Source organism: Paracoccus sp. (in: a-proteobacteria) (assembly GCF_035556475.1).
Lineage (GTDB): Bacteria > Pseudomonadota > Alphaproteobacteria > Rhodobacterales > Rhodobacteraceae > Paracoccus.
In genome coordinates this window covers 1-55,958 of the sequence record NZ_DATMFA010000110.1, presented here as the reverse complement: position 1 = coordinate 55,958, position 55,958 = coordinate 1, and the positions used below count along the sequence as shown (strand labels likewise).

The 55,958-nt window shown below is 65.8% G+C and carries 57 protein-coding genes and 2 tRNA genes (1 of these 59 running past the window's edge); 51 read left to right on the top strand and 8 right to left on the bottom strand.

The window, feature by feature from the left end; genetic code table 11:
• Positions 1–1,109, top strand: the 3' portion of a protein-coding gene (locus tag VNQ78_RS15630) for an alkaline phosphatase D family protein (RefSeq protein WP_325691416.1). It extends 310 nt beyond the left edge of the window; 1,109 of the gene's 1,419 nt are visible here — the last part of the coding sequence; its start codon lies beyond the left edge, outside the window; it ends in the stop codon at positions 1,107–1,109.
• A gap of 106 nt (positions 1,110–1,215) precedes the next feature.
• Here VNQ78_RS15630 and VNQ78_RS15625 read toward each other — a convergent pair.
• Together VNQ78_RS15625 and VNQ78_RS15620 are read right to left on the bottom strand one after the other, a co-directional pair.
• A tRNA-Arg gene (locus tag VNQ78_RS15625) sits at positions 1,216–1,292 on the bottom strand.
• Positions 1,293–1,384: 92 nt separating this feature from the next.
• The gene (locus VNQ78_RS15620; RefSeq protein WP_325691414.1) at positions 1,385–2,815 is read right to left on the bottom strand and encodes a HAMP domain-containing sensor histidine kinase; all 1,431 of its coding nucleotides are present in this window, start codon (positions 2,813–2,815) and stop codon (positions 1,385–1,387) included.
• 241 nt (positions 2,816–3,056) lie between these two features.
• On the opposite strand from VNQ78_RS15620, the gene rpmH reads away from it, so the two are divergent.
• The 10 genes from rpmH (at position 3,057) to VNQ78_RS15570 (ending at position 10,941) form a co-directional block, all read left to right on the top strand.
• Positions 3,057–3,194 carry a 50S ribosomal protein L34 gene (rpmH, locus tag VNQ78_RS15615; RefSeq protein WP_017998233.1) on the top strand — a complete coding sequence of 46 codons (138 nt, stop codon included), beginning with the start codon at positions 3,057–3,059 and terminating at the stop codon, positions 3,192–3,194.
• A gap of 30 nt (positions 3,195–3,224) precedes the next feature.
• Positions 3,225–3,692 (top strand): ribonuclease P protein component, encoded by a 468-nt coding sequence (gene rnpA / locus VNQ78_RS15610; RefSeq protein ID WP_325691408.1) that lies wholly within the window; start codon positions 3,225–3,227, stop codon positions 3,690–3,692.
• The gene (gene yidD / locus VNQ78_RS15605) at positions 3,689–3,937 is read left to right on the top strand and encodes a membrane protein insertion efficiency factor YidD (protein ID WP_325691406.1); all 249 of its coding nucleotides are present in this window, start codon (positions 3,689–3,691) and stop codon (positions 3,935–3,937) included. Before rnpA ends, yidD begins: the two co-directional genes overlap by 4 nt.
• Positions 3,938–3,994: 57 nt before the next feature.
• The gene (gene ttcA / locus VNQ78_RS15600) at positions 3,995–4,897 is read left to right on the top strand and encodes a tRNA 2-thiocytidine(32) synthetase TtcA (RefSeq protein ID WP_325691404.1); all 903 of its coding nucleotides are present in this window, start codon (positions 3,995–3,997) and stop codon (positions 4,895–4,897) included.
• A gap of 62 nt (positions 4,898–4,959) precedes the next feature.
• Positions 4,960–5,814 carry an EAL domain-containing protein gene (locus tag VNQ78_RS15595; RefSeq protein ID WP_325691403.1) on the top strand — a complete coding sequence of 285 codons (855 nt, stop codon included), beginning with the start codon at positions 4,960–4,962 and terminating at the stop codon, positions 5,812–5,814.
• Positions 5,815–6,031: 217 nt separating this feature from the next.
• Positions 6,032–7,933: a membrane protein insertase YidC gene (gene yidC, locus VNQ78_RS15590; RefSeq protein WP_325691401.1), complete on the top strand. Its 1,902-nt coding sequence runs from the start codon at positions 6,032–6,034 to the stop codon at positions 7,931–7,933.
• A complete protein-coding gene (locus VNQ78_RS15585) occupies positions 7,930–8,694 on the top strand; it encodes an MOSC domain-containing protein (RefSeq protein ID WP_325691399.1) in 765 nt (254 codons plus the stop codon). Before yidC ends, VNQ78_RS15585 begins: the two co-directional genes overlap by 4 nt.
• A complete protein-coding gene (gene yihA, locus VNQ78_RS15580; protein ID WP_325691397.1) occupies positions 8,691–9,341 on the top strand; it encodes a ribosome biogenesis GTP-binding protein YihA/YsxC in 651 nt (216 codons plus the stop codon). Before VNQ78_RS15585 ends, yihA begins: the two co-directional genes overlap by 4 nt.
• A gap of 93 nt (positions 9,342–9,434) precedes the next feature.
• Entirely contained in the window at positions 9,435–10,334 is a 900-nt protein-coding gene (gene argB / locus VNQ78_RS15575; RefSeq protein WP_325691610.1) for an acetylglutamate kinase, read from the top strand.
• An 88-nt stretch (positions 10,335–10,422) separates the two neighbouring features.
• A complete protein-coding gene (locus VNQ78_RS15570; RefSeq protein WP_325691395.1) occupies positions 10,423–10,941 on the top strand; it encodes a histidine phosphatase family protein in 519 nt (172 codons plus the stop codon).
• Between the two features lie 433 nt (positions 10,942–11,374).
• Here VNQ78_RS15570 and VNQ78_RS15565 read toward each other — a convergent pair.
• Together VNQ78_RS15565 and gltX are read right to left on the bottom strand one after the other, a co-directional pair.
• Positions 11,375–11,451 (bottom strand) — tRNA-Met (locus VNQ78_RS15565).
• Positions 11,452–11,653: 202 nt separating this feature from the next.
• The gene (gene gltX, locus VNQ78_RS15560; RefSeq protein ID WP_325691393.1) at positions 11,654–12,979 is read right to left on the bottom strand and encodes a glutamate--tRNA ligase; all 1,326 of its coding nucleotides are present in this window, start codon (positions 12,977–12,979) and stop codon (positions 11,654–11,656) included.
• A gap of 78 nt (positions 12,980–13,057) precedes the next feature.
• Here gltX and VNQ78_RS15555 point away from each other — a divergent pair, with 78 nt between their 5' ends.
• From VNQ78_RS15555 to VNQ78_RS15530, 6 genes are all read left to right on the top strand, one after another.
• Positions 13,058–13,465 carry a metallopeptidase family protein gene (locus tag VNQ78_RS15555; protein WP_325691391.1) on the top strand — a complete coding sequence of 136 codons (408 nt, stop codon included), beginning with the start codon at positions 13,058–13,060 and terminating at the stop codon, positions 13,463–13,465.
• A gap of 85 nt (positions 13,466–13,550) precedes the next feature.
• Positions 13,551–13,979 carry a hypothetical protein gene (locus VNQ78_RS15550; RefSeq protein WP_325691388.1) on the top strand — a complete coding sequence of 143 codons (429 nt, stop codon included), beginning with the start codon at positions 13,551–13,553 and terminating at the stop codon, positions 13,977–13,979.
• Positions 13,980–14,039: 60 nt separating this feature from the next.
• Positions 14,040–15,002: a copper chaperone PCu(A)C gene (locus tag VNQ78_RS15545; protein ID WP_325691386.1), complete on the top strand. Its 963-nt coding sequence runs from the start codon at positions 14,040–14,042 to the stop codon at positions 15,000–15,002.
• Positions 14,989–15,606 (top strand): SCO family protein, encoded by a 618-nt coding sequence (locus VNQ78_RS15540; RefSeq protein WP_325691384.1) that lies wholly within the window; start codon positions 14,989–14,991, stop codon positions 15,604–15,606. Before VNQ78_RS15545 ends, VNQ78_RS15540 begins: the two co-directional genes overlap by 14 nt.
• Positions 15,607–15,932: 326 nt before the next feature.
• Positions 15,933–17,222: a sorbosone dehydrogenase family protein gene (locus VNQ78_RS15535; protein ID WP_325691382.1), complete on the top strand. Its 1,290-nt coding sequence runs from the start codon at positions 15,933–15,935 to the stop codon at positions 17,220–17,222.
• A gap of 76 nt (positions 17,223–17,298) precedes the next feature.
• On the top strand, positions 17,299–17,991 hold the full coding sequence (locus VNQ78_RS15530) for a DNA alkylation repair protein (RefSeq protein WP_325691380.1): 693 nt from the start codon (positions 17,299–17,301) through the stop codon (positions 17,989–17,991).
• Here the strand turns inward: VNQ78_RS15530 and VNQ78_RS15525 are convergent.
• A complete protein-coding gene (locus VNQ78_RS15525) occupies positions 17,979–18,512 on the bottom strand; it encodes a hypothetical protein (protein WP_325691378.1) in 534 nt (177 codons plus the stop codon). The two genes, VNQ78_RS15530 and VNQ78_RS15525, sit on opposite strands and share 13 nt — an antisense overlap.
• Before the next feature lie 155 nt (positions 18,513–18,667).
• Here VNQ78_RS15525 and moaA point away from each other — a divergent pair, with 155 nt between their 5' ends.
• Positions 18,668–19,675: a GTP 3',8-cyclase MoaA gene (gene moaA, locus VNQ78_RS15520; RefSeq protein WP_325691608.1), complete on the top strand. Its 1,008-nt coding sequence runs from the start codon at positions 18,668–18,670 to the stop codon at positions 19,673–19,675.
• Here moaA and VNQ78_RS15515 read toward each other — a convergent pair.
• Entirely contained in the window at positions 19,672–20,145 is a 474-nt protein-coding gene (locus VNQ78_RS15515) for a molybdopterin-dependent oxidoreductase (RefSeq protein ID WP_325691376.1), read from the bottom strand. The genes moaA and VNQ78_RS15515 overlap by 4 nt on opposite strands.
• A 149-nt stretch (positions 20,146–20,294) precedes the next feature.
• Here VNQ78_RS15515 and uvrA point away from each other — a divergent pair, with 149 nt between their 5' ends.
• The 28 genes from uvrA (at position 20,295) to aroA (ending at position 47,188) form a co-directional block, all read left to right on the top strand.
• Entirely contained in the window at positions 20,295–23,153 is a 2,859-nt protein-coding gene (gene uvrA, locus VNQ78_RS15510; protein ID WP_325691374.1) for an excinuclease ABC subunit UvrA, read from the top strand.
• On the top strand, positions 23,150–23,530 hold the full coding sequence (locus VNQ78_RS15505) for a DUF4260 domain-containing protein (RefSeq protein ID WP_325691372.1): 381 nt from the start codon (positions 23,150–23,152) through the stop codon (positions 23,528–23,530). Before uvrA ends, VNQ78_RS15505 begins: the two co-directional genes overlap by 4 nt.
• A gap of 195 nt (positions 23,531–23,725) precedes the next feature.
• On the top strand, positions 23,726–24,091 hold the full coding sequence (locus VNQ78_RS15500; protein ID WP_325691370.1) for an NADH-quinone oxidoreductase subunit A: 366 nt from the start codon (positions 23,726–23,728) through the stop codon (positions 24,089–24,091).
• Positions 24,091–24,615: an NADH-quinone oxidoreductase subunit B family protein gene (locus VNQ78_RS15495; protein ID WP_325691606.1), complete on the top strand. Its 525-nt coding sequence runs from the start codon at positions 24,091–24,093 to the stop codon at positions 24,613–24,615. The genes VNQ78_RS15500 and VNQ78_RS15495 overlap by 1 nt, the downstream gene beginning before the upstream one ends.
• Positions 24,616–24,618: 3 nt before the next feature.
• Positions 24,619–25,236 (top strand): NADH-quinone oxidoreductase subunit C, encoded by a 618-nt coding sequence (locus VNQ78_RS15490; protein WP_325691368.1) that lies wholly within the window; start codon positions 24,619–24,621, stop codon positions 25,234–25,236.
• A 53-nt stretch (positions 25,237–25,289) separates the two neighbouring features.
• Entirely contained in the window at positions 25,290–26,528 is a 1,239-nt protein-coding gene (locus VNQ78_RS15485; protein ID WP_325691366.1) for an NADH-quinone oxidoreductase subunit D, read from the top strand.
• Positions 26,528–27,277 (top strand): NADH-quinone oxidoreductase subunit NuoE, encoded by a 750-nt coding sequence (gene nuoE / locus VNQ78_RS15480; RefSeq protein ID WP_325691364.1) that lies wholly within the window; start codon positions 26,528–26,530, stop codon positions 27,275–27,277. Before VNQ78_RS15485 ends, nuoE begins: the two co-directional genes overlap by 1 nt.
• Positions 27,278–27,338: 61 nt before the next feature.
• Positions 27,339–27,983, top strand: a complete 645-nt coding sequence (locus tag VNQ78_RS15475; protein ID WP_325691362.1) for a hypothetical protein — start codon at positions 27,339–27,341, stop codon at positions 27,981–27,983.
• Positions 27,983–28,246 (top strand): DUF5337 domain-containing protein, encoded by a 264-nt coding sequence (locus tag VNQ78_RS15470; protein WP_325691360.1) that lies wholly within the window; start codon positions 27,983–27,985, stop codon positions 28,244–28,246. The genes VNQ78_RS15475 and VNQ78_RS15470 overlap by 1 nt, the downstream gene beginning before the upstream one ends.
• A gap of 7 nt (positions 28,247–28,253) precedes the next feature.
• Complete coding sequence (gene nuoF, locus VNQ78_RS15465; RefSeq protein ID WP_325691358.1) at positions 28,254–29,549, top strand: NADH-quinone oxidoreductase subunit NuoF; 1,296 nt, start codon at positions 28,254–28,256, stop codon at positions 29,547–29,549.
• 164 nt (positions 29,550–29,713) lie between these two features.
• On the top strand, positions 29,714–30,121 hold the full coding sequence (locus tag VNQ78_RS15460) for a DUF5333 domain-containing protein (RefSeq protein ID WP_325691356.1): 408 nt from the start codon (positions 29,714–29,716) through the stop codon (positions 30,119–30,121).
• Between the two features lie 8 nt (positions 30,122–30,129).
• Entirely contained in the window at positions 30,130–30,576 is a 447-nt protein-coding gene (locus VNQ78_RS15455; RefSeq protein ID WP_325691354.1) for a hypothetical protein, read from the top strand.
• Positions 30,577–30,709: 133 nt separating this feature from the next.
• Entirely contained in the window at positions 30,710–32,731 is a 2,022-nt protein-coding gene (nuoG, locus tag VNQ78_RS15450; RefSeq protein ID WP_325691352.1) for an NADH-quinone oxidoreductase subunit NuoG, read from the top strand.
• Between the two features lie 6 nt (positions 32,732–32,737).
• A complete protein-coding gene (locus VNQ78_RS15445; RefSeq protein WP_325691350.1) occupies positions 32,738–33,514 on the top strand; it encodes a hypothetical protein in 777 nt (258 codons plus the stop codon).
• An 18-nt stretch (positions 33,515–33,532) separates the two neighbouring features.
• On the top strand, positions 33,533–34,570 hold the full coding sequence (nuoH, locus tag VNQ78_RS15440) for an NADH-quinone oxidoreductase subunit NuoH (protein ID WP_325691348.1): 1,038 nt from the start codon (positions 33,533–33,535) through the stop codon (positions 34,568–34,570).
• 3 nt (positions 34,571–34,573) lie between these two features.
• A complete protein-coding gene (locus VNQ78_RS15435; RefSeq protein WP_325691346.1) occupies positions 34,574–34,756 on the top strand; it encodes a hypothetical protein in 183 nt (60 codons plus the stop codon).
• A complete protein-coding gene (gene nuoI / locus VNQ78_RS15430; protein WP_325691344.1) occupies positions 34,756–35,247 on the top strand; it encodes an NADH-quinone oxidoreductase subunit NuoI in 492 nt (163 codons plus the stop codon). The genes VNQ78_RS15435 and nuoI overlap by 1 nt, the downstream gene beginning before the upstream one ends.
• On the top strand, positions 35,244–35,648 hold the full coding sequence (locus VNQ78_RS15425) for a carboxymuconolactone decarboxylase family protein (RefSeq protein WP_325691342.1): 405 nt from the start codon (positions 35,244–35,246) through the stop codon (positions 35,646–35,648). The genes nuoI and VNQ78_RS15425 overlap by 4 nt, the downstream gene beginning before the upstream one ends.
• Positions 35,645–36,247, top strand: a complete 603-nt coding sequence (locus tag VNQ78_RS15420) for an NADH-quinone oxidoreductase subunit J (protein ID WP_325691340.1) — start codon at positions 35,645–35,647, stop codon at positions 36,245–36,247. Before VNQ78_RS15425 ends, VNQ78_RS15420 begins: the two co-directional genes overlap by 4 nt.
• Before the next feature lie 103 nt (positions 36,248–36,350).
• Complete coding sequence (gene nuoK, locus VNQ78_RS15415) at positions 36,351–36,656, top strand: NADH-quinone oxidoreductase subunit NuoK (RefSeq protein ID WP_325691338.1); 306 nt, start codon at positions 36,351–36,353, stop codon at positions 36,654–36,656.
• Positions 36,657–36,662: 6 nt separating this feature from the next.
• The gene (gene nuoL / locus VNQ78_RS15410) at positions 36,663–38,789 is read left to right on the top strand and encodes an NADH-quinone oxidoreductase subunit L (RefSeq protein WP_325691336.1); all 2,127 of its coding nucleotides are present in this window, start codon (positions 36,663–36,665) and stop codon (positions 38,787–38,789) included.
• 1 nt (position 38,790) lies between these two features.
• Positions 38,791–40,332, top strand: a complete 1,542-nt coding sequence (locus VNQ78_RS15405) for an NADH-quinone oxidoreductase subunit M (protein ID WP_325691334.1) — start codon at positions 38,791–38,793, stop codon at positions 40,330–40,332.
• 9 nt (positions 40,333–40,341) lie between these two features.
• A complete protein-coding gene (gene nuoN, locus VNQ78_RS15400) occupies positions 40,342–41,844 on the top strand; it encodes an NADH-quinone oxidoreductase subunit NuoN (protein WP_325691332.1) in 1,503 nt (500 codons plus the stop codon).
• Positions 41,837–42,595 (top strand): biotin--[acetyl-CoA-carboxylase] ligase, encoded by a 759-nt coding sequence (locus tag VNQ78_RS15395; protein WP_325691329.1) that lies wholly within the window; start codon positions 41,837–41,839, stop codon positions 42,593–42,595. Before nuoN ends, VNQ78_RS15395 begins: the two co-directional genes overlap by 8 nt.
• A gap of 3 nt (positions 42,596–42,598) precedes the next feature.
• Positions 42,599–43,378 (top strand): type III pantothenate kinase, encoded by a 780-nt coding sequence (locus tag VNQ78_RS15390; RefSeq protein WP_325691327.1) that lies wholly within the window; start codon positions 42,599–42,601, stop codon positions 43,376–43,378.
• Complete coding sequence (locus VNQ78_RS15385) at positions 43,371–45,047, top strand: ribonuclease J (RefSeq protein WP_325691325.1); 1,677 nt, start codon at positions 43,371–43,373, stop codon at positions 45,045–45,047. The genes VNQ78_RS15390 and VNQ78_RS15385 overlap by 8 nt, the downstream gene beginning before the upstream one ends.
• Positions 45,048–45,083: 36 nt before the next feature.
• Positions 45,084–45,785: a tRNA (guanosine(46)-N7)-methyltransferase TrmB gene (gene trmB, locus VNQ78_RS15380; RefSeq protein WP_325691323.1), complete on the top strand. Its 702-nt coding sequence runs from the start codon at positions 45,084–45,086 to the stop codon at positions 45,783–45,785.
• A gap of 71 nt (positions 45,786–45,856) precedes the next feature.
• A complete protein-coding gene (aroA, locus tag VNQ78_RS15375) occupies positions 45,857–47,188 on the top strand; it encodes a 3-phosphoshikimate 1-carboxyvinyltransferase (protein WP_325691321.1) in 1,332 nt (443 codons plus the stop codon).
• Positions 47,189–47,272: 84 nt separating this feature from the next.
• Here the strand turns inward: aroA and VNQ78_RS15370 are convergent, their stop codons facing one another.
• Complete coding sequence (locus tag VNQ78_RS15370) at positions 47,273–49,177, bottom strand: propionyl-CoA synthetase (RefSeq protein WP_325691319.1); 1,905 nt, start codon at positions 49,175–49,177, stop codon at positions 47,273–47,275.
• A 131-nt stretch (positions 49,178–49,308) separates the two neighbouring features.
• Positions 49,309–51,588: an NADP-dependent malic enzyme gene (locus VNQ78_RS15365; RefSeq protein WP_325691317.1), complete on the bottom strand. Its 2,280-nt coding sequence runs from the start codon at positions 51,586–51,588 to the stop codon at positions 49,309–49,311.
• Between the two features lie 147 nt (positions 51,589–51,735).
• On the opposite strand from VNQ78_RS15365, the gene VNQ78_RS15360 reads away from it, so the two are divergent.
• The 5 genes from VNQ78_RS15360 to upp form a co-directional block, all read left to right on the top strand.
• A complete protein-coding gene (locus VNQ78_RS15360; RefSeq protein WP_325691315.1) occupies positions 51,736–52,131 on the top strand; it encodes a cytidine deaminase in 396 nt (131 codons plus the stop codon).
• The gene (locus VNQ78_RS15355; protein ID WP_325691313.1) at positions 52,128–53,411 is read left to right on the top strand and encodes a thymidine phosphorylase; all 1,284 of its coding nucleotides are present in this window, start codon (positions 52,128–52,130) and stop codon (positions 53,409–53,411) included. Before VNQ78_RS15360 ends, VNQ78_RS15355 begins: the two co-directional genes overlap by 4 nt.
• Positions 53,408–54,601: a phosphopentomutase gene (locus VNQ78_RS15350; RefSeq protein WP_325691311.1), complete on the top strand. Its 1,194-nt coding sequence runs from the start codon at positions 53,408–53,410 to the stop codon at positions 54,599–54,601. The genes VNQ78_RS15355 and VNQ78_RS15350 overlap by 4 nt, the downstream gene beginning before the upstream one ends.
• Positions 54,598–55,569: an adenosine deaminase gene (locus VNQ78_RS15345; protein WP_325691309.1), complete on the top strand. Its 972-nt coding sequence runs from the start codon at positions 54,598–54,600 to the stop codon at positions 55,567–55,569. Before VNQ78_RS15350 ends, VNQ78_RS15345 begins: the two co-directional genes overlap by 4 nt.
• Positions 55,566–55,958: uracil phosphoribosyltransferase (upp, locus tag VNQ78_RS15340; protein ID WP_325691307.1), on the top strand; the 393-nt coding region annotated here is incomplete at its 3' end. The genes VNQ78_RS15345 and upp, both read left to right, overlap by 4 nt.

Here is a 55,958-nt window from a genome sequence, read left to right as displayed (position 1 = left end):
ATCTGGACCGCGAGGGGTCCGAGCGCAACGTGATGTGGGCGCGCCTGTGCCGGGAGCATGAGCGCGCGCCCTTCGCCTTGCTGCTGCATGGCGGGGATCAGGTCTATGCCGACGAGGTGACGCACGGCCATCCCCTGACCGAGCGTTGGCCCGATCACATCCCCGACACGCCCGCGGACCTGTCGGGGCTGCGCGAGCATCTGCGCGAACAGTTCCTGAGCCGCTATGCCGCGCTCTATGCCTCGCCGGATTTCGCCCGGCTTGCCGCGCGGGTGCCATCGGTGATGCAATGGGACGATCACGACATTTGCGACGGCTGGGGCTCGTTGCCGCGTTCGGCCACGGATTCGCCCATCGGACAGGCGCTTTTCGCCAGCGCGCGCGAGGCTTTCCTGATCTTTCAGGCCGCCACGATCGAGGGCGACCTGCCGCCGCGCTTTGCCGATCCGCAGGGCGGCCATCTGGGATGGACGCTCCGCGCGCCGGGGCTGCGCCTTCTGGCGCCCGACCTGCGATCCGAACGCACGCGCAAGCGGATCATGGGGCCGGGAGGCTGGGCGATGATGGATGCGCAGCCGCCATTGGCCGCGGACGAGCGCTGCATCATCCTGTCCAGCGTGCCCCTGCTGGGGCCGCGCCTGTCGCTTCTGGAGACGCTGATGATGGCCGTGCCCCGGATGCAGCGATACGAGGACGATCTGCGCGACCAGTGGCAGAGCCATTCCCATCGCGAGGAATGGAAGCGGATCCTGAACCTGATGGTCGAACTGGGCCGGTCGGGCCGGAACGTGATCGCCGTCTCGGGAGAGATCCATCTCGCGACTCGGGCCACCATGCCGCTGGGGGAAGGGGTCACGCTTCACCAGCTGGTCGCCTCGGGCATCGCGCATCGCCCGCCGCCCCGGTCATGGGCGCGGTTTCTGGGCGCGCTCTCGACGCTGGGCGAGGGGCCGCTGCCGGACCGCCAGATCAGGATCGAGCGCATCCCCGGACAGGCCGGACGCTATGTGGCGCAGCGGAACTACCTGACGCTCGCCCGCCGGGGCGACGACTGGCTGGCAAGCTGGGAGCTGGAGGAGAGCGGGACTTCCCCGGCGCTGACGCTTTGACCCGACCAGTCGTATAAGGTTGAGAGGAGGGGCCCGGGGCTCTGCAAACGACGAAAGCCCTCCAAGGGGAGGCTCTTTCATTGTCACATATCTTCAAAGAGATAAATGGCGGACCCGGAGCGATTCGAACGCCCGACCCCCAGATTCGTAGTCTGGTGCTCTATCCAGCTGAGCTACGGGTCCGCTGTGAGCCGGTGATTTAGAGACAGGCGCGGGGGGGTGCAAGGCCAAAAATGAAGAATTTCGGATATTCGCATGAAAAACTTTTCCACAGCCTATCCGGCCACGGCTTCCGGCATGACCGAGACCCCGGCGAGTTCCCGCGGCAGGTGCAGGCAGAACTGGCTGCCATCCTCGTCGCTGCGCAGAAGCTCCAGCCGCCCGCCGTGATTGCGCACGAGGTCGGCGGCGATGGCGAGGCCAAGGCCGGTGCCGCCCTTGCGCGAGCCGCCCGAGAAGGGCTGGAACAGATAGTCGCGCGCCCTTTGCGGCAGGCCGGGGCCGGTATCGCCGACGCGGATGAACCATTCGGCCTCGTCCTCGCCTGCGCCGATCTCGATGGTGCCGGGGCGGCGTGTCGCCTCGATCGCCTGCCGCGCATTGCGCACGAGGTTCGAGAGCACCCGGAAAAGCTGGTCGCGATCGGCGCGGATCATCAGGCCCGGCGGCACGTCGGTCAGGAATTCGATCGGCTCGGCCCCGTTGATCCGGTCGGCGGCCATCGCTTCGGCCTCCGTCACCTCGGCGACGAGGCTCGAGAGGTTGAACCGCGAGAGCGAGGGGGCCGGCTCCTCGGCCTTGCCGAAGGCCAGCGTCGTCTCGCACAGGTTCACCGCGCGGCTGATCGAATTGACCAGCTTCGGCGCGGCGCGGCGCACGGCGGGATCCTCGCTGGTCTCCAGCCGGTCGGCGAAGATCTGGGCGGTGGTCAGGATATTGCGCAGGTCGTGGCTGATCCGCGCCACCGCCTGCCCAAGCTGGGCAAGGCGCGCCTTCTGCTTCAGGGCCGAGGTCACGGTGCGCTGCATCGCCGCCAGCGCCGCCTCGGCCTCGTTCAGCTCCGCGAGCCGCGCGGTCGGCGTGATGATCGAGCGCGCGTCCTCGGGCGCGTTGGCATAGGCGGTCATGTGGTTGATGACCCGGCGAATCGGCACCAGCAGCATCCGCTGGGCGGCGACGTTCAGCAAAAGCGCGGTCAGGATCGAGAAGGCGGCCGAGATCAGCAGCAGGCGCAGGCCATAGTCGATCATCTCGCGCCGCAGGCGCTGGGTGTCCATCGTGATCTCGATCAGCTGCCCGGCCTGGTTCACCGGCGCGCCGATGATGCGGATCACCCGGTTCTGTGGGTCCAGCAGTTGCGCCACCGCATCGCGGGCCGAGGTCCAGAACGGCTGCTCGCGCAGGTCATAGGTCGCCGCGATCGGGCCGGGAATCGGCGAGGACAGCACAAGCTGGCGCACATCATTGCGGCGCAGCACGACGTTGAAGACGCCCGCATTCTCCAGCAACTCGGATTCGAGGTCCGAGGCGAGCGACTCGTCGGTCGCAAGCAGGGCAAGACTGGCAATCTGCGCCCGTTCGAGGCGCGATTCCAGGAAGTCCAGGCGATAGTTCGCAAGTGACGGCAGCAGGATCAGCAATTCGGCCAGCAGCACGAAGATCCCGGTCAGAAGCGCGAATCGCCCGGAAAGGGTATTCAGGGACATGTTAACCTTTTGTATTCCACCCTAGTCCGCGGCGTAGGCGGTGCAGCATCAGTTGCATCGCTTCCGTTCAAACATGCGTGAGGGCGTGCTGGTTCCCCATGACTCCTTGCCGTGGTGATTTATCGGCATTGAGGTTGACTTGGCCTCGGGCTGCGACTATGCACCGGGCCTCGAATAGACCGGCGCGTCTTGCGTGGGCGGCTTGCCCATACCCTGACACGCCCTGACCCGGAGTTACAAGATGTCGAAACGCACCTACCAGCCGTCGAACCTGGTTCGCGCCCGCCGTCACGGCTTCCGCGCGCGCATGGCGACCAAAGGCGGCCGCCGCGTGCTGAACGCGCGCCGCGCCAAGGGCCGCAAGTCGCTCAGCGCGTAAGCCTCGCGCCGAAAGGCGTGGGCGGACGAGATGGAGCGTGCAGCCGAAAGCGCCGCCGCTGACCGGAACGCCCCCGTGGGGCAACCGGTCGGGGCGGCTTCCGGCATTTCCGGGGGCGCGAAACCCCCGAAGCCGGAGATCCTGCGCAAGCGGGCGGATTTTCTGCGCGCAGCCTCGGCCCGCCGTCATGGCGCGCCGGGTTTTCTGCTGCAGGCCCGCCGTCGCGGCGAAAGCGAGCCGCAGGATATCATCCGCATCGGCTTCACCTGTTCCAAGAAGATCGGCAATGCCGTTGCCCGCAACCGCGCCAAGCGCCGGCTGCGCGCCTTGGCGCGTGACATCCTGCCGGGTCGGGCGCAGGCTGGCTGGGACTATGTGCTGGTCGGCCGCCCCGGAGCGACAATCGAGCGTGACTTCGCCGCGCTCCGTCAGGATCTCGAACAGGCGCTGGACCGCATCCATTCCGATCCCCGCGCCGAACGCCGGGGCGGGCGATGAGCCCGCTGGCGCGGATCGTCGCCCTGCCGGTCCGTGCCTATCGGCTGGTCGCAAGCCCCTGGGTCGGCCATGCCTGCCGCTTCCAGCCGACCTGCTCGGCCTATGCGCTCGAGGCGCTGGAGCGGCATGGCGCATTGCGCGGCAGCCTGCTGACCCTGAGAAGGCTTTCCCGGTGTCACCCCTGGGGCGGGCAGGGGTTTGACCCGGTGCCGGGAGCCGGGGACGAGGCGGAAGGCCGGGACTGACGCCCCTGCGTCATCCGTGATATGAACCTGCGCGACAGCGCCAATCAGGACCGACCGATGCGGGACGAAATCGACAGCCATGACGACGCCGAAGGCGAAGAGATCCACCCGCTTTTCCGCGGCGCGCCCTCTTCGACCGAGTTTCGCAAGCTGAGGAAGCGCCTCGTGCGCGAGACCCGCGCCGCGATCGAGACCTATGACATGATCCGACCCGGCGACCGCTGGCTGGTCTGCCTCTCGGGCGGCAAGGACAGCTATACGCTGCTTGCCGTCCTGCATGAGCTGCAATGGCGCGGCCTGCTGCCGGTCGAGCTGCTGGCCTGCAACCTCGATCAGGGCCAGCCGGGCTTTCCCGCCACCGTGCTGCCCGAGTTTCTGACCGAGCGTCAGGTGCCGCATCGCATCGAATATCAGGACACCTATTCCATCGTGAAGGAGAAGGTGCCCGAGGGCCGGACCTATTGCGCCCTCTGCTCGCGCCTGCGCCGCGGCAACCTCTACCGCATCGCGCGCGAGGAGGGGTGTTCGGCGGTGGTTCTTGGCCATCACCGCGACGACATCCTCGAGACTTTCTTCATGAACCTCTTCCACGGCGGAAGGCTGGCCTCGATGCCGCCGAAGCTGCTGAACGAGGAGGGCGACCTGAACGTGCTGCGCCCGCTGGCTTTCATCGCCGAGGCGGATTGCGAGCGTTTTGCCCGCGCCATGAACTATCCGGTCATTCCCTGCGACCTCTGCGGCAGTCAGGAGGGCCTGCAGCGGATGCAGGTCAAGAAGCTGCTGGACGAATGGGAAACGCGCGCGCCCGGTCGCCGCAACGTGATGTTCCGGGCGCTGATGAACGTGCGCCCCTCGCATCTGCCGGACCCGAAGCTGTTCGACTTCACCTCGCTGATCCCGAATGCCTCGGATTTTAGCGAAAAACCCGCTTCCGAAGTCCCGCTTCTCAGGGAACGTTAAGCGAACGGGAACCTTCCGGCGTCTAGCCTCGTCCCCGGAAACGGCAGAATCGGGGCTGGGCATTGGCTTATATCAGGACAGGGCTGGCGCGGTTGCGGCGGCATTGGCATGGCGGCAGGGACGCAGAACCTGCCGAGGGGGCAGAGGGGCTGCGCCCCGATCAACTGCGGCTTGCCTTCCTGCCGCAGCTTGGCTGCGACACCGGGCGCGTGACCGGCTTGCGGATGGTGATGGGCTTTGATCCTCCGGGGGCGGGCACGCTTGACGAGATGCAGGCAGAGCATTCCGGCGACCTGCTGGCCCGCAGCATCATGGCCGGCTTCCGGCTTGCCTTGGTGGACCTGCGGCGCTGGGACCGGCTGGGCGTCGGCCCCGCCATCCTGACCCTGCCGCTTTCCCATCAGGCGCTTGCTGACGGTTTCCTCATGCAGGAGATGCTGTGGGAACTCGACCGCCAGAACATCGAACCCCGGCGGATCGAGGTCGAGTTTCTGGAGCCAGAGGGCGGCGACATCGACCGGCTGCGGGTGGCGGATGGGGTGCTGACGCTCTCACGCGCGGGATGCCGCATCGCGATGGCCGAGTTCGGGAGTGGCGGTGCGCCGACGGAACTGCTGCACGGCCTCGGCGTCTCGCGGGTGCGGATCGGGCGGCGCTTCGTCGAGGATTGCGACCGGAGCGGTGGCCAGCAGCAGATGATCCTCGCCATCCTTGCCCTCGCCCGCCATCTGAACCTCGATACCATCGGGGATGGCGTGACGACAGCCGGAGAGAGGGCGTTCCTCATGCAGATCGGCCTTGGCGCGGTTCAGGGTCCGGGCGTGTTGCCGGCGCTTTCCGGGGCGGCGATCGACGGCATCCTGCTTGGCTCCCCCGGGGTTCGGCCGCCCGCGATCCCGCAACGCAGCGCAGGCTAGGCCACGCCGAGTTTCTTTGCGCCCACGCCCCGAGTCGGTATATGTCGCGGCAAGGCGGGCGGGACCGCGGCATCTGGCGCGTTCGGGACGGCGGAACGATCCGCGAAGGACGCAATGGATTGGCGCGATCCGGCCAAATTCCCTTGACCTTTGGCGGTCGCTTCTGTTGAAGCGGCCCGAACCCGCTGGGTCATGGACGACGAAGGGCTGGACCGGAATGGAAGACAATAATCGCAACCTCATCCTGGCGATGGTGCTTTCGGCCCTCGTCATTCTCGTCTGGTCGTTCTTCTTCGCCCCCGAACCGGCACCACCACCCCCGGCGACCGAGACGGCGCAGAGCCAGACGGTTGACGGACAGGCCGCACCCGCGACGCCGGGCGCGGCCGGGCAGGGCACAACCGCTCCGGCCCTTGCCGGTGCGACCGGAAACCCGAACGATCCCTCGGCCCAGGCCGGGCGTCTGCGGATCGAATCGCCCTCGCTCAAGGGCTCGGTTTCGCTGGCGGGCGGTCGTATCGACGACCTCGAACTGACCGGCTATCACGAGACGCTGGACCCGGATTCGCCCTATGTCCGGCTGCTTTCCCCGACCTCCGGGCTGGAGGTTCAGGCCGAAGGCTCGCCCGTCGCGCCGGGCGGCAATCCCGGCCTTACGGTGCAAAAACCCTATTACGCGGTCTATGGCTGGATGCCCGCCGCCGGCACCGATCCGGCGCTGGTTCCCGGCCCCGCGACGGTCTGGCAGATCGAATCGGGCGATGTCCTGTCGCCCGGCAAGCCCGTCACGCTGCGCTGGGACAATGGCGCAGGCCAGATCTTCCGCCGCACCTATGCGCTGGATGACAAGTTCCTGTTCACGGTCTCGCAGTCGCTGGAAAACACCGGCAGCGCGCCCTTTGCCGCTGCGCCCTATGGCATTCTGGCCCGTCACGGCCGCCCGGACACGCAGAACTACTACGTCCTGCACGAGGGCGCGGTCGGCATGACCGACGGCAAGCTGCTCGAGAAGAAATACAAGGCCATCGCCGAACTGGCCGCGACCGGTGCCGAAGGTCCGGCCCAGCTGGTCGAGGTCAAGGAAAACGGCTGGATCGGCTTCACCGACAAATACTGGATGACGACGCTGGCCCCTGCGCCCGGCTCGGCTTTCACCGCCGTGGTGAAATATGCCCCCGGCGCGGATATTTTCCAGACCGAGGCGCGGATGCCCGTGCAGACCGTCGCCCCCGGCGCGACCGGCACCAGCTCCAGCTATCTTTTCGCCGGCGCGAAGGTGTGGGAGACGATCAACGGCTACCAGCAGGATCCGGGCATCGACCGCTTCGTCGATTCGATCGACTGGGGCTGGTTCTATTTCCTGACGAAGCCGATCTTCCGCATCCTGCACTGGCTGCATGGCTTCATCGGCAATATGGGCTGGTCGATCATCGGCCTGACCTTCATCCTCAAGCTCCTCGTGTTCCCGCTGGCGCGCAAATCCTACATCTCGATGGCGAAGATGAAGGAAATGCAGCCCCAGATGGAGGCGATCAAAGAGCGCACCGGCGACGACCGGATGAAATACCAGAAAGAGGTGATGGAGCTTTACAAGCGCGAGAAGGTGAACCCCGCCGCGGGCTGCCTTCCGGTCTTGCTGCAGATCCCGATCTTCTTCTCGCTCTACAAGGTGATCTTCGTCACCATCGAATTGCGGCACGCGCCCTGGGTCGGCTGGATCCATGACCTTTCGGCACCCGATCCGACCAGCCTGTGGAACCTCTTCGGCATCCTTCCCTGGGCGACGCCGGGTGCGGGCAGCTTCCTGCACAGCTTCACCCTGCCGATCCTGGCCATCGTGCTCGGCATCTCGATGTGGATGCAGCAGAAACTGAACCCCGCCCCCGCCGATCCGGCGCAGAAGATGATCTTCGCGTGGATGCCGTGGATCTTCATGTTCATGCTGGGCGGCTTTGCCTCGGGGCTGGTGCTCTACTGGATCACCAACAACGTCATCACCATCGTCCAGCAATATACGATCATGTCGATGCACGGGCACCGGCCGGACTTCTTCGGCAACATCAAGTCGGGACTGCCAACGCGGCAGAAGAAAGCCGACGACAAGAAGGGCGGGAAATGACCGCGAGGATCGCCAGGATCCGGCGCTATCCGATCAAGTCGATCGGCGGGCAGGACTTGACGCGGGCCGAGCTTTCGGCAGCGCGTCGGCTGCCCGGTGACCGGATATGGGCGATCCTGACCGATGCGGGCGAGCGTCATGCGGGTGACGGCGCTGAGCCGGACCGCTGGCTGCCCAAGTCCTGCTTCCTGCGCGGCGTCGCCGCATCCGGGTTGCAGGCGGTCAAGGGTGGCTGGACCGGCGATGCGCCCGAGGGTGCGATCACGCTGAGCCATCCCGACCTTTCCGCCCTGACCTTCGACCCCGAGACCGAGGGGCAGCGCCTGATCGACTGGGTCGCGCCGCTCTGGCCCGCCGACAAGCCCGCGCCGACCCGTCTGGTCCGCGGACCGACCGGCTGGACCGATGTAAGCCAGCCCTGGCTCTCGATCCTGTCGCTTTCGAGCCTGCGCGACCTCGAGGGGCGGCTGGACCAGCCTCTGGGCGTCGAACGCTGGCGCGCGAATATCTGGGTCGACGGGTGGGAGCCTTTTGCCGAACGCAACCTCGTCGGGCATGTGCTGAATGTGGGCGGGGTCGAGCTGCGCGTGACCGAGATGATCGGCCGCTGCGCCGCGACCAGCGCCAATACCGATACCGGTCAGCTTGACAGCGACATGCCCGCCGCGCTGACCTCGAATTATGGCGACCATTGCTTTGGCGTCTATGCCGAAGTGGTCACGGGCGGCACGATCGCCCTTCAGGACGAGATCCGCGCATGAAGGTTTCCTTTCCCGTCGCACCCGAACCCGATCCCGAAGTCGCCGAGGCGGCGCGCAAGCTGTTCGCGGGTCCGGTCGATTTCCTCAAGGGCGTCGTCGCCATGGACGGCCTGCCCCCGGCCGACCGCCCCGAGGTCTGCTTTGCCGGCCGCTCGAATGTCGGCAAGTCCAGCCTGATCAATGCCCTGACCGGGCGCAACGGCCTTGCCCGCGCCTCGAACACGCCGGGCCGCACGCAGGAGGTGAACTATTTCACCTTGGGCGATAGGGCTTATCTCGTCGACCTGCCGGGCTATGGCTTTGCCAAGGCGCCGGTGGCGGTGGTCGCGAAATGGCAGGCGCTCCTCAAGAACTACCTTGCCGGCCGGCCGACGCTGCGCCGTGCCTTCGCGCTGATCGACGCGCGCCATGGCGTCAAGGATGTCGATCACGAGATCATGCGCCTTCTGGACCGCGCCGCCGTGCCCTTTCAGGTTGTGCTGACCAAGGCCGACAAGATCAGCGCGCAGGAGATGGCCGCCACCGTCGCGCAGGTCGAGGAGGCCTTGCAGAAGCATCCCGCCGCCTATCCCGAACTGGTGCTGACCAGCTCGGACAAGGGGCAGGGGATCGCCACGCTGCGCGCGATCATCGCCGGTCTTGACTAAGGCGTGAAGCCGCTCCGATGGTCTGGACCTTGCCTGGGCTTGGTCCTAGGCTTCGTGCCCGATGAACAGGGGCTCCTGATGAGAAAGCAGAACATGAACCGTGACTGGATCGCCACCGCTCGCACCCTTTCGGAAGCGCTGCCCTATATGCAGCGATATTCCGGCGCGGTCGTGGTGGTGAAGTTCGGCGGCAATGCGATGGGCGATGACGAGGCGATGGCCGAGTTTGCCCGCGACATCGTGCTGATGAAGCAGGTCGGCATCCATCCGGTCGTGGTCCATGGCGGCGGCCCCATGATCAACGAGCTTCTGGGCAAGCTGGGCATCGAAAGCAGCTTCGTGCGCGGCAAGCGCGTCACCACCCGCGAAACCGTCGAGGTGGTCGAGATGGTGCTGTCGGGCCTCGTCAACAAGCGCATCGTTCAGGCGATCAACGACGCCGGAGGCCGCGCCGTCGGCATCTCGGGCAAGGATGACGACCTGATGGTCTGCGAGGCGGACGACCCGGAGCTTGGCTTCGTCGGCCGCCCGGTCGAGATGAACGTGCAGATCATCCGCGACCTCTACAATGCCGGCCTGATCCCGGTGATCGCGCCCGTCGCGACCGGGATGGAGGATAACGAGACCTTCAACGTGAACGGCGACACGGCCGCCGGGGCGATCGCCGGGGCGCTCAAGGCCGACCGGCTGCTGTTGCTGACCGATGTTGCGGGCGTCAAGAATGCCTCGGGCGAGATCGTGACCGCGATGCATCCCGATCAGGTGCGCGCGATGATCGCCGATGGCACGATCGCGGGCGGCATGATCCCCAAGACCGAGACCGCGCTGAAGGCGGTGGAGGAGGGCGTGCGCGCCGTCGTGATCCTCGACGGTCGGGTTCCGAACGCCGCGCTGCTGGAGCTTTTCACCGAACATGGCGCCGGATCGCTGATCCGCACGACCGAGCCGCGGGTGAAGCCGCGCGGCTTGCGGCAGGGCGGCGACGAACTCTGAACCCCCGCGCCTGAAACGAGTTCTTGCCCGTCCCGCGAAAGCTGTGGCAGGCTCGGCCCCATCTACCCCTGTCCGCAAAGGCGAATGCATGACTCCGCTTGGTTATCGCCGGTTGATCCTGACACGTCATGCCAAGTCGTCCTGGGACGATCCGGCGCAAGATGACCACGACCGGCCGCTGAACGATCGCGGCCGACGTTCGGCCCGTGAGCTGGGGGACTGGCTTGCCAGCCGGGGCTATGAGCCCGAGGAGGTGCTGTGCTCGACCTCGGTGCGCACGCGCGAGACCTGGGAGCTGGTGGCGGGGGCGGCGCTGGAAGTGCTGCCCAATGTCCGCTACGAGCCGGCCCTTTACCACGCGACGCCCGAGGAGATGCTTGCCATCCTGCGCACGGCCACGGCGCAGACCGTGATGATGCTTGGCCACAATCCCGGCATCGCCAAGTTCGCCGCCGAATTGCCGGCGCGCCCGCCGCTCGACCCCGAGTTCCGCAGTTATCCGACGGCGGCGACGCTGGTTGTCGATTTCCAGATCGACGACTGGTCCGAGGTCAGACCGGGGCAGGGCAGCGTGCTCGATTTCGTCCGGCTGGACGGCCGCGCCTGACGGGGGGGCGGGCTTACCCTGTCCCTGACACCAGATCCCGACCGATCAACCTGCCGGTCTCGGCCTTCGCAGAGAGCGGATACCGCCGGTCCTCGACGCTCATCGCGGGCAGGCTGGCATCGCTTTCAAGCGGGCGGGTCACCTGTTTCGGGATAGCTCTCCGGCGCGGAGCGACAGAGAAACTCCCAACAGGGTGGTCCCGCAGAAATGTCGGGAGAGCGGTCGCCCTGCCTTCTGCATGCCGATGATCGGTCGACGGGCTTCTGCTGCCCCGAGGCTACCTTTCGCGCTGTTTCCCGCGCGTAGGTTGCGATGGCAATGCCTTCCAAAGACACGCAGCCGTCACAGGTGAGGCTGAACGAAAAAGATGGTGCTGCGAGGATGGAAAATCACCGGAACGATGCGCCCCGCATGGGGGGGTTCCAGGATTAAATGGTAGCGGAGGAGGGATTTGAACCCCCGACACAAGGATTATGATTCCTCTGCTCTAACCAGCTGAGCTACTCCGCCACGGGTGCGGGGTAACTACGGCGAGTGGCGGGTGGCGTCAAGGGCGTTCGGCGAGATTTTTTGCCTTTTCCCACCGATTTTCAACTGCGCAGCCGGGCGTCGTGAAATGCCCGGTCCCAAGCCTCGCCGCGAAATGGAAAACGGGGTGGCCGCATCCGCAACCACCCCGTCCATGTTTCTGAAAACGCTTGCGAAACGCGCTCTATCCCCGGGCGCGGACGACCTGCAGGAGCGGCATTACGTCGGACATGTCCGGGCCATGCGCCTGGCCGGTCAGAGCCTTCCTCAGCGGCATGAACAGGCCCTTGCCCTTGCGGCCGGTGGCTTCCTTCACCGCGGCGGTGAATTCGCCCCATGTCGCATCCGTATAGGGCGGCGGGGGCAGCAGCTTCATGGCCTCGGCGATGAAGGCCTCGTCCTCGGGGTCGATCTGCGGCTCGGCCCCTTTCGAGAAGATCTCCCACCAGCCGGCCAGATCATCCAGCTTGGTGATGTTCTGGGACGCCACGCGCCAGAAACGCTCGGCCTGATCGGCCGGGACGCCAAGCGCCGCGATGCGGTCCTTGACCACCTCGAACGGGCGGTGCTGGTTCGCCTCGCGCGTCAGGGGCCAGAGGTCTTCGGCGTCGAACTTGGTGGGCGAGGCGCCGAATTGCGACAGCTCGAACCCATCCGCCAGCTCGTCCAGCGACATTTTCAGCTCGACCGGCTGCGAGGAGCCGAGGCGGGCCATCAGCGACAGCAGCGCCTCGGGGGCGACGCCGTTCTCGCGCAGGTCCTTGATCGCGAGGACGCCGAGGCGTTTCGACAGCTCCTCGCCCTGTGCGCCGGTCAACAGGCTGTGATGGGCGAAGGCCGGGGGCGTGCCGCCAAGGGCGCGGATGATCTGGATCTGGGTCGCGGTATTCGTCACATGGTCCGCGCCGCGCACGATATGCGTGACGCCCATATCGGTGTCATCGACCGAGCTTGCGAAGGTATAAAGCACCTGCCCGTCGGCGCGGATCAGAACCGGGTCCGAGACGCTGGCCGCGTCGATCGAGATGTCGCCGAGGATGCCGTCCGGCCATTCGATCCGTTCCTGATCCAGCAGGAAACGCCAGTAGCCGTCGCGCCCCTCGGCCCGCAGCTTGGCCACGTCCTCGGCCGAAAGGTTCAGCCCGGCGCGGTCATAGACCGGGGGTTTCCCCATGTTCAGCTGCTTCTTGCGCTTCAGGTCCAGCTCGGTCGGCGTCTCGAACACCTCATAGAGGCGGTTCGCGCCGCGCAGCCCCTCGGCGGCCTCGGCATAGCGGTCGAGGCGGTCGGACTGCCGCTCGATCCGGTCCCAGGTCAGGCCCAGCCATTCCAGATCGCGCTGGATGCCGTCGGCATATTCCTGTTTCGACCTCTCGCGGTCGGTATCGTCCAGCCGCAGGATGAAGGTGCCGCCCGCCTTCCGCGCGATCAGGTAGTTCATCAGCGCGGTGCGGAGGTTCCCGACATGGATATGGCCGGTGGGGGAGGGAGCGAAGCGGGTGGTTGTCATCGGAGGTCTCCTGTCGGCTTCGCTCTTTCACATGTGGCGGTTTTTGTCCATATCGGGGGCCAAAGACGAGGTGCCCCGATGCTGGACTGGAAGAATGCCGAAGCGCCCGACGCGGCGATGATCGAGGAACTGGCGCGCGAGACGATTGCGGGCCTGCCGCCGGAATTCGCCGGCCCCGCCGCGCAGGTGGTGCTGCGGGTCGAGGACTTCGCCTCGGAGGAGTTTCTGGACGAGCTGGAGATCGACGACCCGCTGGAGCTGACCGGCCTCTATGACGGCGTCCCGATGACCGAGAAATCGGCGAGCGACCCCCAGCACTTCCCCGATACCGTCTGGCTGTTCCGCCGCGCCATTCTGGATGAATGGGCGAGCCGGGGGAATATCACGCTGGGTGCGCTGGTCGCGCATGTGGTGGTCCATGAATTCGCGCATCATTTCGGCTGGTCGGATGCCGATATCGCTGCGATCGACCGCTGGTGGGAATAGCGCGCGCCTGCCGCCTGCGACAATCGCCGCACTTTCCCGGCGCCCGGTTTTCTGGCAAATGGCAGTGACCGGGACGGGGAGGGGGATGAGGAACAGGCCGTCAAGCATTGCGAAACCTGCCCTGTGGCGCCTGCCGATGCTGCGGGCGCTGGCGCTTTTGCTGCTCTGGCCGTTCATCAGCTTCTCGCTGATCCAGCCCGGAACCATGCCGGCCAGCGACGGGCATGGCCGGGTGACGATGATCCTTTGCGGCAGCGATGCTCCGGTCGAGATGGCGGTCGCGCCGGACGGGACGGTAACGCCCCTGCCGGATCAGCATGGCAGCTCCGCCCCCTCGCATGACATCTGCGACTGGGCGCCGCATCAGCAGGCGCTGAACGATCCGGGCGATGCCCCGGCGATTGCGCCGAGCCCCGTCGTCCATGCGCTGGCACGCGACCTCGGGTTGCGCGGTCCCCATCCCTCGGCCGCCGCGCTTTCACCCTCGGCAAGGGGTCCGCCCGCATTCCTCTGATCCGTTCGACGAGGGGGCGTCAGCCCGCCTCGGTCCCGTGACATCAGTTGGAATACCCATATGAGACACCCGATTCTCGCCGTCCTGACCGGCGCAACATTCATGCTTTCGGCCCTGCCGGTTCTCGCCCATGCGTCCTTCGAGACATCCGAGGCCCCGGCCGGGTCGACCTTCAAGGCAGTGATCCGCATCGGGCATGGCTGCGACGGCAAGCCCACGCGGGCCTTGCGGGTCAGGATCCCGGACGGCTTCTATGATGCCAAGCCGATGCCCAAGCCCGGCTGGCAGCTCAAGACCGTGACCGGCGACTATGCCCGGCCCTTCGACAATCACGGCACGCAGATGAAACGCGGCGTGCGCGAGATCGTCTGGTCGGGGGGCGAGTTGCCGGATGACTGGTATGACGAATTCACCTTTCGCGGCAGCGTCGGGCCAGAGGTCGTGCCGGGCAGCACGATCTATTTCCCCACCGTGCAGGAATGCGGTGGCAATGCGAAGGAAGCGTGGATCGACGTGACCGGGGCCGAGGGCGCGGCCAATCCCGCCCCCGCCCTGCATGTGACCGAGAAGCGTGCGGAGGGCGGCCATGCCCATCATGCGGCGGCCAAGGCCGAGGAGGTCCGGGTCGGCGATCTCGCGATCACCGATGCCTATTCCCGCGCAACCCCGCCCGGAGCGCCGGTCGGCGGCGGCTATCTGACGGTGACGAATAATGGTCAGGCCGAGGATCGTCTGGTCTCCGCCACGTCTCCGGCAGCGGGTCGGGTCGAGATCCACGACATGGCGATGGAGGGCGAGGTGATGCGGATGCGCAAGCTTGACGATGGCCTGCCGCTGCCCGCGGGCGAGGGGGTCGAGATGAAGCCGGGCGGGCTGCACCTGATGCTGATGGACCTCAAGGCCCCGCTGGCCGCGGGGGAGAGCGTGCCGGTGACCCTGACCTTCGAAAAGGCGGGGCAGGTCGAAGTGAATCTTTCTGTCCGCTCGATGAACGCGAAGGAGGCCGAACATGCCCACCACTAAACCCGCCTCGCTGCGGCCGATCCGCATTCTCCTCTGGGTTCTGGTCGCAATCGCGGTGATGGCGCTGGCCTGGTTCCAGCTCATCTCGCCCCGGTTGCAGATGCTGAGCGAAAGCGGCACCGACAATCTCGGGCGCGGCGACTACCGGCTGGTCGCGACGGATGGGTCGGATTTCACGCAGGAGAGCCTGAAGGGGCAGCCGAGCGCCGTCTTCTTCGGTTTCACCCATTGCCCCGACGTCTGCCCCACGACGCTGGGCGAGGTTGCGGGCTGGCAGGAGGAAGTGGCGAAGCAGGGCCAGAACTTGCGCGTCTTCTTCGTCACCGTGGATCCCGAACGCGACACGCCCGAGGTGCTTGGCGACTATGTCTCATGGGTGCCGGGCGTCGTCGGGGTCTCCGGCTCGGTCGAGGAGATGGAGAAGGCCGTCAAGGCCTTCCGCGTCTATGCCCGCAAGGTGCCGGGCGAGGACGGCGACTACACCATGGATCACTCGGCGATGACCCTGCTTTTCGACGCGGAGGGCAATTACTCCGGGCTGATCGGCTATCAGGAAGCGCCCGAGCGGACGAGGGCAAGTCTCGACAAGCTGTTGAAGGGCTGAGGGAAAAACGAAATGCCGGGTCATCGCCCGGCATTTTCATCTGGTCGTAGAATGCATCCTGGCTTGAACTGGCGAAAGGCTGGAACGGGCGGGGATCAAGGGGGAGGCTGGCTGGCGATACGCTGGCTTGCTTTCCTGATCCCGGACTTAGGTGCGCGACCGGGTAGTGTCAAGAAACAACTTTGAAATCAAATAGTTGATATAAAGACTAGGGTTATTTGGGTGGCAAGCCCGACGCCCCGGCCCGGTTTCACGTGGCGGTGGATTGCACCGGCCTTGACGGCCCCCCATCCTTGGCTAGCTTGGCCCAAACCATGGAGGGCGCGATGGATCTGATGGCGAAGGCGACGGCGGCGATAGGCGCGGTGATGGTGGCGCTGAGGCGCAAGGATACGCCACGGGAACAGGCCTTTGGCAGCAGCCCCGCGATCCCGGTGGCGCGCGAGCAGGGCATCATGACGCTGAAGATGCCGACGGCCCGCGGCTGGGAGCCGGGGCACACGCCCACGGCAGCGCCGGGGCTGCGGGTCAATGCCTTCGCGACCGATTTGCATCATCCGCGCTGGATCGAGGTGCTGCCGAATGGCGATGTCCTGGTCGCCGAAGCGATGCAGGCCGACCGCTCGCCGCGATCGCTGATGGATCATGCGATGATCTCGACCATGCGCCGGGCACGCGCGGTGGGCGAGAGCGCGAATCGCGTCACGCTATGGCGGGACGAGGATGGCGACGGCGTGGCCGAGCGGCGCGAGGTCTTTGTCGCGAACCAGAACCAGCCCTTCGGCATGGCTCTGGTCGGGGACACGTTCTACCTCGGCAATACCGACGGGATCGTCGCCTTTCCCTATCAACCGGGCGCGACCAGCCTGTCGGGCGAGGGCAGGCGGCTGGTCGAGTTCAAGCCGGACGGGCATTGGACGCGCAGCCTGATCGCCTCGCCCGATGGCAAGCGGCTTTATGCGGGCGTCGGCTCGCTCAGCAATATCGGCGATAATGGCATGGAGGCAGAGGAAGGGCGGGCCGCGATCTGGGAGCTTGACCTCGAGACCGGGAAGGCGCGGATTTTCGCGGGCGGGCTGCGCAATCCCGTCGGCCTCGCATGGGAGCCCACGACGCAGGCGCTTTGGACCGTGGTGAACGAGCGGGACGGGCTGGGCGACGAGACCCCGCCGGACTACCTGACCTCGGTGCGGGAGGGGGGCTTCTATGGCTGGCCCTATTGCTATTGGGGCAAGACCGTCGATGACCGCGTTCCGCAGGACGCGGCGCTGGTCGCCTCGGCGATCCGGCCCGATTTCGCGTTGGGCGGGCACACCGCGTCGCTGGGCCTGTGCTGGATGCCCGAAGGCACCTTGCCCGGATTCCCCGCCGGCATGGTGATCGGGCAGCACGGATCCTGGAACCGCGCGATTCTCAGCGGCTACAAGCTGATCTTCGTGCCCTTCGCGAATGGCAAGCCCTCGGGTCCGTCGCGCGACATCCTGACCGGCTTTCTGTCCGAGGACGAGAAATTCAGCTATGGCCGCCCGGTCGGTGTCGCGGTGGGACCGGATGGCAAATCGCTGCTGATGGCCGATGATGTCGGCGACGTGCTCTGGCGCGTCAGCGGAGCCTGAGCCGGGAAGCGTTTGACTTTTCCCGCGCGGCGCAATCTTACGCAGGCTCAGGTCACGGCGCGGAAGGACGAGGACGATGGCAGAGCTGGAACAGATTGCGGAACTGCGCGCCCTGGGCGACGAGGCGAAGGCGGCCGAGATGGCCGCCTATCACAAGGCGCCGCGCGTCTATCTGGGCGTCTCGGTTCCTGCGATCGACGAACTTGCGCGCGGCTGGCGGGCGGATCTGGACGTTCCCGGCCGGGTCGCGCTGGCAGCCCGGCTTTGGGAAAGCGACATTCACGAGGGCCGGATCGCCGCCGCGAAGCTTCTGGTTCAGGCCCGCATCCGCCCGGATGAGGAAGCCTGGCGGCTGATCGCGTCCTGGGTGCCGACCTTCGACGCCTGGGCCATTGCGGATCATGCGATGAAGGCGGGTGAGCGCCGGCTGGTCGCCGATCCCTCGCGGCTGGACGAGGTCGAGGCATGGCTCGACCATCCGAATTTCTGGGTGCGCCGCGCCGCGCTGGTGGGCACGCTGCCGTGGACGCATCTGCGCAATCCCAAGCCCGCGGAGCTTGCCCAGCGTGAGCGGATCCTCGGCTGGCTGGAGCGTCTGGCCGATGACCGCGAATCGTTCATCCAGAAGGCGATCGGCTGGTGGCTGCGCGATCTGTCGCGGCACGATCCTGAGCGCGTGCAGCAATGGTTGGAGGCGCATGGTGCGCGGCTGAAGCCCTTTGCCCGGCGCGAGGCGAACCGCTGGCTGAAAAAAGCTCAGCCGTCATAGACCTCGATCTCGGGCAGGTCGGTCAGGCTGACGCCCAGCATCTGCAACGCCGGCAGCGAGACCTGACTGCCGCCGCTGGCCGGCCCGCCCAGCGGAATCAGCCGCACATTCGCCGATTTGCCGGTGGCCGGGTTGACGATGCGGCCATTCGTCTCGGACCCGACCAGTGGCGTCTTGATCCAGAAGCCCGCTTCCGACGGATCGCCCAGCGAGGCGATGGTCACGCCCAGCCTTTGCCCGCGGCCGGAGGGGGCGGCGGCCTGCGCTTTCTCGGCCCGGCTGGTGGTGTCGAGGGCGGCGGCCGATTGCCCGCCCGAAACCCCGATCGTCGATGCCGATACCGTCTTTCCCGAGCTGCGGGGCGCCGTGGCCCCAGCGATTGCGGCGGATTCGGTCGTCACGCCGATATCATCAGCACCGCCGCCCCTTGCGGATTGTTGGCTGCTATCCCCCCTGGTGCAGGCGGCCGCGATGGCAAGGAGGGCGAGGACACCAAGAAGCCGGGAGAATTGCCTGATCATGTTCGGTTCCTTCCTTCCTCATCCGTTGCCGGGGTCGTGGCCAAGGCTAACGCCGCTTTCCGCGCGCTGTCCACCGCAACTCGCCGGTTTGGTTGCTACAGTGTTAACCGCTTGACCGGCTTGTGCTGATCTTCGGACGCTCTTATCTTCGCTGCATGGACGCGCCGGCACCTCTGATCGACCCCTTTGCCCGACCGATCACCTACCTTCGGGTATCGGTCACGGATCGCTGCGATTTTCGCTGCACCTATTGCATGGCCGAGCATATGCAGTTCCTGCCCAAGCGCGACCTGCTGACGCTGGAGGAGCTGGACAGGCTCTGTTCCGCCTTTGTCGGGTTGGGGGTGCGCAAGCTGCGCGTCACCGGGGGCGAGCCGCTGGTGCGCCGCAATATCATGCAGTTCTTCCGCGCCATGTCGCGCCATCTGGGGCAGGGGCTGGACGAGTTGACCCTGACGACGAATGGCAGCCAGCTTGCGCGCTTCGCGGGCGAATTGGCCGAATGCGGCGTGCGGCGGGTCAATGTCTCGCTCGACACGCTGGATGCCGACCGGTTCGCGCAGATCACGCGCTGGGGACGGCTCCAGCAAGTGCTGGAGGGGATCGAGGCCGCCAAGGCCGCCGGGATGCGTGTCAAGATCAACACCGTCGCGCTGAAAGGCTTCAACGAGGACGAGCTGTTCCCGCTGCTGGACTGGTGCGCCGTGAATGACCATGACCTGACCTTCATCGAGGTCATGCCGATGGGCGAGATGGGCGAGGAGCAGCGGCTGGACCAGTATTGGCCGCTTTCGGACCTGCGCCACCGGCTTCAGGAACGCCTGACCCTGACCCCGCTGGCCGAGCGCACGGGCGGCCCCGCGCGATATGTCAGGATCGAGGAGACCGGCCAGAAGGTCGGCTTCATCACCCCGCTGACCCATAATTTCTGCGAAAGCTGCAATCGCGTGCGCGTGACCTGCACGGGCGAATTGTTCATGTGTCTGGGGCAGGAGGACCGGGCCGACCTGCGCGCGCCCCTGCGGGCGGGGCCGGATGACCGCCCCGTGACCGACGCGATCCGCGAGGCGATCACCCGCAAGCCCAAGGGCCACGACTTCGACTATTCCCGCCGCCATGTCACCGGGCAGGTCAGCCGCTTCATGAGCCATACCGGCGGCTAGCGGTAATCCAGCGCCACGATGTCCTTGATGTGCCGGGCGCCGCGGATGTCGCCCGGCACGACCATGCGCAGACCGTCGGGGATCGGTGCGCCATTCAGTTCATAGGCCAGCAGGATCGGGCGCGCGCCGAAATCCGGGGCGATCTCGCCGACCGAGAAGGCGACCTCGTGCCCGTCGCCCGCGCTGACCAGCAGGACATGGCGCAGCGCCGATTTCGGATCCTCGACCAGCCCGCGCGCCGCAAGGATGTCCCAGAGAAGCACGCCCTTGTAGATGCCGGTCTCGATGCCCTTGGAGCTGCGATAGGCCGAGGCGATCTCGGTCGCCGGAAGCGTCGCGAGGCTGCCCGCATCCACGGTTTCCGGCGGTCGGTCGGGCAGGGTGAGGCGCGCGGAATCAGCCGCCAGAACGGGATCGGCGAGAAGGGCTGAAAGCAGGATGGGGATGATTCGATATGTTTTTGCGAGCATATCGAAAACCTAGCATCGGCCTCCCCATCCGGCAAAGCAAATTCCGCAAATCATCCGTGTTCGCATTTTGTCCCGTTTACGGTTGCGATTCCGCCGCCAATGCCTATCTCATGCGCTTGGCGGAATCAGGACGTGATCAGGACGTGGCGATGGAACAGAAGTTCATCGAGGTTCGCGGCGCGCGCGAGCACAATCTGAAGAACGTGGACATGGACATCCCGCGCGACAAGCTGGTGGTGATCACCGGCCTGTCGGGCTCGGGCAAGTCCAGCCTCGCATTCGATACGATCTATGCCGAGGGGCAGCGGCGCTATGTCGAGAGCCTGTCGGCCTATGCGCGGCAGTTCCTCGACATGATGGGCAAGCCGGATGTGGACCATATCAGCGGTCTTTCCCCGGCGATCTCGATCGAGCAGAAGACGACCTCGAAGAACCCGCGCTCGACCGTCGGCACGGTTACGGAGATCTACGACTATCTGCGGCTGCTCTTCGCGCGGGCCGGCACGCCCTATTCGCCGGCGACCGGCCTGCCGATCGAGGCGCAGCAGGTGCAGGACATGGTCGACCGGGTGATGGAGCTGCCCGAGGGCACGCGCGCCTATCTGCTGGCCCCGATCGTCCGCGACCGCAAGGGCGAGTATAAGAAGGAGTTCCTCGAGCTTCGCAAGCAGGGCTTCCAGCGCATCAAGGTGAATGGCGAGTTCTACGAGCTGGACGAGCCGCCGACGCTGGACAAGAAATTCCGCCACAATATCGACGTGGTCGTGGACCGGATCGTCGTGCGCGAGGGGATGGAGACGCGGCTTGCCGACAGTTTCCGCACCGCGCTGGACCTTGCCGACGGCATCGCGCTGCTGGAAACCGCGCCTGCGGAGGGCAAGGGCGAGCGTATCACCTTCTCCGAGAATTTCGCCTGCCCGGTCTCCGGCTTCACCATCCCCGAGATCGAGCCGCGGCTGTTCAGCTTCAACGCGCCCTACGGGGCCTGCCCGGTCTGCGACGGCCTCGGGATGGAGCTGTTCTTTGACGAACGCCTGATCGTGCCCGACCAGACGCTGTCGGTCGCGCAGGGGGCGCTTGCGCCCTGGGCCAAGTCCAAATCGGCCTATCTGACGCAGACCATCAATGCGCTGGCCAAGCACTACGCCTTCGACAAGAAGACCGCGTGGAAGAGCCTGCCCGAGGAAGTGCGGCAGATGTTCCTGCACGGATCGGGGAAGGAGGAAATCCCCTTCCGCTTCGACGATGCCGGCCGCGTCTATGAGGTCACGCGCCAGTTCGAGGGTATCATCCCGAACATGGAGCGCCGCCTGCGCGAGAGCGACAGCGCCTGGGTCCGCGAGGAGTTCGAGAAGTATCAGAACAATCGCCCCTGCGGCGCCTGCGGTGGCTATCGGCTGAAGCCCGAGGCGCTGGCGGTCAAGATCGCGGGCAGCCATATCGGCAATGTCACCGAGCTTTCGATCCGCGAGGCTCTGGCCTGGGTCACGGATGCGCCGAACCATCTGACGAAGCAGAAGAACGAGATTGCGCACGCGATCCTGAAGGAAATCCGCGAGCGGCTGGGCTTTCTGGTCAATGTGGGCCTCGATTATCTGACGCTGTCACGCGCGGCGGGCACGCTCTCGGGCGGGGAAAGCCAGCGGATCCGGCTGGCGAGCCAGATCGGCTCGGGCCTGACCGGGGTTCTCTATGTGCTGGACGAGCCGTCGATCGGCCTGCACCAGCGCGACAACGACCGCCTGCTGGGCACGCTGAAGGGGCTGCGCGATCAGGGCAATTCGGTGCTGGTGGTCGAGCATGACGAGGATGCGATCCGCCATGCCGACTATGTCTTCGACATGGGGCCGGGGGCAGGGGTGCATGGCGGCGAGGTCGTGGCCAAGGGCACACCGGCCGAGATCGCCGCGAATCCTGACAGCCTGACCGGGCAATACCTGTCGGGCGTGCGCGAGATTCACATCCCCGATGAGCGGCGCGCGGGCAATGGCAAGGCGATCAAGGTGGTCGGCGCGACGGGGAACAACCTCAAGAACGTCACCGCCGAGTTTCCGCTGGGCAAGTTCGTCTGTGTCACCGGCGTCTCGGGCGGTGGCAAGTCGACGCTGACCATCGAGACTCTGTTCAAGACCGCCAGCATGCGCCTGAACGGCGCGCGCCAGACGCCCGCCCCCTGCGAGACGATCAAGGGGCTGGAACTGCTGGACAAGGTCATCGACATCGACCAGCGCCCCATCGGGCGCACGCCCAGATCGAACCCCGCGACCTATACCGGCGCCTATACCCATATCCGCGACTGGTATGCGGGCCTCCCCGAATCGAAGGCGCGTGGCTACAAGCCCGGCCGCTTCAGCTTCAACGTCAAGGGCGGCCGCTGTGAGGCCTGTCAGGGCGACGGTGTCATCAAGATCGAGATGCACTTCCTGCCCGACGTCTATGTCACCTGCGAGACCTGCAAGGGCAAGCGCTACAACCGCGAGACGCTGGAGGTCCAGTTCAAGGGCAAGTCCATCGCCGACGTCCTCGACATGACGGTCGAGGACGCGCTGGAGTTCTTCAAGGCCGTGCCCTCGATCCGCGACAAGATGGATGCGCTGGTCGAGGTCGGCCTCGGCTATATCAAGGTCGGCCAGCAGGCGACGACGCTTTCGGGCGGCGAGGCGCAGCGGGTCAAGCTGTCGAAGGAGCTGTCGCGGCGGGCCACCGGCAAGACGCTCTACATCCTCGACGAGCCGACGACCGGCCTGCATTTCGAGGATGTGCGGAAGCTGCTGGAGGTGCTGCACAGCCTTGTCGATCAGGGCAATACCGTGGTGGTGATCGAGCATAACCTTGATGTGATCAAGACCGCCGACTGGATCATCGACATTGGCCCCGAGGGTGGAGACGGCGGCGGGCGCATCGTCGCTGCCGGCACGCCCGAAGAGGTCGCCGGGATCGCCGAGAGCCATACCGGCCGCTATCTTGCCCCGATGCTCGATGCGGCGCGCCGCCGGGCGGCCGAGTGATCGCGCCCGCGCGGGGATGGCAGCAGGTCGAGGGCGCGGGGCTGGGCCTTGGCGCCTTCGCGATTGCGGGGCTGGCCGGGCCGGGCTGGCCCTGGTGGATCTGGCTCGCGATCCTGCTGGCCCCGGATCTCAGCATGTTGGGCTATCTTTTCGGGCGGTGGATCGGCGCGGCGGTCTATAATGCCGCGCATCTCTACGCGACGCCGTTCCTTCTGATGATGGCGGGGGTGGGCGCGGGCGCGCCCGCCGTGATCGCGGCCGGTGCTCTCTGGCTTTCGCATATCGGGTTTGACCGCGCGCTGGGCTATGGGTTGAAGCTGCCGGACGGCTTTCGCGACACCCATCTGGGACCGATCGGCCCTCGGGAAACTGACTAAAATATTTCGGTTACGCGCGACCGCCGCCTGTCCCGGCGGCAATGTGGTGGCCGCGGTGTCAAGGGCAGGTTACAATGCGCGCTGTTGAGGTCCCCCACCGTTGACCCTGCCCGCGGGCGGGTCTAAAGGGGCGCTAGCCAAACCCATCGCGGGACGCCAGTCGGGTTCCTGCGAGCGAAAGGGAGCCCAAATCCAGTGGAATATCTGCTGCAAGAATATCTGCCGATCCTGGTTTTTCTGGGAATGGCCTCGGCGCTGGCGATCGTGCTGATTCTGGCCGCCGTCGTGATTGCCGTCCGCAACCCGGACCCGGAGAAGGTCAGCGCCTATGAGTGCGGCTTCAACGCTTTCGACGACGCGCGGATGAAGTTCGACGTCAGGTTCTACCTGGTCGCGATCCTGTTCATCATCTTCGATCTCGAGGTTGCATTCCTGTTCCCCTGGGCCGTCAGTTTCGCCGGACTTACCGAAGTCGCCTTCTGGTCGATGATGGTCTTCCTTGGCGTCCTGACGATCGGCTTTGCCTATGAATGGAAGAAAGGTGCGCTGGAATGGGCGTGATGACCGGTGCCAATACGGCCGGGGCGGATCGTGAATACGCCACAGCCGAACTCAATCGTGAATTGCAGGACAAGGGCTTCCTGCTGACCACGACCGAGGACATCATCAACTGGGCGCGCAACGGTTCGCTGCACTGGATGACCTTCGGCCTGGCCTGCTGCGCAGTCGAGATGATGCAGACCTCGATGCCACGCTATGACGTCGAGCGTTTCGGCACCGCGCCGCGCGCCTCTCCGCGCCAGTCGGACCTGATGATCGTCGCGGGCACGCTGACGAACAAGATGGCCCCGGCCCTGCGCAAGGTCTACGACCAGATGCCCGAGCCGCGCTATGTCATCTCGATGGGATCCTGCGCCAATGGCGGCGGCTACTACCATTATTCCTATTCCGTGGTGCGCGGCTGCGACCGCATCGTGCCGGTGGACATCTATGTCCCGGGCTGCCCGCCCACGGCCGAGGCGCTGCTTTACGGCATCCTGCAACTTCAGCGCCGCATCCGGCGCACCGGCACGTTGGTGAGGTAAGCCATGGTCGATACTGCTGCCTTGGCCGAGCTGGCCGAGCATATCTCGCTGCGCCGCCCGAACGATGTCGTCTCGACCGAGATCGCCTTTGACGAGCTGACGGTGAACGTCACCCTCTCGGGTCTGGTCGGGCTGATCGAGTTCCTGCGCACCGATTCGAACTGCCGTTTCTCGACGCTGATCGACATTACTGCGGTGGACAATCCGGCGCGCCCGGCGCGCTTCGACCTCGTCTACCACATGCTGTCGATGTATCAGAACCACCGCATCCGGGTTAAGGCCCAGGTGCGCGAGGACGAGATCGCGCCGAGCCTCTGCGGCGTTTTCCCCGGCGCGAACTGGTATGAGCGCGAGGTTTTCGACCTGTTCGGCATCCTCTTCTCTGGCCACCCGGACCTGCGCCGCATCGTGACCGATTACGGTTTCCGCGGCCATCCGCTGCGCAAGGACTTTCCGACCACCGGCTATGTCGAGGTGCGCTGGAACGACGAGGAGAAGCGCGTGGTCTACGAGCCCGTGAGCCTTGTTCAGGAATACCGCCAGTTCGACTTCCTGTCCCCGTGGGAGGGCGCGAAATACGTTCTTCCGGGCGACGAGAAGGCGCCCGAGGCCAAGAAGTGACCGCAGCGGCGCAGCCTCGACTGCCCGCCACGCACCGCATGTAAGGGATGACCATGGACGGCGACATCCACAAGAACAGCTATGATGACGGATCGGTGGACGCCCTGACCGGCGAACAGAGCATCCGTAACTTCAACATCAACTTCGGACCCCAGCACCCTGCCGCGCATGGCGTGCTGCGCATGGTGCTGGAACTCGACGGCGAGATCGTCGAGCGTGCCGACCCGCATATCGGCCTGCTGCATCGCGGCACCGAGAAGTTGATGGAAAGCCGCACCTATCTGCAGAACCTGCCCTATCTGGACCGGCTCGACTATGTCGCGCCGATGAACCAGGAGCATGCATGGTGCCTCGCGATCGAGCGTCTGACCGGCACGGTCGTTCCGCGCCGCGCCAGCCTGATCCGGGTTCTCTATTCCGAGATCGGCCGCATCCTGAACCACCTGATGGGCCTGACCACCGGGATGCTGGACATCGGCGCGCTGACCCCTCCGCTTTGGGGCTTCGAGGCGCGTGAGCAGTTGATGATCTTCTATGAGCGGGCCTGCGGCGCGCGCCTGCACGCGGCCTATTTCCGGCCCGGCGGCGTTCACCAGGATCTGCCGCCCGACCTGCTCGACGATATCGAGGAATGGTGCGAGCAATTCCCGAAGCTGGTCGACGACCTGACGACGCTTTTGACCGAGAACCGCATCGTCAAGCAGCGCCTTGTCGATATCGGCATCGTCACCGAGCAGGACTGCCTCGACTGGGGTTATACCGGCGTGATGGTGCGCGGCTCGGGCCTTGCCTGGGACTTGCGCCGCAGCCAGCCCTATGAGTGCTATAACGAGTTCGATTTCCAGATTCCGGTCGGCAAGAACGGCGATTGCTATGATCGCTACCTGTGCCGGATGCAGGAAATGCGCGAATCGACCAGCATCATGAAGCAGGCGATCCAGAAGCTGCGGGCCGAACCGGCTGGCGACGTTCTGGCGCGCGGCAAGCTGTCGCCGCCGAAGCGCTCGGACATGAAGCGCGACATGGAAAGCCTGATCCACCACTTCAAGCTCTATACCGAGGGCTTCAAGGTTCCGGCAGGCGAAGTCTATGCCGCCGTCGAGGCGCCCAAGGGCGAGTTCGGCGTCTACATGGTCTCGGACGGCACCAACAAGCCGTGGCGCGCCAAGCTGCGGGCGCCGGGCTTTGCCCATCTCCAGTCGATCGACTGGATGTCCAAGGGTCACATGCTGGCCGACGTTCCGGCGATCATCGCCACTCTTGATATCGTTTTCGGAGAGGTTGACCGCTGATGCTGCGCCGTCTTTCCCCCATCCAGCCGGACTCGTTCGAGTTCACGCCCGCGAACCTCGAATGGGCGAAGGCCCAGATGACCAAATACCCGGAAGGCCGCCAGCAATCGGCGATCATCCCGGTCCTTTGGCGCGCGCAGGAACAGGAAGGCTGGCTGTCGCGTCCGGCGATCGAATATTGCGCGACCCTGCTTGGGATGCCCTATATCCGCGCGCTGGAAGTCGCGACCTTCTACTTCATGTTCCAGCTCTATCCGGTGGGCACGGTCGCCCATATCCAGATCTGCGGCACCACGACCTGCATGATCTGCGGGGCCGAGGATCTGATCCGCGTCTGCAAGGAAAAGATCGCGGCCGAGCCGCATACACTGTCCGCCGACGGTCGTTTCAGCTGGGAAGAGGTCGAGTGCCTGGGCGCCTGCACCAACGCGCCCATGGCCCAGATCGGCAAGGATTTCTACGAAGACCTGACCGTCGAGAAGCTGGCGGCCTTGATCGACAGCTTTGCCGCGGGCGAGGTTCCGGTGCCCGGCCCGCAGAACGGCCGCTTCTCGGCCGAGCCGCTGGGCGGTCCGGTGGCGTTGGCCGACCTGAAGGGGACAGACGAGGCCTATAACGGCAGCGTTGCGCTGGCGGTGAAACTGGGTGACACGGTCAAGCGCATCGACGGCACAGAGGTCGCGATCACGACCCCCTGGCTTGGCGCAGGGGACAAGACCGCGGCGGCGAAGGATGGTATCAACGGCTGAGAGGGCCGGCGGAAAGCGGGGGACGATGGAACGGTCGGACTGCTACAGGAATTGCTGGGTCATGGGGGCGATCGCCGGTGTGGTGGTCCTGCTCTTTACCGCGGGCATCGGCGATCTTGGCTGGGCTGGCGGCCTGTTCCTTGGCCTTGTCACCTTCCTGCTTTTCGGCGCGACTCTGGTCTGGCTGATCGGCGATGACCGTCCCGAGCCTGTCGCCTCCGAAACGGGGATGACGCTTGCGGATTGGGAGCGGGAGGCGGCCGACCGCCAGCCTGCCGCGCTTCTGGCCTCGGGTTCGCTCGGGCCAGAGCAGCCGACCTCGCTGACGCAGATCCCCATTGTCGCGGGCGCCATGCGCCGCAGCACCGCGGAAAGCGCCGAGCCGGTCGAGGCCGCTTCGGTCACCGTGGCTGAGGTCGAGCCGCAAGCCGAACCGGCCGTGGCGGCGGCGACGGGGCAGGCGGACGACCTGAAGCGGATCAACGGCATCGGCCCCAAGCTCTCCGAGTGGCTGGCCGAGAACGGGGTGACGCGGTTCGAGCAGATCGCGGCCTGGGATGCAGAGGCGCAGGCGGAATATGCCCGGCGTCTGGGACGGCGGGGGCGGCGGATCGCCTCGGACGACTGGGTCGGTCAGGCGAAGCTGCTGGCCGCTGGCGGCGAGACCGCGCATTTGCGCGCGGTTGATCGGGGCGAGTCCACTTGATGCCGGCCCCGGCAAAGGATAGCTCCACGCGCGCGGCGGGGAGGCACCCGGCGGATGCGGGCCAGATGCGGCTTGTCGCGGTCGTGATCGCGGCGACGATGCTGCTCTGGCTTGGGGTGCAATGGGTTGGTGGCCAGATGGACTGGCCGGCGAAATTTGCCTTTCTCGCCGATCTGGCGGCGATTGGGGCCTTGATCTGGTCGCTTCTGGTGACCTGGCGGATCTGGCGGCGGCGCAATGCGTCCTCGCAGGGACAAGGATGAATTTGGGATGCTGAACGATCAGGACCGGATCTTTACGAACATCTACGGCATGGGCGATCGCAGCCTGGCCGGGGCGCGTAAGCGCGGCCACTGGGACGGCACCGCCGGAATCATCCAGCGCGGCCGGGACAATATCATCAACGAGATGAAGGCCTCGGGGCTGCGCGGCCGTGGCGGCGCTGGCTTCCCGACCGGCATGAAATGGTCCTTCATGCCGAAGGAATCGGATGGCCGCCCGGCCTATCTGGTCATCAATGCCGACGAATCCGAGCCCGCGACCTGCAAGGACCGCGAGATCATGCGCCACGATCCGCATACCCTGATCGAGGGCGCGCTGATCGCGAGCTTCGCCATGGGCGCGCATGCCTCCTATATCTATATCCGGGGCGAGTTCATCCGCGAGCGCGAGGCCCTGCAGGCCGCGATCGACGAATGCTATGACGCGGGGCTTCTGGGCAAGAATGCCGCCGGTTCGGGCTGGGATTTCGACCTTTACCTGCATCACGGCGCCGGCGCCTATATCTGCGGCGAGGAAACCGCGCTGCTGGAATCGCTGGAAGGCAAGAAGGGCATGCCCCGCATGAAGCCGCCGTTCCCGGCCGGTGCGGGCCTCTATGGCTGCCCGACCACGGTGAACAACGTCGAATCGATCGCGGTGGTCCCGACCATCCTGCGCCGCGGCGGCGAGTGGTTCGCGGGCTTTGGCCGCCCGAACAACGCGGGCGTCAAGCTTTACGGCATGACCGGCCATATCAACACGCCCTGCGTCGTCGAAGAGGCGATGTCGATCCCCATGCGCGAGCTGATCGAGAAGCATGGCGGCGGCGTGCGCGGCGGCTGGAAGAACTTGAAGGCCGTGATCCCCGGCGGCGCGTCCTGCCCGGTGCTGACCGCCGAGCAATGCGAAAACGCCATCATGGACTATGACGGCATGCGCGAACTGCGCTCGTCCTTCGGGACCGCCTGCATGATCGTGATGGACCAGTCCACGGATGTCATCAAGGCGATCTGGCGGCTGTCGAAATTCTTCAAGCATGAAAGCTGCGGCCAGTGCACGCCCTGCCGCGAGGGCACCGGCTGGATGATGCGCGTCATGGAGCGTCTGGTGCGTGGCGAGGCCGAGGTCGAGGAAATCGACATGCTCTTCGACGTGACGAAGCAGGTCGAGGGCCACACCATCTGCGCGCTTGGCGACGCCGCCGCATGGCCGATCCAGGGCCTGATCCGCAACTTCCGCGAGGAGATCGAGGACCGGATCAAGGCGAAACGCACCGGGCGCATGGGCGCCATGGCGGCGGAGTAAGCCGGATGACCCCGACCCCTCTCCATGCGGCACGAGCGACCCCCGGCGGGGATCGCGCGCGCATGTCCGCAGGGGTGGGGTGCCGCGAGGTTTCACGCGCTGGTGTGCATCCCCTGCGCGATCTGCGTGTTATGGCTGAGTATTCCCGGAAAGGAGCACTTGCCATGAAAGCCCTTGGAACCGTCCTGATCGCCGCGACCCTGCTCTCGGCGTCGCCCGCCGCCGCGCTGGAGCCGCTGAGTCAGGAGAAATACGTCAACGACCGGCTGATCGCCGCGCGCATCGCGGACCGCATCCGGCGCAATTGCCCGACGATCGACGCCCGCATCTTCTATGCCTATGGCGAGGCCCGCAAGCTCAAGCGCTATGCCGAGCAGAAGGGCTATTCCGCCAAGGAGATCGACGCGTTTCTCGACAGCAAGACCGAGAAACAGCGCATCTATGCCGTGGCCGAGGACTATCTGAAGCGCAAGGGCGTCCGGGCCGATGACCCGAACAGCTTCTGCGCGCTCGGCAAGCAGGAGATTGCGGCGAAGAATCTGATTGGCAGCTTTCTGGTGGCGAAGAAATGAAAAAGTGGATGAACCGCATCGGCATTGCCCTGATGGCTGCCTCGGCTGCTGCGATGATTGCCGCGGATGCTTTCGCGGGGGAGACGTCGTCGCCCTTCACGCCGACCGCCGAGAAATTCTATCTGCAGTTCACGATCTTCACCCCGACCGGCATGCAGTGCAAAGCCGAAGGGCCGGGGGTCAGGACCAAGCTCAGCCGCAATATCGCGGGCCAGCCCGTGCTGCGCGTCACCGGCAATGCCAAGGGCGCCGAGATCAGCTGCTGGCTGCCCGACGGCACCCGCTACACCACCGACGTGAACCGTCAGGTGAAATACAATACCGCCGGGGCAGTCTATGCCACGGTCCTGTTCGACCGGGGACGCGACGACATGAGCATCGAGCTTCGCCGCGACAATCAGGACGAACGGATCATCTCGCCCGTCATCCCCCGCGCCTTCGTGAAGGTGCGGTGATGGGGGCGCGCGACATGGACATAACGGCGACAAACACAACCGGGCCAGCCTTCGGCCAGCATTTACAACGCGCGGAAACCGCCGGGGACCTCTCCGGCGGGCTTCGTCGGCGCGCGGGATAAGGGAAGTCCAGATGGCAGATCTTCGCAAGCTCAAGATCGACGACAAGATTATCGAGGTCGATCCGAACATGACCCTGATCCAGGCCTGCGAGATGGCCGGGATCGAGGTGCCGCGTTTCTGCTATCACGAGCGGCTGTCGATCGCCGGCAACTGCCGCATGTGCCTTGTCGAGGTCGTGGGCGGTCCGCCGAAGCCCGCCGCCTCCTGCGCGATGCAGGTCAAGGATCTTCGCCCCGGCCCCGATGGCGCGCCGAGCGAGATCAAGACCAACTCGCCCATGGTCAAGAAGGCCCGCGAGGGCGTGATGGAATTCCTGCTGATCAACCACCCGCTCGATTGCCCGATCTGCGATCAGGGCGGCGAATGCGACCTGCAGGACCAGGCGATGGCTTACGGCGTCGATTTCAGCCGCTACCGCGAGCCGAAGCGCGCCTCCGAGGATCTGAACCTCGGCCCGCTGGTCGAGACGCATATGACGCGCTGCATCTCCTGCACCCGCTGCGTGCGCTTCACCACCGAGGTCGCGGGCATCACCCAGATGGGCCAGACCGGCCGAGGCGAGGACAGCGAGATTACCAGCTATCTGAACCAGACGCTGGTTTCGAACATGCAGGGCAACATCATCGACCTTTGCCCGGTCGGCGCGCTGGTCTCCAAGCCCTATGCCTTCACCGCCCGCCCGTGGGAGCTGACCAAGACCGAGACGATCGACGTCATGGACGCGCTCGGCTCGAACATCCGGGTGGACACCAAGGGCCGCGAAGTCATGCGTATCCAGCCGCGCAACAATGACGGCGTGAACGAGGAATGGATCAGCGACAAGACCCGCTTCGTCTGGGACGGCCTGCGCCGCCAGCGCCTCGACAAGCCCTATATCCGCGTGAACGGCAAGCTGCGCCCGGCCTCGTGGCCCGAGGCGCTTGAGACCGCCGCCCGCGCGATGAAGGGCAAGAAGGTCGCGGGCCTGATCGGCGATCTGGTCCCGGTCGAGGCTGCCTTCAGCCTGAAACAACTGGTCGAGGGCCTGGGCGGTCGTGTCGAGTGCCGCACCGATGGCGCGCGGCTTCCGGCGGGCAACCGCTCGGCCTATGTCGGCAATGCCTCGATCGCCGATATCGACAGCGCGAAACGCATCCTGCTGATCGGCACCAACCCGCGCGAGGAAGCACCGGTCCTGAACTCGCGCATTCGCAAGGCCTGGGCGCATGGCGCTGACGTGGCGCTGATCGGAGCCCCGGTCGACCTGACCTTCGATTACCACCATCTCGGCACCGACCGCGCCGTGCTGGCCGGGCTGCTGAATGATCCCGAGGTGACCAAGGGCATCGAAGAGCCGGGCCTGATCATCGTGGGGCAGGGCGCGCTCAGCGAGGCCGATGGCGAGGCCGTGCTGGCCCATGCCATGCGCCTTTGCGAAATCGCGAATTGCAGGCTTCTGGTCCTGCACGTTGCCGCGAGCCGCGTCGGCGCGCTGGACATCGGCGCCGTGACCGAGGGCGGGCTTGCCGCCGCGATCGACGGGGCCGAGGTGATCTACAACCTTGGCGCGGACGAGGTCGAGATCGGCGCTGGTCCCTTCGTGATCTATCAGGGCAGCCATGGTGACCGCGGCGCGCATCGCGCCGACCTGATCCTGCCGGGCGCCTGCTATACCGAGGAGAGCGGCCTTTTCGTCAACACCGAAGGTCGTCCGCAACTGGCCATGCGCGCGAATTTCGCGCCGGGCGAGGGCAAGGAAAACTGGGCGATCCTGCGCGCCCTTTCGGCCGAACTGGGCAAGACCCAGCCCTGGGACAGCCTTGCCGGCCTGCGCCGCAAGCTGATCGAGGCGGTGCCGCATCTGGCCGAGATCGGCTCGGTGCCCGCCAATGATTGGCAACCGCTGGAGCTGCGCGACATGGGCAAGGCGGACTTCCGCCTTGCGGTGAAGGACTTCTACCTGACCAACCCCATCGCGCGCTCCTCGCCGCTGATGGGCGAGCTTTCGGCAATGGCTGCGGCGCGCAAGGCGCCGCCACTGGCAGCGGAGTGAAATCGCATGGGGAGCCGCATCGCGGGTCTGCTTGGCTTGGGGCTGATGGCGTCTGTTCTGACGGGATGCGGCACGGGGCAATCCGATGATTCGCGGCCCCCGGCCAAACCCGAGGAACTGAATGTGGCCGTGCTGCACAGCGATGCGGGCGCGCCAGACAAGCAGGTGCTGTCACGGGGCAGGATCTCGACCAAGTCGGGCGATATCCTGATCCTCGAACCCGATGGTTCGGTCAGCGAGATGACGCTGGACAGTCCCGAAGGCCGGGACGCCTTCGCCGTGACCGAGGCCGATCTGCTGTCGCTCAACGACAATCTCGGGCTTGACCTGTCGGGCGTGGCCGCGATGGGGCCGGTCAGCCGGCGGGGGCCGACGGCGCAGGAACGCGCGCTGGCCGAGTTCAAGGCGCGGACGCAGCCGATGAAGCTGGGCCTGCCCGCAAGCTTTGCCGCCGATCCGAAGGATTTTGAGGGCGCGGCCGTCAAGGCCTATCCCAGCAAGCAGAAATCGGGCGCGAGCCTCGTGGAAGTGACGGCAAATCTTCGCAGTGGGGTGGACGCCGACACGGCCTTCGCCTATGCCACATGCGCGCTGGCCAATTGGGCGGATGCGAACGGCACTCCCTACGCCCGCCACATCAGGACGCTGCGCGACAAACGCAATGGAAAGATGATCGTCGGTTCGGTTTTCACTCTTTCAGAGTCGAAGCCGATGGGGCTGACGGTGATGACAACGAAAGACACCTTGCAGGAATGCAAGTCGCGCGGCATTCCCGCGGCGTGATGAGAGGGACGAAAGATCATGGCTGAATTTTGGGCCTCATCCTACGGTTTCGCGCTGAGCCTGCTGCTGCAGGGCCTGGCCGTTATCGCCTTCGTCATGGGCTCGCTGATCTTCATGGTCTACGGAGACCGCAAGATCTGGGCCGCCGTGCAGATGCGCCGCGGCCCGAACGTGGTCGGTCCCTGGGGCCTGCTGCAGACCTTTGCCGACGCGCTGAAATATGTCGTCAAGGAGATCGTGATCCCGGCCGGCGCCGACAAGTTCATCTTCTTCCTCGCGCCGTTCCTGTCGATGATGCTCGCGCTCTTCGCCTTCGTGGTGATCCCCTTCGACGAGGGCTGGGTCATGGCGAACATCAACGTGGGCATCCTGTTCGTCTTTGCCGCCTCGTCGCTCGAGGTTTACGGCTCGATTATGGGCGGCTGGGCCTCGAACTCGAAATACCCGTTCCTCGCCTCGCTGCGTTCGGCCTCGCAGATGATCTCCTACGAGGTCTCGATGGGCCTGATCATCATTGGCGTCATCATCTCGACCGGGTCGATGAACCTGACCGAGATCGTCCACGCGCAGAAGGGCAGCTACGGCCTTCTGAACTGGTACTGGCTGCCGCACCTGCCGATGGTCGTGCTGTTCTTCGTCTCGGCGCTGGCTGAAACGAACCGCCCGCCCTTCGACCTTGCCGAGGCGGAATCGGAACTGGTCGCGGGCCACATGGTCGAATATTCGTCCACGCCCTACCTGCTGTTCATGGCGGGTGAGTATATCGCCATCTATCTGATGTGCGCGCTGCTTTCGCTGTTGTTCTTCGGTGGCTGGCTGTCGCCCGTTCCGTTCATCGCCGACGGCTGGTGGTGGATGGTCATCAAGATGTGGTTCTGGTTCTACATGTTCGCGATGGTGAAGGCGATCGTGCCGCGCTACCGCTACGACCAACTGATGCGGATTGGCTGGAAAGTGTTCCTGCCCCTGTCGCTGGGCTGGGTTGTGCTGGTTGCCATCCTCGCCCGCTATGAAATCCTGGGCGGCTTCTGGGCCCGCTTCGCGATCGGAGGGTAAGTCATGTATTCCAACAAGCTAGCCGAGGCATTCGCCAAAGCCAGTGAGACCGACAAGATCGAACTGGCCCATTTCCTCGCCAATAATCTCGACTCGGCGGAACATGCGAAGGACAGCGCGCGAGTGCGCGAATATGTCGCCGCATTCGACCGCTTCGCGGCACCCAGGGAAGGGGAGCGTTTCTGATGGCCTTCGATTTCGCGCGGGCGACCAAATATTTCCTGATGTGGGATTTCATCAAGGGCTTCGGCCTTGGGATGCGCTATTTCGTCTCGCCCAAGCCGACGCTGAACTACCCCCATGAGAAAGGCCCGCTGTCGCCGCGCTTCCGGGGAGAGCACGCGCTGCGCCGCTATCCGAACGGCGAGGAACGCTGCATCGCCTGCAAACTCTGCGAGGCGGTCTGCCCGGCACAAGCCATCACCATCGACGCCGAACCGCGCGAGGACGGCTCGCGCCGCACCACGCGCTACGATATCGACATGACGAAATGCATCTATTGCGGCTTCTGCCAGGAAGCCTGCCCGGTCGATGCCATCGTCGAGGGGCCGAATTTCGAATACGCGACCGAAACCCGCGAAGAGCTTTTCTATGACAAGGAAAAGCTGCTGGCCAATGGCGAGCGCTGGGAAGCCGAGATTGCGCGCAACCTGCAACTGGATGCGCCCTACAGATGAGTGATGCGTTCACCAAGCTTTTCGCGCAGATGCTGGCCTCGGGCCAGGAGATGGCCCGTGCGTGGAACCCCGCGCTCGAACATTTCGACATGCGCGCGATGGAAAAGCTGGTGCCCGTGATGCCGGCCGACATGCTTGAGATGTGGTTCGGCAAGACTTTCAACCGCGAGGGGCTGGACGCCAAGACGCGTCTGCTTCTTACCATCGGCGCGATTACCGTTCAGGGCGCGCTGGCCGAGCCGCAGCTTCGCCTGACCATCCGTCAGGCGCTTGCGGCCGGCGCCACCAAACGCGAGATCGCCGAGACGATCTACCAGATGAGCATGTTCGGCGGGCTGCCTGCGATGCAGAAGGCGCTCGAGATCGCCCAGAGCGTCTATGCCGAGGAGGACGAGAAATGATGATCTTCGCTTTCTACCTGTTTGCGATCACCCTCTGCGTGGCAGGTTTCGGGGTCGTGATCGCCCGCAACCCGGTCCATTCGGTGTTGTGGCTGATCCTGGCCTTCCTGTCCGCCTCGGGCCTCTTCGTCATTCAGGGCGCGGAATTCGTCGCGATGCTGCTGATCGTCGTCTATGTGGGCGCGGTCGCGGTTCTGTTCCTGTTCGTCGTGATGATGCTCGACGTCGACTTCGCCGAACTCAAGGGCGAGCTGGCGCGGTCGCTGCCGCTGGCCTTGATGATCGCGCTGGTCCTGCTGGCGCAGCTTGGCATCGCCTTCTCGGGCTGGGCGCCTTCCGAGGCGGCCGAGGGCCTGCGCGCGGCGCCGATCGTCGATACGGTGCACAACACCCAGGGCCTTGGCCTCGTCATCTATGACCGCTACCTGCTCAACTTCCAGATCGCGGGCCTGATCCTGCTGGTCGCGATGATCGGGGCGATCCTGCTGACCATGCGCCACCGCCGCGGCATCAAGCGCCAGAACGTGCTGGAACAGATGTGGCGCGACCCGGCCAAGACCATGGAACTGAAAGACGTGAAGCCGGGGCAAGGGCTGTAAGCCCGCCCGACCGGCAACCGAAAGCCAACACGGGGCCGCCGACCGGGCGGCCCATCCAGCGAACGGATATTCAACGGGTGTGCGACCCGGAGGGACCAGGAAGATGATCGGATTGACACATTATCTTGTCGTGGGGGCGATACTATTCGTCACCGGCATTTTCGGGATATTCGTGAACCGAAAGAACGTCATCGTCATCCTGATGTCGATCGAACTGATGCTTCTGGCGGTGAACGTCAACTTCGTCGCCTTCTCGGCGCATCTGGGCGATCTGGCGGGGCAGGTTTTCACCATGTTCATCCTGACTGTCGCCGCCGCCGAGGCCGCCATCGGCCTTGCCATCCTGGTCGTCTTCTTCCGCAACCGCGGCACCATCGCGGTGGAAGACGTGAACGTGATGAAGGGTTAAGACGGCATGGAAAAGATCGTCCTCTTCGCGCCCCTTCTGGGTTCGCTCATCGCCGGCTTCGGCTGGCGCGTGATCGGCGAGAAAGCCGCGCAATACCTGACCACCGGCATCCTGTTCCTGTGCTGCCTGCTCAGCTGGATCCTGTTCCTCGGCTTCGACGGCGTGCCGCGCCACATCCCGGTCATGGACTGGGTGGTCGCGGGTGACTTCGTTTCGGAATGGTCGATCCGGCTGGACCGGCTGACCGCGATCATGCTGATCGTGGTAACGACGGTTTCGGCGCTCGTGCATCTCTACTCGGTGGGCTACATGGCCCATGACGAGAACTGGGAGCACGGCGAGCATTACAAGGCGCGCTTCTTCGCCTATCTCTCGTTCTTCACCTTCGCCATGCTGATGCTGGTGACGGCGGACAACCTCTTGCAGATGTTCTTCGGCTGGGAGGGCGTCGGCGTTGCCTCCTATCTGCTGATCGGCTTCTACTACAAGAAAGCCAGCGCCAATGCCGCCGCGATGAAGGCCTTCATCGTGAACCGCGTCGGCGACTTCGGCTTCCTCTTGGGCATCTTCGGGCTTTACTGGCTGACCGGCTCGGTCGGGTTCGACGCGATCTTCGCGCAGGTGCCGGAAATCGCGCAGACCCAGATGCATTTCCTGTGGACCGACTGGAACGCCGCGAACCTCCTGGGCTTCCTGCTCTTCGTGGGCGCGATGGGCAAGTCGGCGCAGCTTTTCCTGCACACCTGGCTGCCGGACGCGATGGAAGGCCCGACCCCGGTTTCGGCGCTGATCCACGCCGCGACCATGGTGACGGCGGGCGTCTTTCTGGTCTGCCGCATGTCGCCGCTTTATGAATTCGCCCCCGACGCCAAGAACTTCATCGTGATCGTCGGCGCGACCACCGCCTTCTTTGCCGCGACCGTCGGTCTGGTGCAGAACGACATCAAGCGCGTCATCGCCTATTCGACCTGTTCGCAGCTGGGCTACATGTTCGTGGCCGCGGGCGTCGGCGTCTATTCGGCGGCGATGTTCCACCTGCTGACCCACGCCTTCTTCAAGGCCATGCTGTTCCTCGGCGCCGGTTCGGTCATCCATGCGATGCATCACGAACAGGACATGCGGAACTATGGCAACCTGAGGAAGAAGATCCCGCTGACCTATTGGGCAATGATGATCGGCACCTTCGCCATCACCGGCGTCGGCATCCCGCTGACCCATATCGGCTTCGCGGGCTTCCTGTCGAAAGACGCGATCATCGAAAGCGCCTGGGCGGGGAACTCCTATGCCTTCTGGATGCTGGTCATCGCGGCTTGCTTCACCAGCTTCTATTCGTGGCGGCTGATCTTCCTGACCTTCTACGGCAAGGAACGCGGCGATCATCATGCGCATGAACATGCCCATGAAAGCCCCTCGATCATGACCATCCCGCTGGGTGTCCTCGCGATCGGCGCGATCTTCTCGGGCATGATCTGGTTCGGCCCCTTCTTCGGCGACCACCACAAGGTGACGAGCTTCTTCCACATGCCCGTGACGCATGAGGCGAGCGCCGAGGGCGAGGCTGCTGCCCCGGCCGAGCATGGCGCGGCCCCGGTCGAGCATGTCGCAGCCGATACCGCCGCCGAAGGCGAGGCCGCGACGGCCGAACACGCGACCGAAGGCCAACATGCCGAGGTTGCCGCCCCGGTCGGTGGCGCGATCTATATGGCGCCGGACAATCACATCATGGACGAGGCGCATCACGCCCCCGCCTGGGTGAAGGTCTCGCCCTTCATCGCGATGCTGATTGGTCTGTTCACCGCCTGGATCTTCTATATCCGCAGCCCGGACATTCCGGCCCGACTGGCAAAGGCCCAGCCCGCGCTTTACCAGTTCCTGCTGAACAAATGGTATTTCGACGAAATCTACAACTTCATCATCGTCCGCCCGGCGCTGTGCCTTGGTCGCATCCTTTGGAAAAAGGGCGACGGAGCGACCATCGACGGGGCGATCAACGGGGTTGCCATGGGGATCATCCCGCGCCTGACGCGCGCGGCGGTCCGGGTGCAATCGGGCTATCTGTTCCACTATGCCTTCGCGATGGTCGTCGGCATCGTGGGTCTCTTGATCTGGGTGATGATGCGGGGCGCGCACTGATATGACGAACCTTCTTTCCATCATCACCTTCCTGCCCATCGTCGCGGCGGGGATCATGGCCCTGTTCCTGCGCGGCCAGGACGAGGCGGCTGCGAAGAATGCCAAATGGCTGGCGCTGCTGGCGACCACGGCAACCTTCCTGATCTCGCTTTTCGTCCTTTTCGGATTCGACCCGCAGAATACCGGCTTCCAGTTCGTCGAGGACAAGGCCTGGATCATGGGCCTGCGCTACAAGATGGGCGTGGACGGGATCTCGGTCCTGTTCGTGCTGCTGACCACCTTCATGATGCCGCTGACCATTCTTTCGACCTGGACGGTCGAAACGAAGGTCAAGGAATACATGATTGCCTTCCTCGTCCTCGAGGGGCTGATGATCGGCGTCTTCACCGCGCTGGACCTCGTCCTCTTCTACCTGTTCTTCGAGGCGGGCCTGATCCCGATGTTCCTGATCATCGGGATCTGGGGCGGCAAGGACCGCATCTATGCGGCGTTCAAGTTCTTCCTCTATACCTTCCTCGGCTCGGTGCTGATGCTGGTTGCGATGATCGCCATGTATCGCATGGCGGGCACCACCGACATTCCGACCCTGCTGACCTTCGACTTCCCGCATGAGACCTATCGCCTGCTGGGGATCACGGTCATCGGCGGCACGCAGACGCTGCTGTTCCTTGCGTTCTTTGCTAGCTTCGCGGTCAAGATGCCGATGTGGCCGGTCCATACCTGGCTGCCCGACGCGCACGTTCAGGCGCCGACCGCCGGTTCGGTCCTGCTGGCCGCGGTGCTTCTGAAGATGGGCGGCTACGGCTTCCTGCGCTTCTCGATCCCGATGTTCCCGGTCGCCTCGGACATCCTGCAACCGCTGGTCTTCTGGCTCTCGGCCATCGCGATCGTCTACACCTCGCTGGTGGCGCTGGTGCAGTCGGACATGAAGAAGGTCATCGCCTATTCCTCCGTCGCCCATATGGGCTATGTCACCATGGGCATCTTCGCGGTCAATCAGGTCGGCGTTGATGGCGCGATCTTCCAGATGCTGTCGCATGGCTTCATCTCGGGCGCGCTCTTCCTTTGCGTCGGCGTGATCTATGACCGGATGCACACGCGCGAGATCGACGCCTATGGCGGCCTCGTGAACCGGATGCCGGCCTATGCGGCGGTGTTCATGTTCTTCACCATGGCGAATGTGGGCCTGCCCGGCACCTCGGGCTTCGTGGGCGAGTTCCTGACGCTGCTCGGCGTCTTCCGGGTCAATACCTGGGTCGCGCTGGTCGCAACCTCGGGCGTGATCCTCTCGGCTTCCTATGCGCTCTGGCTCTATCGCCGGGTGACGCTGGGCCAGCTGATCAAGGAAAGCTTGAAGTCGATCACCGACATGACCCCGCGCGAGCGCTGGATCTTTGTTCCCCTGATCGCGATGACGCTGATCCTGGGCGTCTATCCGCGCCTCGTGACCGATGTGACCGGCCCGGCTGTCGCCGCGCTGATCAATGACTACAACCAGGCCCAGCCGGTGGTGGAAACCGCCGCGGCTGCGACAAGCCACTAGGGGGCGGACATGACCTCGCTCGATTTCACGACCATTCTGCCCGAGGCGCTGCTGGCGGCCTATGCGCTGGCCGCCCTCATGGTCGGGGCCTATCTCGGCAAGGACGGTATCGCCCGCACGCTTCTGTGGTCGACGGTCGCGGCCTTCCTGATCGTCGCGGCGATGATCGGCCTTGGCAATCGCACCGACGGGACGGCCTTCTATGGCATGTTCATCGATGACGGCTTCTCGCGCTTTGCCAAGGTGGTGATCCTGGTCGCCGCCGCCGCCGTCCTCGCGATGAGCATCGACTATCTCGACCGCCGCCGGATGCTGCGGTTCGAATTCCCGATCCTCGTGACGCTTTCGGTCATCGGCATGATGCTGATGGTTTCGGCGGGCGACCTGCTGACGCTTTACATGGGGCTCGAGCTGCAATCGCTCTCGCTCTATGTCGTCGCCGCCATCCGCCGCGATTCCGCGCGTTCGTCCGAGGCTGGATTGAAATATTTCGTGCTGGGCTCGCTCAGCTCGGGCCTGCTGCTTTATGGTGCGTCGCTGGTCTATGGCTTCGCGGGCACGACCAGCTTTGCCGGGATCATCACGACGATCCAGGGGGGCGAGCTTTCGCTTGGCGTCCTCTTCGGCCTCGTCTTCATGCTGGTCGGCCTCTCCTTCAAGGTCTCGGCCGTGCCGTTCCACATGTGGACGCCGGACGTCTATGAGGGCGCGCCAACGCCCGTGACCGCCTTCTTCGCCACCGCGCCCAAGGTCGCGGCCATGGCGCTGATCGCGCGGCTGGTCTTCAACGCCTTCGGCCAGGTCATCGACGACTGGAGCCAGATCATCGCGGCCCTCGCGGTCATGTCGATGTTCCTCGGTTCCATCGCGGGGATCGGGCAAACCAACGTCAAGCGGCTGATGGCCTATTCCTCGATCGCGCATATGGGCTTTGCGTTGGTCGGCCTTGCCGCCGGCTCGGCGATCGGCGTGCAGGCCATGCTGATCTATATGGCGATCTATGCGGTCATGAACGTCGGCACCTTCGCCTTCATCCTGTCGCTGGAGCGTGATGGGGTGCCGGTCACCGACCTCGCCTCGCTGAACCGCTTCGCCTGGAGCGAGCCGACCAAGGGCCTTGCCGTGCTGGTGCTGATGTTCAGCCTTGCCGGGGTTCCGCCGACCCTTGGTTTCTTCGCCAAGTTCGGGGTGCTGAATGCGGCGGTCGATGCCGGGATGGGCTGGCTGGCGGTGCTGGGCGTGATCGCCTCGGTCATCGGCGCGTTCTACTATCTGCGCATCGTCTACTACATGTATTTCGGCACCGAGAACGATGGCGTCACCAGCCGGATGGGACCGGTGCAATATCTGGCCCTGATGATCCCGGCCGCCGCGATGCTCTTCGGCGCGATCAATATGCTGGGCGTCGATGCTGCCGCCGGGCGGGCCGCCGAAACGCTGGTGGCCCCGGTCACCGCCGGGATGGCCGCGCCCGAGGCCGTTCTGTCGGCCGAGCCCGATCACGTTGAGTGATCGCTGGCCCGAAGGGGTGGGCCGGCATGTGCTGGCCCGCACCGACAGCACCAATGCCGAGGCCATGCGCCTTGCCCCCTCGCTGAGCGGGCCGGCATGGATCATGACCCATGAGCAGGTGGCCGGTCGTGGCCGCCGTGGGCGCGAATGGGTGATGCCGGCGGGGAATTTCGCCGGCACGCTGGTTCTCAGACCCAAGGGCGGCCCCGAGGCTGCGGCCCAGCTTTCCTTTGTCGCCGCGCTCGCGCTTTACGACGCGCTCGCCGATGCCTGCGGACCTGCCGCGCGGCTTGCGATCAAATGGCCGAATGACGTGCTGCTGAACGGCGGCAAGATCGCCGGTATCCTGCTGGAAAGCATCGGCTCGGGCCGCGAGGTCGGGGCGATCGCGATCGGCATCGGTGTCAACCTCGCCGCCGCCCCCTCTGGCGACGCCGTCGAGGCGCGGGCCGTGCCCCCGGTTTCGCTGCGCGGAGAGACGGGCTTCACAGTCGGCGCCGAGGAGTTTCTCGACCTGCTGGCCCCGGCCTTCGCCCGCTGGTTGGCGCAATTCGAGACCTATGGCTTCCAGCCGATCCGCACCGCATGGCTTGCCCGTGCCGCGAAGCTGGGCCAGCCGATCATCGCCCGCACCGGGCGCGAGGAGACGCAGGGCGTCTTTGACGGCATTGATGAAACCGGCGCGCTGGTGCTGACCACCGCCTCCGGCCGGCGGACCCTGCCTGCCGCCGACGTCTTTTTCGGAGGTTGAGCGATGCTGCTCTGCATCGACACCGGCAACACGAATACCGTCTTCTCGGTCTGGAACGGCGAGCGTTTCCTCGCGATGTGGCGGATCTCGACCGATCATCGCCGCACGGCGGATGAATATTTTGTCTGGCTCTCGACGCTGATGTCGGTCCAGAAGTTCGAGCTGGACATCACCGACTGCATCATCAGCGCGACAGCGCCGCGCGTGGTCTTTAACCTGCGCGTGCTCTGCAACCGCTATTTCGACACCCGCCCGCTGGTCGTCGGCAAGCCCGACTGCCTGCTGCCGATCCCGCCCCGCGTCGATCAGGGCACGACCGTCGGTCCCGACCGGCTGGTGAACACCGTCGGCGCCTTCGACCGCCACGGTCCCGACCTGATCGTCGTCGATTTCGGCACCGCCACCACCTTCGACGTGGTGGATACGGACGGCGCCTATGTGGGGGGCGTGATCTCTCCGGGCGTGAACCTGTCGCTCGAGGCGTTGCATATGGGCGCGGCAAGCCTTCCGCATGTCGACGTGACGATGCCTGCCAAGGTCATCGGAACCAATACCGTTGCCTGTCTGCAATCGGGGATCTTCTGGGGCTATATCGGCCTTGTTCAGGGTATCGTCGAGAAGATCCGGCAGGAACGCGCCCGTTCGATGAAGGTGATCGCGACAGGCGGGCTTGCGCCCCTGTTCGATCAGGGGTTTGATCTTTTCGACGCGATCGAGGATGACCTGACGATGCATGGTCTGCGCCTGATCCATGATTTCAACAAGGAGATGGCACATGGCTGAGCGCCTGATATATCTGCCGCTGGGCGGCGCGGGCGAAATCGGCATGAACGCCTATGTCTACGGCTATGGTGAGCCGGGGCGCGAACGCCTGATCGTCATCGATCTGGGCGTGACCTTCGGGGACATGGAAAGCTCGCCGGGGATCGACCTGATCATGGCCGATGTCGCCTGGCTCGAGGAGAACCGCGACCGGATCGACGCGATCTTCATCACCCATGCGCATGAGGACCATGTCGGCGCGCTCGGCCTGCTCTGGGGCCGGATCCAGAAGCCGATCCATTGTCGCCGCTTCACCGGCGCCATCGCGCGGCTGAAGATGGAGGAGATGGGCCAGCCAGTCGATCAGATCCACATCCACGCCCCCCGTCCCGAGGTCGTGAACGCGGGGCCGTTCCAGGTGCAGTTCGTCCCGGTCAGCCACTCGATCCCCGAAAGCTCGGCGCTGATCATCGACACGCCGGCCGGGCGGATCGTCCATACCGGCGACTTCAAGCTGGACGGAACCCCGGTCGTGGGCGAGCCCTTCGACCCGATCCTCTGGCACGAGATCGCCAAGGAAGGGGATGGCGTCAAGCTTCTGACCTGCGATTCCACCAATATCTTCTCGCCCCATCCCGGCCGGTCCGAGGCGTTGCTGGCGAACCCGATCCTAGATTTCGTCATGTCGCAGCGCGAGATGGTCGTGGCCACCACCTTCGCCAGCAACATCGCGCGGCTCAGGACGCTGGCCGAGGCCGGGGTGGCTGCGGGCCGCAAGATCTGCCTGCTGGGCCGGGCCATGCGCCGCATGGTCACGGTCGGGATCGAGACCGGCATCCTCGACCGCTTCCCGCCGGTGATCAGCCCCGAGGAAGCCTCGGACCTGCCGCGCGAAAAGGTCATGCTGATCGTTACCGGTAGCCAGGGCGAGCGTCGCGCCGCCAGCGCGCAACTGTCGCGGGGCCGCTATCTGGGGATCGAGCTGAAGGAGGGGGACAGCTTCCTCTTCAGTTCGCGCACCATCCCCGGCAATGAGCGCGGCGTGATCCGCATCCAGAACCAGCTGAGCGAGATGGGCGTCGACCTCTATGACGCCGAGGATGGCACCTATCACGTCTCGGGCCATGCCAACCGCCCGGATATCGAGGCCGTGCATGACCTGCTGAAGCCGCAGATCGTGATCCCGATGCATGGCGAGCATATGCATCTGCGCGAACATGCGAAACTGGCGGCAGCGCGCGGCATCGCCTCGATCGTCGCGACCAACGGCACGATGGTCGATGTCACCGGCCCGGTGCCGCGTGTGGTCGACCAGATCGACACCGGCCGCCTCTATCTCGACGGCCATACCCTGATCGGTGCGATGGACGGCGTGGTCCGCGACCGTATCCGCATGGCGCTGAACGGTCACGCCATGGTCTCCGTCATCATCGACGAGGATGACAACCCCTTGCCCGATGCCTGGGTCGAGCTTTCCGGCCTGCCCGAGCGCGGCCGCGGCGGCGTGCCGCTGTCGGACAATATCGAATCCGAACTGGCCGAGTTCCTTGAACGCGCGGATGACCGCACCGTGATGAACGACGACCGGCTGGAGGAGGCGATCCGCAAGATCACCCGTCAGGCCTCGATGGAGGAGATCGGCAAGAAGCCCGAGGTGACGGTGATCATCTCGCGTCTCGCCGCGGAATGACTTGACCTTCTGCCGCGCGCTTTCTATGCGCGCGGCATGAGCGAATTCGATCCCAACCCGCCGCGCCGCAATTTCTACGGCCGCCGTCACGGCAAGACCCTGCGCCAGAGCCAGAAAGGCTACCTTTCCGAGGATCTGGGCAGCCTGCGTCCGCGCGGCATCACCCAGGCCGACAACCCCGAGCGCAAGCTGGTCGATCCCGCCACGATCTTTGGCGACGACCGCCCGATCTGGCTGGAGATCGGCTTCGGCGGGGGCGAGCATATGGTCCATATGGCCGCGACCTATCCCGAAATCGGCATCATCGGCTGCGAGCCCTTCATCAACGGCGTCGCCATGCTGCTCGGCAAGATCCGCGCGGCGGGGGTCGAGAATGTCAGCGTCCATCCGGGCGATGCCCGCGACCTGATGGATGTGTTTCCCGATGCCTCGGTCAGCAAGGCCTTCCTGAACTATCCCGATCCCTGGCCGAAATCGCGCCATCACCGCCGCCGCTTCGTCACGCCCGAGCATCTGATCCCGCTCGCCCGCGTGATGAAACCGGGCGCCGAGTTCCGCGTGGCGACCGACATTCCCGACTATGTCCGCCAGACCCTCGAGGAGGTGCCGCCCGCCGGTTTCGATCTGGTGGCCGAGGGGCCGCAGCCCTGGGACGACTGGCTCAGCACCCGCTATGAGCAGAAGGCGCTGCGCGAAGGGCGGGTGCCGCATTACGTCACCTTCCGCCGCAAGGGCTGAGGGGATCGCGGCTGATTGCAAGCCGCGCGCGTGACCGCTATCACCGGGGCCGACCACCAAGAGGGCCTCTCATGTCACATTCCGCCGAACCGCGTCCGATGACCGCCCACCGCTCCGGCCCGCTTTCGGGCGAGGCGCGGATCCCGGGCGACAAGTCGATCAGCCACCGCGCCCTGATCCTCGGCGCGCTCTCGGTCGGCGAGACGCATATCACCGGCCTTCTGGAAGGGCAGGACGTGCTCGACACCGCCAAGGCCATGCAGGCCTTCGGGGCACAGGTCGAACGTCTGGGGACCGGCGAATGGAAGGTCAACGGCGTCGGCGTCGGCGGCTTTGCCGAGCCGGAGGGCGTGATCGACTGCGGCAATTCCGGCACCGGCGTCCGCCTCATCATGGGCGCGATGGCGACGACGCCGATCACGGCGACCTTCACCGGCGATGCCAGCCTCAGCCGCCGCCCGATGGGCCGCATCACCGACCCGCTGGAGCTTTTTGGCGCCGAGGTCACCGCGCGCGAGGGGAAGCGCCTGCCCGTCACCATCAAGGGCGCGGTCGAGCCGGTGCCGGTCCGCTACAAGACCCCCGTGGCCAGCGCGCAGATCAAATCCGCCGTGTTGCTGGCCGGGCTGAACGCGCCGGGCGAGACGGTGGTGATCGAATCCGAACCGACCCGCGACCATACCGAACGGATGCTGACCGGCTTTGGCGCGACCGTCACCACCGAAGTGACCGAAGAGGGCCGGGTCATCACCCTCAAGGGCCGCCCGGAACTAATCCCGCAGCCGATCGCCGTGCCGCGCGACCCGTCCAGCGCTGCCTTTCCCGTCGCCGCGGCGCTGATCGTCCCCGGCTCGGAAATCCGCGTCCCCGGCGTCAGCCGCAACCCGACCCGCGACGGGCTCTACATCACGCTGCTGGAAATGGGCGCCGACATCACCTTCGAGAACGAGCGCGAGGAGGGGGGCGAGCCGGTCGCCGATCTGGTCGTGCGCCATGGCCCGCTCAGGGGCGTGACCGTCCCCGCCGAGCGCGCGGCCAGCATGATCGACGAATTCCCGATCCTCGCGGTCATCGCCGCCTTTGCCCAGGGCAGCACGATCATGCAGGGCGTCCATGAATTGCGCGTCAAGGAAAGCGACCGGATCGAGGCGATGGCGGTCGGCCTCAGGGCAAACGGCGCCAGCGTCGAGGATACCGAGGACATGATGACCGTCCACGGCACCGGGGGCCTCTGCGGCGGGGCCTGCGCGAAGACCCATCTCGACCACCGCATCGCCATGTCCTTCCTCGTCGCCGGTCTGGCCTCGGACCAGCCGATCAGCGTCGATGACGGCAGCCCGATCGCCACCTCCTTCCCGGACTTCCTGCCGCTGATGCAGGGCCTCGGCGCCCGGATCGACTAGGCGCGCGCCGGCTTTCACCGTTTCCCAAATACCCAATCGCGGCGCCTGTCAGGGGCGCCGCGCCCACCTTTCGGGCAAGCCCCCTCAACCAGCCTGCGAACCACCCGGAAAACCAAGCCCCCGCAGCGCCTTGCGGATCCCGTCCAGCGTATCGGGATCGTCGATGGTCGCGGGAACCTTATACGCCTCGCCATCGGCGATCTTCGTCATGGTCGCGCGCAGAATCTTGCCCGAGCGTGTTTTCGGCAGGCGATCGACCACGCAGGCCAGCTTGAAGGCCGCGACCGGGCCGATCCGGTCCCGCACCAGCTTGACCGCCTCGGCCACCACCTGCTCCTGCGAGGCCGTGTTGCCGCTCTTGAGGCAGAGAAGACCCAGCGGCACCTGACCGCGCAGCGCATCCGCGACCCCGATCACCGCGCACTCGGCGACGGCGGGATGGGCGGCCAGCACCTCCTCGATCGCCCCGGTGGACAGGCGGTGACCCGCGACATTGATCACGTCATCGGTGCGGGCCATGACATGCAGATAGCCGTCCTCGTCGATGATCCCGGCATCGCCGGTCTCATAATAGCCCGGAAAGCGGGACAGGTAGCTCTTGCGGAAGCGGTCCTCGGCATTCCACAGCGTCGGCAGGGTTCCGGGCGGCAGCGGCAGCCGGATCGCCAGCGCGCCCAGCGTGCCGGGGGGCACCGGCTCGCCCTCCGCATCCAGAACCTGAAGGTCATAGCCCGGCATCGGCACGGTGGGGCTGCCCAGCTTGGTCGGCAGGGTCTCGATCCCGATCGGGTTCGCGGCGATGGCCCAGCCCGTCTCGGTCTGCCACCAGTGATCGACCACCGGCACGCCCAGATGCTCCTGCGCCCAGCGGACCGTCTCGGGATCGGCACGCTCGCCGGCAAGAAACAGGGCCTGCAACTCATGCAACTTGTAGCGGCGGATCCATTCCCCGTCCGGGTCCTCGCGCCGGATCGCGCGCAGCGCGGTCGGCGCGGTGAAGAAGCTCTTGATCCGGTGGTTCTGGATGGTGCGCCAGAAAACGCCGGGATGGGGCGTGCCGACGGGCTTTCCTTCGAAGACCACGGTGGTCGCCCCGGCCAGCAGCGGGCCATAGCAGATATAGCTGTGCCCCACGACCCAGCCCACGTCCGAGGCGGTCCAGAACCGATCGCCGGCCTCGATATTGTAGATGTTCTTCATCGACCATTGCAGCGCGACCAGATGGCCGGCGGTGTGGCGCACCACCCCCTTTGGCTGGCCGGTGGTGCCGGAGGTATAGAGGATATAGGCCGGATGGTTCCCCTCAACCGGGACGCATTCGGCGGGCTTCACCCCGTATTGGAAACCGTGCCAGGCGAAATCGCGGCCCTCGACCAGCTTCGCCGCCTCTTGCTCGCGCTGGAAGATGACGCAGAATTCCGGCTTGTGGCTCGCGATCTCGATCGCGCCGTCCAGCAGCGGTTTGTAATGCACGATGCGGCCCGGCTCGAGGCCGCAGGAGGCCGCGATGATCGCCTTGGGCTGGCAATCGTCGATCCTGACCGCCAGTTCGTTCGCGGCAAAGCCGCCAAAGACCACCGAATGGATCGCGCCCAACCGGGCGCAGGCCAACATCGCCTCGATCGCTTCGGGGATCATCGGCATGTAGATGATGACGCGGTCGCCCTTTTCCACGCCCCGCATCCTCAGCGCCCCGGCCAGCGAGGCGACGCGCTCCTGTAACTGGCGGTAGGTGATGCCCTTGGTGGTAAGGGTGATGGGGCTTTCATGGATGATCGCGACCTGATCGCCGCGCCCCGCGAGGACATGGCGGTCGACCGCGTTCCAGCAGGTATTGATCAACCCGTCCGAGAACCATTCGTAGATCGGCGCCTTCTCGTCGAAAAGCGCCTTCGAGGGCTTGCGATACCAGTCGAGCGCCTCGGCGGCCTGCATCCAGAATTGCTCGGGATCGGCCCGGCAGGCCTCGTAAACTTCTTGATATCCCATCCCGTTCTCTCTCTCCCCATCGAACATGGGGAGAGTTAGGACCGCCATTTCGCGCGCGGCAAGAATGTTCGCGTTAGCAGCGGCGGGAAATCTGCGAAGAAGGGCCCGGCAACCATGCCGGACCCGGTTTTTCAGCCGTAATGGCCGACAGGCGTTCCGGCAAGGACGCTCATGTTCAGCAGGCCGCGCGTCGTGACCGAGGGGGTGACGATATGCGCGCGGTTGCCCATGCCCATCAGGATCGGCCCGACCTCCAGCCCGTTCGCCTTCATCTTGAGCGCGTTCCTGACGCCCGAGGCCGCATCGGTCCCGGCGAAGATCAGGATATTCGCCGCGCCTTCGAGCCGCGAATGCGGCATCAGGCGTTCGCGCACGGTCGGGTCCAGCGCCGCGTCGACATGCATCTCGCCGTCGAACATGAAATCGACCTCGCGGGCATGGAGGATCTCCAGCGCCTCGCGCATCCGGCGACCGGAATCGGTGTCGAGATTGCCGAATTGCGAATGGCAGCACAGCGCGATCTTGGGCGCGAGGCCGAAGCGCCGCACATGCCGCGCCGCGCCGATGGCGCTTTCCGCGATCTGCTGCGGGGTCGGGACGTGATGGACCTGCGTGTCGGCGATGAAAAGCGGCCCGTCCTCCAGGATCATCAGCGACAGCGCGCCATGCGGGCGCAGACCGTCGCGGGCAAGGACCTGGCTGATATAGTTCAGGTGCCAGCTGAACTGGCCGAAAGTGCCGCAGATCAGGCTGTCGGCCTCGGCCCGGTGGACCATCACGGCGCCGATGGCGGTGGTGTTGGTGCGCATGATCGCGCGCGCGACCTCGGGCGTCACGCCGCGGCGCGCCATCAACTCGTGATAGGTGCCCCAGTAGTCGCGATAGCGGGGGTCGTTCTCGGGGTTCACGATCTCGAAGTCGCGGCCGGGGCGGATCGGCAGGCCGGCGCGCTCGGCCCGGACCTCGATCACCTCGGGGCGGCCGATCAGGATCGGAACATCGGTCGTTTCCTCAAGCATGGCGTTCGCCGCACGCAGCACGCGTTCGTCCTCGCCCTCGGCAAAGACGATGCGCCGCTTGACCGTCGCCGCCGCCTCGAAGACCGGGCGCATGATCATGGCCGAGCGGAAGACCGACCCGTCGAGCTTGCGCTTGTAGAGGTCGATGTCATCAAGCGGGCGGGTGGCGACGCCGGTTTCCATCGCGGCCTTGGCCACGGCGGTCGAGACGACGCCGATCAGGCGCGGATCGAAGGGCTTCGGGATCAGGTATTCCGGGCCGAAGGTCAGCGTCTCGCCGCGATAGGCCATCGCCGCCTCGGCGCTGGTGGTGGCGCGGGCCAGGGCCGCGATCCCCTCGATGCAGGCAAGCTGCATCTCGTCATTGATCGTGGTCGCGCCCACATCCAGCGCGCCCCGGAAGATGAAGGGGAAGCAAAGGACGTTGTTCACCTGGTTCGGATAGTCCGAGCGGCCGGTGGCGATGATCGCATCGGGCGCGACGCTGCGCACGTCCTCGGGCAGGATCTCGGGCGTCGGGTTCGCCAGGGCAAAGACGATCGGGCGCGGGGCCATTTTCGCGACCATCTCGGGCGTCAGCACGCCGGGGCCCGAGAGGCCGAGGAACAGGTCCGCCCCGCCGATCACGTCATCCAGCGTGCGAAGGTCGCTTTTCTGGGCATATTCGGCCTTCTGCGGCGTCATCTGCTCTTCCCGGCCCTCATGGACGAGGCCGGCGATGTCGCAGAGCCAGACGTTCTCGCGCTTCACGCCCAGCTTCAGCAGCATGTTGAGACAGGCGATGCCGGCGGCGCCCCCGCCGGTCGAGACCACCTTGATCTCGTCGAACTTCTTGCCGGCGATGCGCAGCGCGTTGGTCGCGGCGGCGCCGACCACGATGGCGGTGCCGTGCTGGTCGTCGTGGAAGACCGGAATGTTCATCCGCTCACGGCAGAGCTTCTCGACGATGAAGCAGTCGGGGGCCTTGATGTCCTCGAGGTTGATGGCACCAAAGCTCGGCTCCAGCGCGCAGACGATCTCGGCCAGCTTTTCCGGGTCGGGCTGGTCCAGCTCGATGTCGAAACAGTCGATATTGGCGAATTTCTTGAAAAGGACGGCCTTGCCCTCCATCACCGGCTTCGAGGCCAGCGCGCCGATATTGCCAAGGCCCAGAACGGCTGTCCCGTTCGAGACGACGGCGACGAGGTTGCCGCGCGCGGTATAACGCGCCGCGGTGGTCGGGTCGGCCTTGATCTCGAGGCAGGCTTCGGCCACGCCGGGCGAATAGGCCCGGCTCAGGTCGCGGCCATTGGCAAGGGGTTTGGTGGCGCGCACCTCAAGTTTGCCGGGGCGGGGAAACTCGTGATAATCCAGCGCGGCCTGCCTTGCGCTATCCTGCCTGCGTTCTTCCATGACGCGACCTCCTCTCAAGATGGTTCAGCGTTAAACTATTTTCCGGCCGACGAACAGGGGGCCTGCCCGCTTCGTGTCGGACTTGCATCACCATGGGGCCGGGCGCAATGATGAAGGCGGGGATGACGGCGATGTGAAAGGTGGGCCATGACGCTTCTGGATGCGGCGCGCGAGGTGCGGGAACGGGCCTATGCGCCCTATTCCCGGTTCAAGGTCGGCGCGGCGGTTCGCGGTGCCTCGGGCGCGATCTACCAAGGCTGCAATGTCGAGAACGTCGCCTATCCCGAGGGCACCTGCGCCGAGGCCGGGGCCATCGCCCTGATGGTGGCCAGCGGCGAGACCGAGCTGACCGAGGTTGCCGTGATCGCCGACAGCCCCAGCCCGGTGCCGCCCTGCGGCGGCTGCCGGCAGAAGCTGGCCGAGTTCGGGCGGCCCGACACCCCGGTCCTGCTGGCCACCACGGCGGGCAGGACGCTGGCGACCACCATTGGCGAGTTGCTGCCGGGGCGGTTCGACATCTCTCACATGTCGGGCCTCGAATGAATCCAGCCGATCCGCGTCCGGTGATTGCGGCGGTCCGCGACGGGCGCGGGCTGGATGAGGAGGGCGCGGCCCTGATCGCGCGCGGCTTGGCCGAGGGCTGGGTCAGCGATGCGCAGGCCGGGGCCTTCGCCATGGCGGCGCTGCTCTCCGGGCTGGGGGCAGAGGGCCGCGTCGCCCTGACCCGCGCCATGCGGGATTCGGGCAGGGTTCTGCGCTGGGATCTGCCCGGCCCGGTCGTCGACAAGCATTCGACCGGCGGCATCGGCGATACGGTCAGCCTGATCCTTGCGCCCGTCCTTGCCGCCTGCGGGGCCTATGTCCCGATGATCTCGGGCCGGGGGCTTGGCCATACCGGCGGCACGCTCGACAAGCTCGAGGCTATTCCGGGCTTCCGCACCACGCTGCCCGAGGCCGAGTTCCGCAGCGTCGTCGGGGCGACCGGCTGCGCCATCGTGGCGGCGGGACGCGACCTCGCGCCCGCGGATGCGCGGCTTTACGCGGTCAGGGATGAAAGCGCGACGGTGGGGTCGATCGACCTCATCACTGCCTCGATCCTGTCGAAGAAGCTGGCGGCGGGCCTCGATGCGCTGGTCCTGGACGTGAAGCAGGGCAGCGGGGCGTTCCTGCGCTCGGACCGGGCCGCGCGGGAACTGGCGCGCGCGCTGGTCGAGACGGCGAATGGCGCCGGTTGCCGCGCCCGCGCCTGCATCACCGACATGGACCAGCCGCTTGCCCGTGCGGCCGGTAACGCATTGGAATTGCGCGAAGCCATCGCCGTCCTTCGGGGTGGCGACGGTGCGCTGGCGGAACTCTCGGTCGGTCTTTCGGCCGTCTGCCTTGCGATGGTCGGGGGGCAGGGCGCGGCCGAGGCGCTGGCCTCGGGCCGCGCGGCCGAGCGTTTCGCCCGCATGGTCGTGGCGCAAGGCGGCCCCGCCGATCTTCTCGAACGGCCCGATGCCCATTTGCCGCCCGCGCCGGTGATCCGTCCCATTCCCGCGCGGGGCCGCGTCGCCGCGATTGATGTCGAGGCGCTGGGTCATGCCGTCGTGGCCCTTGGCGGCGGCCGCCTTCATGCCAGTGACCGGATCGACTCCCGCGTGGGCCTTGCGGAACTTCTCCGCATCGGCGAAGAGGCGGGCCCGGACCGGCCGCTGGGTTTCGTCCATGCCGCAAGCGATGCGGCGGCCGAGGCGGCGGTCGCGACCGTCGGGGCCGCCTATCTGATGGGCGACGGCCCCGAACCCGGCCCCCTGATTCGAAGCGAGGTGCTGCCCGAATGATCGACCCGACCCAGAGGCGCGCCTTTCTGGTGGTGATGGATTCCGCAGGGATCGGCGGTGCCCCCGATGCCGCCGGCTATTTCAATGCCGGGCGACCCGATACCGGGGCGAACACGCTGGCTCATATCGCGCAGGCGCGGCCTCTGCACATGCCGAACCTCGACGCGCTGGGGCTGGGGGCCGCGATCCGGCTCTCCAGCGGCGAGGATGCGCCCGGCCTCGGGGCCGAGCCACAGGGCCTTTGGGGCGCGGCGACGGAGACCTCGCCCGGCAAGGACACCCCTTCCGGCCATTGGGAGATCGCGGGCGTGCCGGTGCCGTGGGAATGGCACTATTTCCCGAATACCCGCCCAAGCTTCCCGCCCGAGCTTTCGGCCGGCGTCGCCGCGGCGGCGGGGACCGAGGGGATCCTCGGCGACGAACATGCCTCGGGGACCGAGATCATCGCCCGACTGGGCGAGGAGCATCTGCGGACCGGCTGGCCAATCTGCTACACCTCGGCCGACAGCGTGTTCCAGATTGCCGCGCATGAGGAAAGCTTCGGCCTCGACCGGCTCTATCGCCTGTGCGAGGCGGCGGCGAAGATGGTCCATCCGATGCGCGTGGGCCGCGTCATCGCGCGCCCCTTCACCGGCAGCCCCGGCAATTTCACCCGCACGCCCAACCGGCGCGACTACGCCATTGCACCGCCCGGCCGCACCATCCTCGACGCCGCGCAGGAGGAGGGCAGGGCGACCCATGCCGTCGGCAAGATCGGCGACATCTTCTCGCATCGCGGGATCGGCGCGCTCCACAAGGGCAAATCCGACGCCGATCTGGGCGCGCATCTGCTGCGGCTGGCGGAGGAGGCCGAGCCGGGCAGCCTGACCTTTGCCAATTTCGTCGAGTTCGACAGCCTTTACGGCCATCGCCGCGACATCGCGGGCTATGCCGGGGCGCTGGAATGGTTCGACGGCATCGCCGGGCAGATGATTGCCCGCCTGCGTCCGGGGGATCTGGCGATCTTCACCGCTGACCATGGCAATGACCCAAGCTGGACCGGCACCGACCACACGAGGGAGCGCGTGCCGGTCCTTGGCTGGGGCTATGGTCCGCGCGCGATCGGAGAGGTGGGCTTCAGCGATATCGGCGCCTCGATCGCGGCGCATCTTGGATTGCCCGCCGTCGGGCCGGGAAGGTCGTTTCTATGAAATCCCTCAAGAAGGTCGAGCTTCACCTGCATCTGGAAGGCGCCGCGCCGCCCGCCTTCATCCGTGGCCTCGCCTCGGAAAAGCGCGAGGATCTTTCGGGCCTTTTCGATGAGCGTGGAGGATATGCCTATCGCGATTTCCGCGATTTCCTGCGCGTCTACGAGGCGGCGACGGGGATACTCTCCGGCCCCTCGGACTATGCCCGCCTGCTTTCGGCCGTGCTGTCGGAATGCGGCGAGCAGGGCGCGATCTATGTCGAGCTTTTCGTCTCGCCCGAGTTCTGCGGCCGGGGCGATCTTGGCGCATGGCGCGACCATGTCGCCGCGATGGAGGAGGTGGCGCGGGCCTATGCCCTCAGCGGCGTCGAAAGCCGCGCGGTCGCCACCTGCATCCGCCATCTGGGCCCGGACCGCGCCCGGAAGACGGCGCTTTGTGCCGCTGAAACCGCTGGCGGATGGGTCGCGGGCCTTGGCCTTGCCGGGGCCGAGGACGTGGGCGAGGCCGGGGATTTCGCCTGGGCCTTCGATTGCGCGCGCGAGGCCGGGTTGGGCCTGACCGCCCATGCCGGCGAATGGTGCGGCCCGGCCTCGGTCCGCGCGGCGCTGGATCTGGGCGTCACCCGGATCGGCCACGGCATCCGCGCCGCCGAGGATCCGGCCCTTCTCCGCGACCTTGCCGAGCAGGGCGTGACGCTGGAGGTCTGCCCCGGCTCGAACGTCGCGCTGGGTGTGGTCCGCGACTGGAAAAGCCATCCGATCGCGCGGCTCGCCGATGCCGGGGTGCGCGTCACCGTCTCGACCGATGATCCGCCTTTTTTCCGTACGACGCTGGGTCGCGAGTACGAGATGCTTGCGGAAACCTTCGGTTGGGCGGAAAGCGAATTCCGCCAGATGAACATCTGGGCCGTCGAAGCAGCCTTTTGCGACGCGGCCACCCGTGACCGCCTGAAACAGGAGCTGACAATATGAACCCGCCCCATCTGACCATCGTTGACCACCCGCTGGTGCAGCACAAGCTGACCCTGATGCGCGACAAGACCACCTCGACCGCCAGCTTTCGCCGCCTCCTGCGCGAGATCAGCCTGTTGCTGGCCTATGAGGTGACGCGCGAGCTGGAGATGACGACGACCAGCATCGAGACGCCCCTGATGCCGATGGACGCCCCGCTGCTGGAGGGCAAGAAACTTGCCCTTATCTCGATCCTGCGGGCCGGGAACGGGCTGCTCGACGGCATCCTCGAACTGATCCCGGCGGCGCGCGTGGGCTTCATCGGCCTTTACCGCGACCCCGAGACGCTTCAGCCCGTCGAATATTACTGCAAGGTGCCGAAGGAACTGGACGCGCGCATGACCATCGTG

Bases quoted from the DNA above. Each gene is read 5' to 3' on its own strand.
- trmB (WP_325691323.1), top strand. From the start codon at position 45,084: ATGAGCGAATTCGATCCCAACCCGCCGCGCCGCAATTTCTACGGCCGC.
- uvrA (WP_325691374.1), top strand. From the start codon at position 20,295: ATGGAACAGAAGTTCATCGAGGTTCGCGGCGCGCGCGAGCACAATCTG.
- VNQ78_RS15530 (WP_325691380.1), top strand. From the start codon at position 17,299: ATGGCAGAGCTGGAACAGATTGCGGAACTGCGCGCCCTGGGCGACGAG.
- VNQ78_RS15405 (WP_325691334.1), top strand. From the start codon at position 38,791: ATGACGAACCTTCTTTCCATCATCACCTTCCTGCCCATCGTCGCGGCG.
- VNQ78_RS15620 (WP_325691414.1), bottom strand. From the start codon at position 2,815: ATGTCCCTGAATACCCTTTCCGGGCGATTCGCGCTTCTGACCGGGATC.
- VNQ78_RS15360 (WP_325691315.1), top strand. From the start codon at position 51,736: ATGACGCTTCTGGATGCGGCGCGCGAGGTGCGGGAACGGGCCTATGCG.
- VNQ78_RS15515 (WP_325691376.1), bottom strand. From the start codon at position 20,145: ATGCTCGCAAAAACATATCGAATCATCCCCATCCTGCTTTCAGCCCTT.
- VNQ78_RS15425 (WP_325691342.1), top strand. From the start codon at position 35,244: ATGAGTGATGCGTTCACCAAGCTTTTCGCGCAGATGCTGGCCTCGGGC.
- VNQ78_RS15470 (WP_325691360.1), top strand. From the start codon at position 27,983: ATGCCGGCCCCGGCAAAGGATAGCTCCACGCGCGCGGCGGGGAGGCAC.
- VNQ78_RS15420 (WP_325691340.1), top strand. From the start codon at position 35,645: ATGATGATCTTCGCTTTCTACCTGTTTGCGATCACCCTCTGCGTGGCA.
- aroA (WP_325691321.1), top strand. From the start codon at position 45,857: ATGTCACATTCCGCCGAACCGCGTCCGATGACCGCCCACCGCTCCGGC.
- yidD (WP_325691406.1), top strand. From the start codon at position 3,689: ATGAGCCCGCTGGCGCGGATCGTCGCCCTGCCGGTCCGTGCCTATCGG.
- VNQ78_RS15365 (WP_325691317.1), bottom strand. From the start codon at position 51,588: ATGGAAGAACGCAGGCAGGATAGCGCAAGGCAGGCCGCGCTGGATTAT.
- VNQ78_RS15525 (WP_325691378.1), bottom strand. From the start codon at position 18,512: ATGATCAGGCAATTCTCCCGGCTTCTTGGTGTCCTCGCCCTCCTTGCC.
- yihA (WP_325691397.1), top strand. From the start codon at position 8,691: ATGAAGGTTTCCTTTCCCGTCGCACCCGAACCCGATCCCGAAGTCGCC.
- VNQ78_RS15490 (WP_325691368.1), top strand. From the start codon at position 24,619: ATGGTCGATACTGCTGCCTTGGCCGAGCTGGCCGAGCATATCTCGCTG.
- VNQ78_RS15445 (WP_325691350.1), top strand. From the start codon at position 32,738: ATGGGGAGCCGCATCGCGGGTCTGCTTGGCTTGGGGCTGATGGCGTCT.
- rpmH (WP_017998233.1), top strand. From the start codon at position 3,057: ATGTCGAAACGCACCTACCAGCCGTCGAACCTGGTTCGCGCCCGCCGT.
- VNQ78_RS15390 (WP_325691327.1), top strand. From the start codon at position 42,599: ATGCTGCTCTGCATCGACACCGGCAACACGAATACCGTCTTCTCGGTC.
- VNQ78_RS15485 (WP_325691366.1), top strand. From the start codon at position 25,290: ATGGACGGCGACATCCACAAGAACAGCTATGATGACGGATCGGTGGAC.
- VNQ78_RS15535 (WP_325691382.1), top strand. From the start codon at position 15,933: ATGGATCTGATGGCGAAGGCGACGGCGGCGATAGGCGCGGTGATGGTG.
- VNQ78_RS15350 (WP_325691311.1), top strand. From the start codon at position 53,408: ATGATCGACCCGACCCAGAGGCGCGCCTTTCTGGTGGTGATGGATTCC.
- VNQ78_RS15460 (WP_325691356.1), top strand. From the start codon at position 29,714: ATGAAAGCCCTTGGAACCGTCCTGATCGCCGCGACCCTGCTCTCGGCG.
- VNQ78_RS15550 (WP_325691388.1), top strand. From the start codon at position 13,551: ATGAGGAACAGGCCGTCAAGCATTGCGAAACCTGCCCTGTGGCGCCTG.
- VNQ78_RS15370 (WP_325691319.1), bottom strand. From the start codon at position 49,177: ATGGGATATCAAGAAGTTTACGAGGCCTGCCGGGCCGATCCCGAGCAA.
- VNQ78_RS15455 (WP_325691354.1), top strand. From the start codon at position 30,130: ATGAACCGCATCGGCATTGCCCTGATGGCTGCCTCGGCTGCTGCGATG.
- VNQ78_RS15545 (WP_325691386.1), top strand. From the start codon at position 14,040: ATGAGACACCCGATTCTCGCCGTCCTGACCGGCGCAACATTCATGCTT.
- VNQ78_RS15570 (WP_325691395.1), top strand. From the start codon at position 10,423: ATGACTCCGCTTGGTTATCGCCGGTTGATCCTGACACGTCATGCCAAG.
- moaA (WP_325691608.1), top strand. From the start codon at position 18,668: ATGGACGCGCCGGCACCTCTGATCGACCCCTTTGCCCGACCGATCACC.
- yidC (WP_325691401.1), top strand. From the start codon at position 6,032: ATGGAAGACAATAATCGCAACCTCATCCTGGCGATGGTGCTTTCGGCC.
- VNQ78_RS15435 (WP_325691346.1), top strand. From the start codon at position 34,574: ATGTATTCCAACAAGCTAGCCGAGGCATTCGCCAAAGCCAGTGAGACC.
- nuoG (WP_325691352.1), top strand. From the start codon at position 30,710: ATGGCAGATCTTCGCAAGCTCAAGATCGACGACAAGATTATCGAGGTC.
- VNQ78_RS15475 (WP_325691362.1), top strand. From the start codon at position 27,339: ATGGGGGCGATCGCCGGTGTGGTGGTCCTGCTCTTTACCGCGGGCATC.
- VNQ78_RS15540 (WP_325691384.1), top strand. From the start codon at position 14,989: ATGCCCACCACTAAACCCGCCTCGCTGCGGCCGATCCGCATTCTCCTC.
- VNQ78_RS15555 (WP_325691391.1), top strand. From the start codon at position 13,058: ATGCTGGACTGGAAGAATGCCGAAGCGCCCGACGCGGCGATGATCGAG.
- nuoE (WP_325691364.1), top strand. From the start codon at position 26,528: ATGCTGCGCCGTCTTTCCCCCATCCAGCCGGACTCGTTCGAGTTCACG.
- VNQ78_RS15385 (WP_325691325.1), top strand. From the start codon at position 43,371: ATGGCTGAGCGCCTGATATATCTGCCGCTGGGCGGCGCGGGCGAAATC.
- VNQ78_RS15495 (WP_325691606.1), top strand. From the start codon at position 24,091: ATGACCGGTGCCAATACGGCCGGGGCGGATCGTGAATACGCCACAGCC.
- nuoF (WP_325691358.1), top strand. From the start codon at position 28,254: ATGCTGAACGATCAGGACCGGATCTTTACGAACATCTACGGCATGGGC.
- VNQ78_RS15355 (WP_325691313.1), top strand. From the start codon at position 52,128: ATGAATCCAGCCGATCCGCGTCCGGTGATTGCGGCGGTCCGCGACGGG.
- gltX (WP_325691393.1), bottom strand. From the start codon at position 12,979: ATGACAACCACCCGCTTCGCTCCCTCCCCCACCGGCCATATCCATGTC.
- rnpA (WP_325691408.1), top strand. From the start codon at position 3,225: ATGGAGCGTGCAGCCGAAAGCGCCGCCGCTGACCGGAACGCCCCCGTG.
- nuoH (WP_325691348.1), top strand. From the start codon at position 33,533: ATGGCTGAATTTTGGGCCTCATCCTACGGTTTCGCGCTGAGCCTGCTG.
- argB (WP_325691610.1), top strand. From the start codon at position 9,435: ATGAACCGTGACTGGATCGCCACCGCTCGCACCCTTTCGGAAGCGCTG.
- VNQ78_RS15585 (WP_325691399.1), top strand. From the start codon at position 7,930: ATGACCGCGAGGATCGCCAGGATCCGGCGCTATCCGATCAAGTCGATC.
- VNQ78_RS15345 (WP_325691309.1), top strand. From the start codon at position 54,598: ATGAAATCCCTCAAGAAGGTCGAGCTTCACCTGCATCTGGAAGGCGCC.
- nuoL (WP_325691336.1), top strand. From the start codon at position 36,663: ATGGAAAAGATCGTCCTCTTCGCGCCCCTTCTGGGTTCGCTCATCGCC.
- nuoI (WP_325691344.1), top strand. From the start codon at position 34,756: ATGGCCTTCGATTTCGCGCGGGCGACCAAATATTTCCTGATGTGGGAT.
- nuoN (WP_325691332.1), top strand. From the start codon at position 40,342: ATGACCTCGCTCGATTTCACGACCATTCTGCCCGAGGCGCTGCTGGCG.
- nuoK (WP_325691338.1), top strand. From the start codon at position 36,351: ATGATCGGATTGACACATTATCTTGTCGTGGGGGCGATACTATTCGTC.
- ttcA (WP_325691404.1), top strand. From the start codon at position 3,995: ATGCGGGACGAAATCGACAGCCATGACGACGCCGAAGGCGAAGAGATC.